Source organism: Amycolatopsis iheyensis (assembly GCF_024703995.1).
Classification (GTDB): domain Bacteria; phylum Actinomycetota; class Actinomycetes; order Mycobacteriales; family Pseudonocardiaceae; genus Amycolatopsis; species Amycolatopsis iheyensis.
The window spans coordinates 223,808-281,478 of the sequence record NZ_JAMXQV010000012.1 but is presented as its reverse complement, the minus strand read 5'-3'; the positions used below and the strand labels follow the sequence as shown (position 1 = coordinate 281,478).

At 71.6% G+C, this 57,671-nt stretch carries 51 protein-coding genes (2 of these 51 running past the window's edge); 34 read left to right on the top strand and 17 right to left on the bottom strand.

The genetic code is table 11. The annotated features are described in order from the left end of the window. The 7 genes from M8542_RS23635 to M8542_RS23610 all read left to right on the top strand — a co-directional run. On the top strand, positions 1-701 hold the 3' portion of the coding sequence (locus M8542_RS23635; RefSeq protein ID WP_257922394.1) for a DUF6801 domain-containing protein. 376 nt of this gene lie to the left of the window's left edge; only the last 701 of its 1,077 coding nucleotides appear in the window; the start codon falls outside the window, past its left edge; it ends in the stop codon at positions 699-701. A 10-nt stretch (positions 702-711) separates the two neighbouring features. Further along, complete coding sequence (locus M8542_RS23630; RefSeq protein ID WP_257922393.1) at positions 712-942, top strand: hypothetical protein; 231 nt, start codon at positions 712-714, stop codon at positions 940-942. Beyond that, on the top strand, positions 858-1,193 hold the full coding sequence (locus M8542_RS23625; RefSeq protein WP_308210278.1) for a DUF2252 family protein: 336 nt from the start codon (positions 858-860) through the stop codon (positions 1,191-1,193). The genes M8542_RS23630 and M8542_RS23625 overlap by 85 nt, the downstream gene beginning before the upstream one ends. 62 nt (positions 1,194-1,255) lie before the next feature. Next, positions 1,256-1,558: a DUF2252 family protein gene (locus tag M8542_RS23620; RefSeq protein ID WP_257922392.1), complete on the top strand. Its 303-nt coding sequence runs from the start codon at positions 1,256-1,258 to the stop codon at positions 1,556-1,558. Then, positions 1,486-1,665, top strand: a complete 180-nt coding sequence (locus M8542_RS50655; protein WP_372508584.1) for a DUF2252 family protein — start codon at positions 1,486-1,488, stop codon at positions 1,663-1,665. The genes M8542_RS23620 and M8542_RS50655 overlap by 73 nt, the downstream gene beginning before the upstream one ends. 66 nt (positions 1,666-1,731) lie before the next feature. Next, entirely contained in the window at positions 1,732-2,070 is a 339-nt protein-coding gene (locus tag M8542_RS23615) for a YciI family protein (protein ID WP_257922391.1), read from the top strand. A gap of 50 nt (positions 2,071-2,120) precedes the next feature. After that, a complete protein-coding gene (locus M8542_RS23610; RefSeq protein ID WP_308210277.1) occupies positions 2,121-3,281 on the top strand; it encodes an RNA polymerase sigma factor in 1,161 nt (386 codons plus the stop codon). On the opposite strand, the gene M8542_RS23605 is transcribed toward M8542_RS23610, so the two are convergent. Next, positions 3,268-3,816 carry a hypothetical protein gene (locus M8542_RS23605; RefSeq protein WP_257922390.1) on the bottom strand — a complete coding sequence of 183 codons (549 nt, stop codon included), beginning with the start codon at positions 3,814-3,816 and terminating at the stop codon, positions 3,268-3,270. The two genes, M8542_RS23610 and M8542_RS23605, sit on opposite strands and share 14 nt — an antisense overlap. A gap of 196 nt (positions 3,817-4,012) precedes the next feature. Here M8542_RS23605 and M8542_RS23600 point away from each other — a divergent pair, with 196 nt between their 5' ends. From M8542_RS23600 to M8542_RS23575, 6 genes are all read left to right on the top strand, one after another. Next, complete coding sequence (locus M8542_RS23600; protein WP_257922389.1) at positions 4,013-5,215, top strand: PP2C family protein-serine/threonine phosphatase; 1,203 nt, start codon at positions 4,013-4,015, stop codon at positions 5,213-5,215. Further along, positions 5,205-6,725 (top strand): sensor histidine kinase, encoded by a 1,521-nt coding sequence (locus M8542_RS23595; protein WP_257922388.1) that lies wholly within the window; start codon positions 5,205-5,207, stop codon positions 6,723-6,725. The genes M8542_RS23600 and M8542_RS23595 overlap by 11 nt, the downstream gene beginning before the upstream one ends. Next, complete coding sequence (locus tag M8542_RS23590) at positions 6,722-7,162, top strand: response regulator (protein ID WP_257922387.1); 441 nt, start codon at positions 6,722-6,724, stop codon at positions 7,160-7,162. The genes M8542_RS23595 and M8542_RS23590 overlap by 4 nt, the downstream gene beginning before the upstream one ends. Positions 7,163-7,209: 47 nt before the next feature. Next, positions 7,210-7,569, top strand: a complete 360-nt coding sequence (locus tag M8542_RS23585; RefSeq protein WP_257922386.1) for an STAS domain-containing protein — start codon at positions 7,210-7,212, stop codon at positions 7,567-7,569. Positions 7,570-7,586: 17 nt separating this feature from the next. Continuing rightward, the gene (locus tag M8542_RS23580; RefSeq protein ID WP_257922385.1) at positions 7,587-7,997 is read left to right on the top strand and encodes an ATP-binding protein; all 411 of its coding nucleotides are present in this window, start codon (positions 7,587-7,589) and stop codon (positions 7,995-7,997) included. A gap of 77 nt (positions 7,998-8,074) precedes the next feature. After that, entirely contained in the window at positions 8,075-8,647 is a 573-nt protein-coding gene (locus M8542_RS23575) for a dihydrofolate reductase family protein (RefSeq protein ID WP_257922384.1), read from the top strand. 53 nt (positions 8,648-8,700) lie between these two features. Here M8542_RS23575 and M8542_RS23570 read toward each other — a convergent pair whose 3' ends face one another. The 5 genes from M8542_RS23570 to M8542_RS23550 form a co-directional block, all read right to left on the bottom strand. Further along, complete coding sequence (locus M8542_RS23570; RefSeq protein WP_257922383.1) at positions 8,701-10,323, bottom strand: phospholipase C; 1,623 nt, start codon at positions 10,321-10,323, stop codon at positions 8,701-8,703. Between the two features lie 33 nt (positions 10,324-10,356). Then, positions 10,357-11,553, bottom strand: coding sequence for a Dyp-type peroxidase (locus M8542_RS23565; RefSeq protein WP_257922382.1), 1,197 nt, complete (start codon positions 11,551-11,553; stop codon positions 10,357-10,359). Then, a complete protein-coding gene (locus tag M8542_RS23560; RefSeq protein WP_308210282.1) occupies positions 11,550-12,707 on the bottom strand; it encodes an EfeM/EfeO family lipoprotein in 1,158 nt (385 codons plus the stop codon). Before M8542_RS23560 ends, M8542_RS23565 begins: the two co-directional genes overlap by 4 nt. Positions 12,708-12,908: 201 nt before the next feature. After that, positions 12,909-13,685, bottom strand: coding sequence for an ArsR/SmtB family transcription factor (locus M8542_RS23555; protein ID WP_257922380.1), 777 nt, complete (start codon positions 13,683-13,685; stop codon positions 12,909-12,911). Between the two features lie 78 nt (positions 13,686-13,763). After that, the gene (locus M8542_RS23550; protein WP_257922379.1) at positions 13,764-14,420 is read right to left on the bottom strand and encodes a hypothetical protein; all 657 of its coding nucleotides are present in this window, start codon (positions 14,418-14,420) and stop codon (positions 13,764-13,766) included. Between the two features lie 286 nt (positions 14,421-14,706). Between M8542_RS23550 and M8542_RS23545 the strand changes: the two genes are divergently transcribed. Both M8542_RS23545 and M8542_RS23540 read left to right on the top strand, forming a co-directional pair. Beyond that, the gene (locus M8542_RS23545; protein ID WP_257922378.1) at positions 14,707-15,498 is read left to right on the top strand and encodes a hypothetical protein; all 792 of its coding nucleotides are present in this window, start codon (positions 14,707-14,709) and stop codon (positions 15,496-15,498) included. Next, positions 15,495-17,546 carry a serine/threonine-protein kinase gene (locus M8542_RS23540; RefSeq protein ID WP_257922377.1) on the top strand — a complete coding sequence of 684 codons (2,052 nt, stop codon included), beginning with the start codon at positions 15,495-15,497 and terminating at the stop codon, positions 17,544-17,546. Before M8542_RS23545 ends, M8542_RS23540 begins: the two co-directional genes overlap by 4 nt. Here the strand turns inward: M8542_RS23540 and M8542_RS23535 are convergent. Next, complete coding sequence (locus M8542_RS23535; protein ID WP_257922376.1) at positions 17,524-17,946, bottom strand: hypothetical protein; 423 nt, start codon at positions 17,944-17,946, stop codon at positions 17,524-17,526. The genes M8542_RS23540 and M8542_RS23535 overlap by 23 nt on opposite strands. A gap of 269 nt (positions 17,947-18,215) precedes the next feature. On the opposite strand from M8542_RS23535, the gene M8542_RS23530 reads away from it, so the two are divergent. From M8542_RS23530 to M8542_RS23490, 9 genes are all read left to right on the top strand, one after another. Further along, a complete protein-coding gene (locus tag M8542_RS23530) occupies positions 18,216-18,770 on the top strand; it encodes an AAA family ATPase (RefSeq protein ID WP_257922375.1) in 555 nt (184 codons plus the stop codon). 69 nt (positions 18,771-18,839) lie between these two features. Beyond that, complete coding sequence (locus tag M8542_RS23525; RefSeq protein ID WP_257922374.1) at positions 18,840-20,606, top strand: chitinase; 1,767 nt, start codon at positions 18,840-18,842, stop codon at positions 20,604-20,606. 47 nt (positions 20,607-20,653) lie between these two features. Continuing rightward, positions 20,654-21,391, top strand: coding sequence for an IclR family transcriptional regulator (locus tag M8542_RS23520; protein WP_257922373.1), 738 nt, complete (start codon positions 20,654-20,656; stop codon positions 21,389-21,391). 70 nt (positions 21,392-21,461) lie between these two features. Next, complete coding sequence (locus M8542_RS23515) at positions 21,462-22,613, top strand: 4-hydroxybenzoate 3-monooxygenase (protein ID WP_257922372.1); 1,152 nt, start codon at positions 21,462-21,464, stop codon at positions 22,611-22,613. 241 nt (positions 22,614-22,854) lie between these two features. Continuing rightward, positions 22,855-24,474, top strand: coding sequence for an FAD-dependent oxidoreductase (locus tag M8542_RS23510; RefSeq protein ID WP_257922371.1), 1,620 nt, complete (start codon positions 22,855-22,857; stop codon positions 24,472-24,474). Between the two features lie 48 nt (positions 24,475-24,522). Continuing rightward, positions 24,523-25,578, top strand: coding sequence for a LacI family DNA-binding transcriptional regulator (locus M8542_RS23505; RefSeq protein WP_257922370.1), 1,056 nt, complete (start codon positions 24,523-24,525; stop codon positions 25,576-25,578). Between the two features lie 73 nt (positions 25,579-25,651). Beyond that, positions 25,652-26,944 (top strand): ABC transporter substrate-binding protein, encoded by a 1,293-nt coding sequence (locus M8542_RS23500; RefSeq protein ID WP_257922369.1) that lies wholly within the window; start codon positions 25,652-25,654, stop codon positions 26,942-26,944. After that, on the top strand, positions 26,941-27,825 hold the full coding sequence (locus M8542_RS23495) for a carbohydrate ABC transporter permease (RefSeq protein ID WP_257922368.1): 885 nt from the start codon (positions 26,941-26,943) through the stop codon (positions 27,823-27,825). The genes M8542_RS23500 and M8542_RS23495 overlap by 4 nt, the downstream gene beginning before the upstream one ends. Next, positions 27,815-28,642, top strand: a complete 828-nt coding sequence (locus tag M8542_RS23490) for a carbohydrate ABC transporter permease (protein ID WP_257922367.1) — start codon at positions 27,815-27,817, stop codon at positions 28,640-28,642. The genes M8542_RS23495 and M8542_RS23490 overlap by 11 nt, the downstream gene beginning before the upstream one ends. A gap of 1,748 nt (positions 28,643-30,390) precedes the next feature. Here the strand turns inward: M8542_RS23490 and M8542_RS23485 are convergent. Together M8542_RS23485 and M8542_RS23480 are read right to left on the bottom strand one after the other, a co-directional pair. Continuing rightward, positions 30,391-32,295 carry a sensor histidine kinase gene (locus tag M8542_RS23485; RefSeq protein ID WP_257922366.1) on the bottom strand — a complete coding sequence of 635 codons (1,905 nt, stop codon included), beginning with the start codon at positions 32,293-32,295 and terminating at the stop codon, positions 30,391-30,393. After that, a complete protein-coding gene (locus M8542_RS23480) occupies positions 32,285-32,980 on the bottom strand; it encodes a response regulator transcription factor (protein ID WP_257922365.1) in 696 nt (231 codons plus the stop codon). The genes M8542_RS23485 and M8542_RS23480 overlap by 11 nt, the downstream gene beginning before the upstream one ends. 123 nt (positions 32,981-33,103) lie before the next feature. Here M8542_RS23480 and M8542_RS23475 point away from each other — a divergent pair, with 123 nt between their 5' ends. Further along, positions 33,104-36,262 (top strand): GH92 family glycosyl hydrolase, encoded by a 3,159-nt coding sequence (locus M8542_RS23475; protein ID WP_257922364.1) that lies wholly within the window; start codon positions 33,104-33,106, stop codon positions 36,260-36,262. On the opposite strand, the gene M8542_RS23470 is transcribed toward M8542_RS23475, so the two are convergent. Further along, entirely contained in the window at positions 36,251-37,111 is an 861-nt protein-coding gene (locus M8542_RS23470; RefSeq protein ID WP_257922363.1) for an esterase/lipase family protein, read from the bottom strand. The genes M8542_RS23475 and M8542_RS23470 overlap by 12 nt on opposite strands. A gap of 124 nt (positions 37,112-37,235) precedes the next feature. On the opposite strand from M8542_RS23470, the gene M8542_RS23465 reads away from it, so the two are divergent. Together M8542_RS23465 and M8542_RS23460 are read left to right on the top strand one after the other, a co-directional pair. Beyond that, entirely contained in the window at positions 37,236-38,339 is a 1,104-nt protein-coding gene (locus tag M8542_RS23465) for a PucR family transcriptional regulator (RefSeq protein ID WP_257922362.1), read from the top strand. A gap of 676 nt (positions 38,340-39,015) precedes the next feature. Continuing rightward, the gene (locus tag M8542_RS23460; RefSeq protein WP_257922361.1) at positions 39,016-40,236 is read left to right on the top strand and encodes an HNH endonuclease signature motif containing protein; all 1,221 of its coding nucleotides are present in this window, start codon (positions 39,016-39,018) and stop codon (positions 40,234-40,236) included. A gap of 708 nt (positions 40,237-40,944) precedes the next feature. Here the strand turns inward: M8542_RS23460 and M8542_RS23455 are convergent. From M8542_RS23455 to M8542_RS23445, 3 genes are read right to left on the bottom strand one after another with little or no spacing between them, the layout of a single operon-like run. Next, a complete protein-coding gene (locus M8542_RS23455) occupies positions 40,945-41,715 on the bottom strand; it encodes an IclR family transcriptional regulator (protein WP_257922360.1) in 771 nt (256 codons plus the stop codon). Positions 41,716-41,768: 53 nt separating this feature from the next. Continuing rightward, on the bottom strand, positions 41,769-43,142 hold the full coding sequence (locus M8542_RS23450; RefSeq protein ID WP_257922359.1) for a GMC family oxidoreductase: 1,374 nt from the start codon (positions 43,140-43,142) through the stop codon (positions 41,769-41,771). A 9-nt stretch (positions 43,143-43,151) separates the two neighbouring features. After that, positions 43,152-43,895, bottom strand: coding sequence for an SDR family NAD(P)-dependent oxidoreductase (locus tag M8542_RS23445; RefSeq protein ID WP_257922358.1), 744 nt, complete (start codon positions 43,893-43,895; stop codon positions 43,152-43,154). 105 nt (positions 43,896-44,000) lie between these two features. Here M8542_RS23445 and M8542_RS23440 point away from each other — a divergent pair, with 105 nt between their 5' ends. Genes M8542_RS23440 through M8542_RS23430 form a run of 3 tightly spaced genes read left to right on the top strand, consistent with a single transcriptional unit; the run spans position 44,001 to position 47,398 of the window. Then, positions 44,001-45,032, top strand: coding sequence for an ABC transporter permease (locus tag M8542_RS23440; RefSeq protein ID WP_257922357.1), 1,032 nt, complete (start codon positions 44,001-44,003; stop codon positions 45,030-45,032). Further along, entirely contained in the window at positions 44,974-46,017 is a 1,044-nt protein-coding gene (locus M8542_RS23435; protein ID WP_257922356.1) for a sugar ABC transporter substrate-binding protein, read from the top strand. Before M8542_RS23440 ends, M8542_RS23435 begins: the two co-directional genes overlap by 59 nt. Before the next feature lies 1 nt (position 46,018). After that, on the top strand, positions 46,019-47,398 hold the full coding sequence (locus tag M8542_RS23430; protein WP_257922355.1) for a sugar ABC transporter ATP-binding protein: 1,380 nt from the start codon (positions 46,019-46,021) through the stop codon (positions 47,396-47,398). A 40-nt stretch (positions 47,399-47,438) separates the two neighbouring features. On the opposite strand, the gene M8542_RS23425 is transcribed toward M8542_RS23430, so the two are convergent. From M8542_RS23425 to M8542_RS23410, 4 genes are all read right to left on the bottom strand, one after another. Next, the gene (locus M8542_RS23425) at positions 47,439-50,030 is read right to left on the bottom strand and encodes a glycoside hydrolase family 3 protein (protein ID WP_257922354.1); all 2,592 of its coding nucleotides are present in this window, start codon (positions 50,028-50,030) and stop codon (positions 47,439-47,441) included. Positions 50,031-50,227: 197 nt separating this feature from the next. Beyond that, positions 50,228-51,145 (bottom strand): HTTM domain-containing protein, encoded by a 918-nt coding sequence (locus M8542_RS23420; RefSeq protein WP_257922353.1) that lies wholly within the window; start codon positions 51,143-51,145, stop codon positions 50,228-50,230. Next, the gene (locus M8542_RS23415; protein WP_257922352.1) at positions 51,142-51,681 is read right to left on the bottom strand and encodes a hypothetical protein; all 540 of its coding nucleotides are present in this window, start codon (positions 51,679-51,681) and stop codon (positions 51,142-51,144) included. Before M8542_RS23415 ends, M8542_RS23420 begins: the two co-directional genes overlap by 4 nt. Before the next feature lie 15 nt (positions 51,682-51,696). Beyond that, positions 51,697-51,837 carry a hypothetical protein gene (locus M8542_RS23410; RefSeq protein ID WP_257922351.1) on the bottom strand — a complete coding sequence of 47 codons (141 nt, stop codon included), beginning with the start codon at positions 51,835-51,837 and terminating at the stop codon, positions 51,697-51,699. A 241-nt stretch (positions 51,838-52,078) separates the two neighbouring features. Here M8542_RS23410 and M8542_RS23405 point away from each other — a divergent pair, with 241 nt between their 5' ends. The 4 genes from M8542_RS23405 to M8542_RS23390 all read left to right on the top strand — a co-directional run. Beyond that, on the top strand, positions 52,079-55,174 hold the full coding sequence (locus M8542_RS23405) for an AfsR/SARP family transcriptional regulator (protein ID WP_257922350.1): 3,096 nt from the start codon (positions 52,079-52,081) through the stop codon (positions 55,172-55,174). A 184-nt stretch (positions 55,175-55,358) separates the two neighbouring features. Beyond that, positions 55,359-56,129: an AfsR/SARP family transcriptional regulator gene (locus M8542_RS23400; RefSeq protein WP_257922349.1), complete on the top strand. Its 771-nt coding sequence runs from the start codon at positions 55,359-55,361 to the stop codon at positions 56,127-56,129. Positions 56,130-56,213: 84 nt separating this feature from the next. Continuing rightward, positions 56,214-56,678 carry a cobalamin B12-binding domain-containing protein gene (locus M8542_RS23395; RefSeq protein WP_257922348.1) on the top strand — a complete coding sequence of 155 codons (465 nt, stop codon included), beginning with the start codon at positions 56,214-56,216 and terminating at the stop codon, positions 56,676-56,678. Beyond that, positions 56,672-57,671, top strand: the 5' portion of a protein-coding gene (locus M8542_RS23390; RefSeq protein ID WP_257922347.1) for a methylaspartate mutase. The gene runs 326 nt beyond the window's last position; 1,000 of the gene's 1,326 nt are visible here — the first part of the coding sequence; it begins with the start codon at positions 56,672-56,674; the stop codon falls past the right edge of the window. Before M8542_RS23395 ends, M8542_RS23390 begins: the two co-directional genes overlap by 7 nt.

Below are 57,671 nucleotides of genomic sequence, written 5' to 3'. Positions count from 1 at the left end.
CGGGGCCGTTCACCACGAACGCGTCCGGCTCGGTCCCGCCGGTGCAGCTGCCGAACGCGGGCCGGACGACGCTGACGATCGGGGACTTCAGCGCGCGGCTCACGCCGAAGAAGGCCGACGGCTCGTTCACCGGGCTCGGCTCGTTCACCTCGGACTGCACGCTCGATCCCGGCCAGGACCCGGTGCTGTTGAGCTTCGACGTCGGCGCGGCTTCGCGCGACTACGGCGTCACCGGCACGACGACGTTGAAGGCGCTCGGCGCGACCGCGCCGCTCACCGGGTCGTTCACGGGGTTCAGCCCGGCGTTCGACCGGACGCGGGCCGAGTTCAAGGTCTTCGGGTTCGTGCCCGGAACGGCCGACCTGCAGTTCAGCCCGGACGGCCCGCAGACCGGCGAGATCACCGGCGACGGCTTCGTCGCGCACGCGAAGCTCGCGCTGGCGCTGCCGCAGGTGACGTTGTTCGGGCTGCCGGTCGCCGACGCGGGCTGCCACGCGAGCGCGTCGATCCCGGTGGACCTGAAGACGGGCGCCGGGTTCACGCTCGCCTCGGGCGGGCCGCTGAGCGGGCCGTACGCGATCCCAGCGCTGACCGGCTGCGGCGCGTTCACCGCGTACCTGAGCTCGCTGGTCCAAAGTGACGGCAACACGTTCGCCGTCACGTTGGCCGCGCGCCGGCCGGGGTTCACCTCGGGCCGGTAGCTGTGAGCGAATGCTCGCCACCGCCGCGCCCGCGGAGGCGGCCGGGCTCGCCCGGGACCCGGTGGCGGTGGTCTACGACCGCGACCACGCGCTGCACGTCCTCAACGGCGGCGCGACCGACGACGAGCTGACCTTGCGGACGCTCGCGTCGAGCGCGTGGGCGTGTCGCCGCTCTGCTACCGCGACCGCGGCGAACTCCCGAAGTCGGCGTACGCCACCGCGGGCGGCGACGTGTGGCTGACCGGCGACGCGCACCTGGAGAACACCAGCGCTGACAACGAGGAACAGTTCGCCCTCGACGACACCGACGGCACCTGGCGCCGTTCGTGGACGTCAGAGCTGCGCCGCGAAGCCGTCTCGATCGCGCTCGCCGGGGGCGCGAACGGGCGCAGCGCGAGCCGGATGCCACCGACGTCGGCACCTTCGTCGCCGAATACGCCCAGAGGATCGGGGAGTTCCACGGGACCGGCGACGAGGCGAGCCAACGGCTGACGGCGGGCAACACCTCCGACCTCGTCGCGAAGTGGACCAAGCCGGATCCGGAGCTGCAGACGGTGTCCGCCGCGACGCGTACGCAGCTCGTCGACGCGATCGCCGCCTACCGCACCACCGCCGGCCAGCTGCTGAAGACGTCGGAAGCCGTCGTGAAGGACGTGCGGCGGCGGACCGGCGCGGGCACCGGCAGCCTCGGCCGGTTCCGCTGGTACGTGCTCGTCGAGGGCGACACGTCCGCGGCGTCCGACGACCGGATCCTCGAGGTCAAGCAGGAGGTCGACCCGGCGCCCTGCGCTGGCTCGCCAACCAGTCCGACCCGCTGGCCGGCTGGGCGAGCGTCGGGAGCACGCCGGTGCTGGTGAAGGAGAAGTCGCCGTTCGCCGAGGACCTGGAGATCGGCGACCTGACGTCGTCGGCGGTCTGGGACGACACCGTCCGCGACGTCGGCCGCCTGCTCGCGTTGTTCTGAGCTGTCGAATTCGTGCCTTCTCGCGGGACGGGGTAGGAAAGGACCCAGAACCGAGAGGAACCGGACATGGCGCAGTACGCGGTGCTGATCTACGAGCGCGTCGCCCCCGAAGACCTGCCGAAGGAGATCATGGACCGGCACCTGGGACTGCCGGACCTGATCGCCTCGAAGGGCGGCAAGGTGACGGCGGGCCTGGCGTTGCAGCCGAACGAGACGGCCACGGCGATCCGCGGCGACCTGGTCACCGACGGGCCGTTCGTGGAGACCAAGGAGGTGCTGGCCGGGGTGTACGTCCTGGAGGCCCGCGACCTCGACCACGCGCTGGCCTGCGCGAAGCTGACGCCGGTCGTCGAAGGCGGCATCGAGGTCCGGCCGCTGGTCGACTTCCAGGTGGTGCCGGACTGAGCTCGGTCGCCGACGCCGTCGCCGAGGCGCACCGTCGCGAGTGGGCCTACGTGCTCGCCGCGACGGTGCGCGTCACGCGCGACCTCGACGAAGCCGAAGAGGCCGTCCAGGACGCGTACCTCCAGGCCCTGAAGCGCTGGGAGAGCGACGGCGTCCCGGCGCGGCCCGGCGCGTGGCTGACCACGGTCGCGCGCCGGCGGGCGCTCAATGTCGTCCGGCACCGGGAAGTGGTGCGGCGCAAGCTGCCGCTGCTGGTCGAGCCGGACGTCGACGAGCCGCCCGAGCCGATCCCGGACGACCGGCTGCGGCTCGTCTTCACCTGCTGCCACCCGGCGCTGGCGCAGGAAGCCCAGATCGCGCTGACGCTGCGGCTGGTGTGCGGGGTCGCGACGGCCGACATCGCGCACGCGTTCCTGGTGCCCGAGCCGACGATGGCCGCGCGGCTCACCCGCGCCAAGAAGAAGATCGCCGCCGCGCGGATCCCGTACGCGGTGCCCTCGCCCGAAGACCTGCCCGCGCGGGTGTCGGTCGTGCTGACCGTGCTGCACCTGCTCTACTCGGCCGGGCACACCGCGCCCACGGGCGACGACCTGGTGCGCGACGAGCTGACCGGCCGCGCGCTGGACCTGGCGCGGATGCTGCGGGCCCTGCTACCCGCCGACACCGAGGTCGCCGGGCTGCTCGCGCTCCTGCTCGTCCACCAGGCCCGCCGCGCCACCCGCGTGGACGACGCAGGCCGTCTCCTGCGGCTGGAGGACCAGGACCGCTCCCGCTGGGACACCGCGATGGTCGCCGAAGCCGACCGGCTCGTCGTCGAAGCGCTGAAGGGCGGCCCGCCCGGGCGGTTCAGCGTCCAGGCCGCCATCGCCGCGTTGCACGCGCAGGCGCCGAGCTTCGCCGAGACCGACTGGCCGCAGATCCTGACCCTGTACGACGTGCTGCTGCGGCTGTGGCCGTCACCGGTGGTGGCGCTCAACCGCGCGGTCGCGCTGTCGATGGTGGCCGGCCCGGAGGCGGCCCTCGGCGAGATCGCCCGCCTGGAGACCGACGACCGACTCGCCGGCTACCGCTACCTGCCCGCCACGAAGGCGGACCTCCTGCACCGCCTCGGCCGCGACGCCGAAGCGGCCGAGGCGTACCGGGCCGCGCTCGCGTTGAGCGGCAACGCCGTCGAGCAGGAGTTCCTCGCCGCGCGCCTCAGCGGCGCCTGACGAAGTACGGCGCGGCGCCGTCCCGGTACATCAGGACCCAGCCGGTGATCGACAGGCCCAGCGTGCCCAGGAAGAACACCAGGTGTGCGATGTCGCCACTCCGCATCGGGTCCGCGCTCGCGAGCACGAGCAGCTGGATCACCACGTTGAGGACGCCCAGCACGCCGGCGATCGCCAGCAGCCTGCGTGCCCAGCCCGCGCCGCGGTACATCCCGTGCACCAGCAGGGCCCACAGCCCGCCCAGCAGCAGGAACGTGACCACCGCGATGTCGGCGGGGAGCGGACCTTGCGTCGTCCTGGTGACCACGGAGCCGTCGCCGGCCGACCCGGATTCGGTCATCGTGAACCGGAAGAGGGTGCTGTCCAGCAGCTGGCTGAGCAGCGAGCCGAGGAACCAGCACACGACCGCGCCCCACCAGGCGAACGCGGCGCGCCGGACCGGCTCCGGCCGCTCGACCGGGGCGGCCGCGTACGGCGGCGCCGGCGGGAAGTACCGCGGCGGAATCCCCTCGCCGCCCCCCTGCGATTCGGCCATGCGCGCAGGGTAGGCCCGGGACACGCGGTCGCGGCACGGTCGTGCGCCGAACCGTTACGCACCCGGTGCCCCACCGGGGTGCTATAAATCGCTACCCCGGTGGGACCGGTTTCGCGGCCGTAGGCGGCCGCCGCCGGTGCCGCTAGGGTGATCGTCGGGATGTGCTGGCTCGCACGCAGCCGAACGGGAGAAGCCGGTGACCACCGCGCAGGACTCATCGTGGGACTCCGGCACCCGCTTGCGCGTGCTGCTGATCGAGGACGACGACGGCGACGCGCTGCTCGTCGAGGAGATGCTGGCCGACACGGCGGTGGCGTTCTCGCTGGAGCGCGTCGAGACGCTCGCCGCGGCGCTGGCCGAGCCGCTCACCGCCGACTGCGTCGTGCTCGACCTGCAACTGCCCGACGCGATGGGCCTCGGCGGCCTGACCCGCCTCGGCCAGTACGCGCCCGGTGTCGCGATCGTCGTCCTGACCGGGCAGCACGACCAGGCCACCGGCGTCGCCGCGGTCGCCGCCGGCGCGCAGGACTACCTCGTCAAGGACCAGGTCGACGGGCCGCTGCTGGTGAAGGCGCTGCGGTTCGCCCGCGAACGCAAGCGCGCCGAGCAGGTCGAGCAGCAGTTCCTGCAGCAGCAGCTGCTGGCGCGGGAGAACGCGCGGCTCGAACGCGGGCTGCTGCCCGTCCCGCTGCTGCGCGACCCGCACCTCGACCTGGCGTCCCGCTATCGCCCGGGCCGCAACGGATCCCTGCTCGGCGGCGACTTCTACGACGCGGTCGAGCTCGCCGACGGCTCGGTCCACATGATGATCGGCGACGTCTGCGGGCACGGCCCGGACGAGGCCGCGCTCGGTGTCGCGCTGCGGATCGCGTGGCGCTCGCTGGTGATGGCCGGCCTGCCGATGGCCGACGTGCTCAGCATGGTCGAACGGGTGCTGGTGCACGAGCGGATCGAGCCGCTGTTCGCCACGGTCTGCATGGTCGTCGTCGCGCCGGACCGGCGGTCCCTGCGCCTTTCGCTGGCCGGGCACCTCCCGCCGCTGCTGCTCACCCCCGGCGACGGGCACCTGCTTTCCGGCGCACGCCTCGGCGTCCCGCTCGGCGTCGTCGAAGGCACGAAGTGGGAGGCGCTCGAGGTGCCGCTCGACCCCGGGTGGTCGCTGCTGCTCTACACCGACGGCGTGTTCGAAGGCCGCGTCGGCGCCGGTTCGGAACGGCTCGGGCACGAGCGGATGGCCGACATCGTGCTCGCCATCCGGCGCGAGACCGGCCTCGGCGGCACGGACCTGCTCGATGAGCTGATCGCCCGCGCCGAACGCCTCAACTCCGGCCCGCTTGACGACGACGTCGCCCTCGCGCTGCTGAACCACGATCCACGGAGGACGGCCGATGAGCGCTGAGGCACGCGGCTGGCCGATCCGCCGGTGGCTGACCCTGTTCGCCGCCGCCGAAGCGGTGCTGCTGCTCGCGGCCCTGGCCGGCGGCGCGATCGCGCTGAACAACCTCACCGAAGCACGCAACAGCCTCCTCGACGTCATCGGGCCCCAGCGGCTGGCCGCGACGCAGCTGTCGACCGCGCTACTGAACCAGGAAACCGGCATCCGCGGCTACCAGCTCGGCCGCCGGCCCGACTTCCTCACCCCGTACAACGAAGGGCGGCAGGCGCAGGGCACCGCCGTCACCCAGCTGCGCGAGCTCGGCGCCCTCCCCGGCACGCAGGCTGGCGACGACCTGGAGAGCGTCCTGCACGCGGCCACCACCTGGCAGGCCGCGGCGGCGCCCAGCGTCGAGCCCGGCGCGAGCCCGCTCACCCCGGCGCAGATCGAGCGCGGCCGGACCCTGTTCGACGTGGTGCGCCGGGCGCTGGACACCCAGTTCGAGCACCTCACCGCCGTCCGCGATACCGGCCGGGCCGACCTCGACGGCGCGGGCAGCTTCCTGACCGCCATGCTGATCGCCATCGCGGTGCTGGTCGTGCTGCTGTTCGTGGTGCTGTTCCTCGGCTTGCGGCAGGTCATCACCCGGCCCATCCTGCGGCTGGCCGGCGAGGTCCGCCAGGTCGCCGACCAGGACGTCCACCGTGCGGTGAACGGCAGCGGCCCCCGCGAGATCGCCCAGCTCGGCGCCGACGTCGAGGTCATGCGGCTGCGGATCCTCGACGAGGTCGCCGAGCTCGAGCGGGCGCACGCGATGCTGGACAAGCGGACGCGTGAGCTGGAGCGGTCCAACGCCGACCTCGAGCAGTTCGCCTACGTCGCTTCGCACGACCTGCAGGAGCCGCTGCGGAAGGTGGCCAGCTTCTGCCAGCTGCTGCAGAAGCGCTACCAGGGCCTGCTGGACGAGCGTGGCGAGCAGTACATCGAGTACGCCGTCGACGGCGCGAAACGCATGCAGGTCCTGATCAACGACCTGCTGGCGTTCTCCCGCGTCGGCCGGAAGCCGGGCGAGCACGTTGTCGTCGACGCGGGCCGGCTGGTCGACGACGCGGTCGCGAACCTCGAGGTCGCGCTCTCCCTCAGCGGTGGCAAGGTCGACCGCGGCGAGCTGCCCGAGGTGCGCGTCGAGCCGGCGTTGATGACGGCCGTGTTCCAGAACCTGATCGGCAACGCGCTGAAGTTCAAGGGCGAGGCGCCGCCGGAGGTGCGGGTCAGCGCGGAACGCGACGGCGCCGACTGGATGTTCGCGGTGCGGGACAACGGGATCGGCATCGAAGCCGAGTACGCCGAACGGATCTTCGCGCTGTTCCAGCGGCTGCACACCCGCAGCGCCTACCCGGGCACCGGCATCGGCCTGGCCCTGTGCCGCCGGATCGTCGAGCACCACGGCGGCCGGATCTGGCTCGACACCGAGGCCGAGGGCACCACGATCCGCTTCACCCTGCCGGCCGCCGAGGACGATGGAGACGCATGACGCAGGCGACTGTTCCGATCGACATCCTGCTCGTCGAGGACGACCCCGGCGACGTGCTGATGACGCGGGAAGCGTTCGAGCACCACAAGATCCGCAACGCCCTGCACGTCGTGAGCGACGGCGTCGAGGCGCTCGAGTTCCTCAAGCGGGAAGGGCGGTTCGCGGCGGTGCCGCGGCCGGGGCTGATCCTGCTCGACCTCAACCTGCCCCGCAAGGACGGCCGGGAGCTGCTGGGCGACATCAAGCAGGACCCGGACCTGCGCACCATCCCGGTGGTCGTGCTGACGACGTCCGAGGCGGAGGAGGACATCGTGCGCAGCTACGACCTGCACGCCAACGCCTACGTCACCAAGCCGGTCGACTTCGAGAAGTTCGTCGAGGTGGTCCGGAAGATCGACGAGTTCTGGGTCACCGTCGTGCAGCTCCCGCACCGGTGACCCGCGTCGTTGGCGCGGTGGCGGCGATTGGGGCACGATAAGGGGCCGTGACCTCTTCATCACGGGATTTTCCCGCCCTCGAGCTGGTGGTCACGCTCGAGTGGCGGGGCAAGGCCGCCGTGCTGCGCGTGGCGGGGGAGATCGACCTGCTCAGCGCGCCGGAGTTCGAGGAAGCCGTCGACACCGTGCTGGCCGAGGGGCCCGAGGTGGTGGTGGTCGACCTGCGTGCGGTGACGTTCTTCTGCTCGGCGGGCCTGCAGGTGCTCGCGTCCGCCCAGCGCGGGCTGGCCGAGCGCGCGCTGCGCGTGGTCAGCGACTCCGCGGTCACGACGGGACCGTTGAAGACCACCGGGCTCGACACGTGGATCGGCATCCACGCGACGGTCGACGAAGCGCTCCGCCCGTGACGGCCCCGGAGGAACAGATGCGTGAATCCGCCGGCCCGTTCCGCAGCCACGGCGTGCGGGCCGTGCCCGAGGCGCTGCGGCGGCTGCGCCACGAGCTGACGGCGTGGGTGCTGGCGGCCGGCGTCGACGCGGCCCGGGCCCGGGACATCGTGCTGGCCAGCTACGAGGCGCTGGCCAACGTCGCCGACCACGCCTACGACGGCGCGGACGGCGGCCTGGTCGACCTCGACGCGTCGGTGTTCCCCGACCGGCTCGAAGTGGTCATCTCCGACCACGGGAAGTGGCGGCGGCCGGTGCCGGACCCGCGTCCGGTCTCCCCGCGGGGCCGCGGCTTGCTGCTGCTGCGGGCGAGCGCGGACCGGGCCGACATCTCCTCCGGCGACGGCGGCACGGTCGTCACCCTGGGCTGGGATCTGGCGCCGGCCTGAATTTTTTCGCGGCGGGTGTCGAACGGCGCCGGGCGCGTTCGTAGCCATGGTGAGAGACCCCCACCGAGGAGGACACCATGACCGCGACCTACACCTTCGACATCTTCTGCAGCCTCGACGGCTTCGGCTCCCACACCGGCGACTGGGGTGGCTACTGGGGCAAGCAGGGCCCGGAGTTCCTCGCGCACCGCCTCGAGACCTACCGCGACGAGCAGCGGATGGTCTTCGGCGCCACGACGTTCCGGGACAACGTCGAGATGCTGGGCGGGATCGACCCCGAGGTGCTGGACCCGTGGGTCACCCGGCTGCGGAGCCTGCCGGCGACGGTGGTGTCGAGCACGCTGCGCGAGCCGCTCGACTGGCCGGACGCGACGGTCGCCGCCGGCGACGCCGTCGACGTCGTCACCCGGCTCAAGAAGGAGTCCGCGGTGCCGCTGCGCTCGCACGGCAGCCTGACGTTGAACCAGTCGTTGCTGGCCGCCGGCCTGGTCGACCGCGTCCAGGTGACGGTCTTTCCGGTGATCACCGGCAAGACCGGCATCCGCCCGATCTTCGGTGACGCCCCCGACCTCGACCTCGAGCTGCTGGAGAGCCACACCTTCGACGGCAACACCCAGGTGCTGGTCTACCGCCCCACCCTGCACGGCTGAGCGGGTCGTGAGTGGTCGGGGCGGTTAGAACCGCCCCAACCACTCACGACCGCTTACCGGTGGGTGACGGCGCCGGTCTTCGGGTCGAGCGTGACCGCCTTCGCCTCCGGCCACCAGAAGTTGAACATGCCGGTCAGCGACCCGGCCCGGGAGTCGAACGACGAGTCGCCGATGCGGCCGGCGAACCAGTTGTCCTCGATGAACTTCAGCACCGAGGTCTGGTCCGTCTGCGTGTGGTCGACGTGGTTCACCTTGCTGTAGGGCGAGATCACCAGCAGCGGCAGCCGCGGGCCGTAGCCGCAGCGGTCCGCGTACGTGCCCACCTTCGTCGGCTTGCCCGTGCACACCGCCTGGTCCTGCGACGCGTCGTGCGAGCCGTTGACGATCGGCGACTTCTGGTGGTCGTACCAGCCGTCGGAGTCGTCGTAGGCCAGCACGATCGCCGTGGACTTCCAGTCCGGGGACTGCTGGATCTTGTTGATCTCGCTGACCACGAACTGCTGCTCGTCCAGCGGGTCCGAGTAGCCCGCGTGGCCGTCCTGGTACTCCGGGGCCTTCAGGAAGCTCACCGCGGGCATCGAGCCGGCCTTGAGCGAGTCGTTGAAGTCCGAGATGTCGTACTGGTGGTTCGCGCGGTCGGTCTGCCCGATCGCCTGCACCGACGACGGCGGCAGGTGCTTCGGGTTCGCCGTCGACGGGTAGTACTGGAACGGCTCGTGGTGCGGGCTGTAGTCCACCGCGGCGTTGCCGCCGATGTTGGTGTGGGTCTGGCCGCAGACCGAGTAGCCGTTCGCGGTGCCGGTCGGGCGGAAGCCGCCCTGGAACCAGCCCCAGGTGACGTGGCGCTGGTTGAGCAGGTCACCGACGTTGCGGCCGTGCATGGTGGCCAGGTTGTCGGTGCTCGTGTGGTTCTTGTCCGAGCAGTCGTCCCACGCCGGGTCCGGGTCGTTGATCATCGTGCCGACGCCGTTCGCGTCCGGCGACTGCACCGCGTACGCGTCGCTGACCGGCTCATGGGTCACCGAGTCGACGGCCTGGACGCCGTGGGTGTTGCCCGAGATCAGGTTGATCGCACCCGGCGTCGAGGGCCCGAAGTTCGTGTCGAACGAGTTGTCGTTCAGCGCGTAGTGCTGCGCGTAGTTCCACATGCCGGTGACGGTGTTGCCGTCGAAGTAGTCCATCACCAGGCCGGGCTCGCCGAACAGCACCGGCTGGCCGGTGCACTTGTCCGTCTCGGTCTTCTCGACGAACTTGTCCATCTTGCCGCCGTTGAAGGCGGCCTGCTCCGCGCCGTAGTTGTGGTTCTGGTCGCAGGTCAGCGCCTGCTCGTGGGTCAGGCGCTTCGGGTTGTAGGCGTTCGGGTTGTCCGTCAGCAGCTTGTGGTCCAGGCCGTTGACCTTCGGGGTGTTGCGCGCGGCCTGGAACGGCGTGCCGTCGGTGTTGGCCGCGTTCGGGTAGGTGCCGAAGTAGTGGTCGAACGCGATGTTCTCGCCGAAGATGACGACGACGTGCTTGATCGGCGTCGCCGTCGGGATCCAGTGGGCGGGGAACAGGTTCAGCGGCTGGGCCTCCGCCGTGGTAGACGCGGAGCCGGTGACGATGGCCAGTGTGGCGACCGAGGCCAGTGCCCCGGCGCCGAGCAGGCCACGCCGTCGCCGGCGGGTTCTCTTGTCCACAGTGGATTCCTTTCGTGGTGGTGGGTTCGCGGCTCAGGCGAGTAGAGCGCGGCCGAAGTGGTCGTCCGGGCCGGTGACGCCCGGCAGCGCGAAGAAGTAGCCGCCGCCGAACGGGGAGATGTAGTCGGTGAGGGGTTCGTCGGCCAGCCGCGTCTGGGTCGCCTCGAACTGGCGCTCCAGATCCTGCTGGTAGCAGACGAAGATCAGGCCCATGTCGAGGTTGCCGTTGGTGTCGACACCGCGGTCGTAGTTGACCGCGCGGCGCAGGATCCGGCTGGCGTCGGTCTCCGGCGTGCGCGGGTTGGCCTTGCGGATGTGGCTGGTCAGCGGGATCACCGTGCCGATCGGGTCGTCGGCGTACTTCGGGACGTCCGTCTCCTGCGTGCCGTCGAGCGGCGCGCCGGTGTCGCGGCGGCGGCCGAACATGTTCTCCTGCTCGGCCAGCGAAACCCGGTCCCAGAACTCGACGAGCATCCGGATCAGCCGGACCACCTGGTAGCTGCCGCCCGCGGCCCACGCCGGCTCCCCGGCGCCGGTCCACACGAGACGGTCGAAGTCGGCCTCTTCGGGGTTCGCGGTGCCGTCCTTGAAGCCCATCAGGTTCCGCGGGGTCCCGGCCGGGCGCGGCGGTGAGCTGAAGCCGTTGAGCTTCCAGCGCAGCTGCATGCCGCCGCGGGTCGCGCGGGCGATGTCGCGCAGCGCGTGCAGGACCGTGTCGGTGGAGTTCGCCGAGAGCGTCAGGCTGAGGTCGCCGTGGCACTGCGCCGGGTCCAGCGCGTCGTTCGGGAACATCGTCATCGGCTTCAGCTTGGCGGGCTTGGCCTTCGCCAGCCCGAACCGGTCGTCGAACAGCGACGAGCCGACGCCGAGGACCACCCCCAGGTCGCCACCCGGCACGACCGGCCCCAGCACGCCGGAGTCGGCGGGTGGCGCGGTGATGCCCAGCGCGGCGGGCGCGCCGCCGCCGGTGAGGAACCGGGCCCGGTCGGTGACCGCGCGGAACAGGTCGGTGAGCTCGGCCTTCGACTCGGCGACGACGTCGAAGGACGCGACGATCGTCTGCGTCGGCGGCACCCGCAGGATCGCGGCCTGGTTCCGGCCGTGGAACGGCACCGGCGCCGTGGGATCGGTGACCGCGGCGGACGCGCCGAGCCCGGCCCCGGCGGCGACGGTCAGGCCGGCGCCCACCGCGGCCCGGCGCAGGAAGGAGCGGCGGGGGAGGTCCGTCACGAGACCCTCCTCGGCTCGGCGATCGCCGCGATCGGGGCCAGCAGCTCGCTCAGCTCATTGACGTCGGCGTTCAGCTTCTGCCGTTGTTTCTGCGGCAGCTGCGCCAACGGCGTCCAGCTGCCGTCCGGGTGCCGCTGAGCGTCCAAAGTGGTCTGCGTGCGCGTCAGCCAGGTGTCCACTTTGGCCAGGTCCGGGTAGCGCGGGGTGAGCAGCGGGCGCAGCACGTCGAGCACCGCGCGGGTGCCGTCGAGGTTGGCGCGGGCCGTGGCGAGGTTCGTGCCGCTGCCGTAGTCGGTGCGGCCGGTGAGTTCGAACTGCAGCGTGTTCTCCATGATCTCGTGCGCGCGCAGCCCGAGGTCGTTCCCGTCGACCTGGCTGTCGCCGAAGGACGCCTGCAGCGCGCGGGCGTCGGTGTCCAGCTGGTCGGCGACGGCGCCGAGCGCGCCGAGGTCTTCGCCGTGCCAGAGGCCCTGTTCGAGGCGGTGGAAGCCGGTGAAGCCCGCGTCGGCCGTGCCGTCGGGGAGGCCGTCGGCGGTGCCGTTGAGGGCGCCGTCGGAGTCGCCGAACGCGTCGTAGGCCGCGCCGAGGCGTTCGTAGGTCAGGTGCGCGGTCAGCCAGGCGGCCTCGCTCGCCGCGCGGTCGCTGCCGTGGATCGCGTTCTTCAGCGCGCCGGTGTTCGCGACCAGCTCGCCGAGGCCGGTCGTGACGTGCGCCTGGTAGGCCTTGAGCGGCCCGAGCAGGTCGTTGTGCGTCACCGGGGCGACCCCCGGCCCGGTCCGCGCGGCGCCGCCGCTGACCTGCACGGCCGGCCCGACGATCGCGCCGGCGTCTTCGGGCAGGCAGCGGAACGCGTAGCTGCCGTTGCCGAGGTTGACCTGCAGCGGCCGGGTCGTGGCCGGGCCGAGGCCTTCGACCTCGCCGTAGATCACGCCGGTCGCCGGGTCGATCAGGTCGACCTCGGCCGTCACGGAGCCGGTGTTGTGCAGGCGGAACGTCTGCGGCCCGGGCTTCGGGTCACTCCAGCCGGTGCCGCACGCCGAGCGCGACACCGCGATCTCGGGATCGCCGGCGGTAGCACTGTCGGGCCAGAACGCCACGACAGCACCCGCCGCGGCGGCCACGACCACGGCCGCCACGATCCAGCGAGTACGCACAGTCCCCGGCACGCACGCTCTCCCGTCACTCGATCGGACCATTCCCGGTCACGGATTATGCGAGCCTAACGCCGGGAAAACCGCAACGGAGGACGCCGAGAGTAGGAAATTCACCGGGACTTCGGCGAGGCGACCACGAAAGAGGGAGGATTCAGACTTATACCTGTGCCAGATCTGTCGGTTTGGTCCGATTGGTCGCGCTCACGGAAGGGGGACGCCGGTCTCCAGCAGCGTCTTCAGGCTGGAGAGCAGGGCGGGCCAGCCCTGGCTGCACATCGCGAGCGTCGTGCTGTTGTCGTCGAAGCCGTCATGCAGCACGGTCAGCTTCACCATTTCCCCGTGCGGTTCGAGGGTGAAGGTGACTTTCGAGCGGCTTTCCGCCTGCAGTTTCGCGAGCGTTTCGTCGTCGATCCCATTGGCTTTCGCCCATTCCGCGGTGAAGGTGTGCCAGGTGTAGGAAAGGCGGCGGTGCGGATCCGATTCCAGGACGACCTGTTCGGGGTGACTGGTTTTCGCACCGCTTTCCACCCAGGCCATCGGCGAGCCCTTCGTCCAGTCCGTTTCGAAGGAGACACCCCAGTACTGCGCGGTGAAAGCCGGTTCGGTAAGCGCTTGCCAGAGCTTTTCCGGGGTGGTGTTGATGTAGGTGGTGTAGGCGAATTCGTTCATCGGCTCGGCCTCCAAAGCTCGTTTGAGGTCGGCGAGCGCTCCGGCCCGCCGGCGGTCGTAGCGGTTCATCCAGCGCTCGGCGATCGCGTTGATCGGCGCGGCGTCGAGGTGGTGCAGCTTTTCCCGGCCGCGCCGGCTCGTGGTGACCAGGCCGGCCGCCTCGAGCACGGCCAGGTGCTTGCTCACCGACTGGCGGGCCATGGTCAGGCCCGCGCACAGCTCGCGCAGGGTCTGGCCGTTGCGCTCGTTGAGCACGTCCAGCAGCTGGCGGCGGCTGGGGTCGGCCAGCGCCTTGAACACCTCGTCCATCGCGCCTTCCCTCGACATGCAGCCAACTGGCTGCCTATCCCACGATAGGCAGCTGTCAGGCTGCATGTCAACCGGGGGTCAGCGGAAGCGGAGCGCCGTGATGCCGGCCAGCACGAAGAACACGAGGACGACCAGCGTGCCGGTCTGCCCGCCGGACGAGCGCGTCACGACCTGCTCGACGGCCCCGGTCAGCCGCACCCCGCACTCCGCGATGACGGTGTGCGGCCCGGCCTCGATCCGGGTGAACTCGACCGCCGCGGTGAAGGCCCCGGTGGCGTCGGTGTAGGCGGAGCCGACCTCGGCGCCGTCGGAGGTCAGCGTGACCATCCGGCTCGGCTCGCAGCCCTTTCCGGACGCCGACAGCTCGTCGCCGGGCTGGACGCTCGGGTGGTCGAGCACCAGTTCGCCGGGCTTCGGCTCGGTGCTGGTGGTCGTCGGGGTGCCGGGGGTCGTGGGGGTGGTCGACGTCGGCGGGGTGGTCGTGGTGGTCGGCGGTGGGGTGGTGGTCGTGCTCGGCGGGGTCGTGGTGACGCTGGGCCGCGTCGGGCGCGTGGTGACGGGCGGAGGCGTGGTGGTGGTCGGTGGCGGCGGGGTGGTCGTGGTGACGCCGGTGACCGTGAAGGTGCCGCTGGCGGTTTCCTTCTGGCTCGTGCAGGTCGCGGTGACCGTGTGCGCGCCCGGCGCCGCGCCCGCGGGTACGGCGGTGCCGAACTGCCCGCTGGTCGCCGGTGCCACTTTCGAACCGAGCGAGGTGCCGTCCCAGAAGAAATTGATGATCCGGCACACCGCGAAACCGTTCCACGAAATCGTGAAAGAACTGCCCGCCGGACCGGTTGACGGTTTCAAACCAACCGAAGGCGGAACCTGTGCGTTGCCCGTTCCTGCGGTCACGAGCAGCAGCAACGTTCCGGTCACGGCGCCGAAAAACAGCCGAACCACGAATCGCATCGGACGTCCCTCCCCGGTGTGTGCTCGCTGTAGCATTCCGGACCAGTCGGATAAGGCAAGTAGGGGATGCCCAATGGGACGTGTCATCGCGGCGGGGGTTGCGTTGGGTTTGTGCGTGGTGCTGCTCGGCGCGCCACCGGCGTCGGCCGACTCCGGCTCGCTCGGCGTGCGGGTCTCGATCGACAAGGAGCCGATCGCCGACGCCACCGTCCCGATCGACCCGGCGAAGCAGGTCGAGCTCCAGGTCGTGGCCACCAACTCCGGCAACGCCCCGGTGAAGGTCCGCAGCGTGCGGCTCTCCGGCGTCGCCCTCGCGCTGACGTTCTTCGCCTACGACACGACCGCGCCGTTCGAGGTGCCGGCTCGCGGCACGGTCACCCGGACGTTCGTGCTCGACCTCGGTGACCTCGCCGGGCAGGCGACCGGGCTGCTGCCGTCGTCGGTCGAGCTGCTCGACGCCCAGCGCGTGACGCTCGGCGAAGCGACGACGGTCGCGGACGTGCGGGGCTCGGTCTGGTCCGTCTACGGCGTCTTCGGCCTGGCGATGCTCGTGCTCACCGTCCTGGCCTGGCTGACGGCGCTGCTCGCGCTGGCCCGGCACCGGCTGGCGCCCAACCGCTGGCGCCGCGGCCTGCGGTTCCTGCCCGCCGGGTTCGGCACCGGCCTGGTCGCGGTGATCACCCTTTCGGTGCTGCGGCTGGTGCCGCCGGAGCCGGCGATCGAGCTGCCGGTGGTGCTCGGCGCCGCGGCGATCGCGTTCCTGCTCGGCTACCTGACGCCGCACCCGGCGCCGCCGCGGGTCGTCACCGACAGCGACCGGACGGTGCGGCTGGCCGTCCCGCCCACGCAGGAATTCACCCGATGAGCGCACCGGCCGAGCTGGTCGCCGCGCTGCCGCAGTACGAGATCGGGGCGGAGATCGGCGAAGGCGGCATGGGGGTCGTGTTCGCCGGCACGCACCGGACGCTCGGGCGCAGCGTCGCGATCAAGCAGCTGCCCTGGGACGTGCTGAACCACGCGGCGAGCAGCGAGCTGTTCGACCGCGAGGCGCGGGTGCTGGCCAGCCTCGACCACCCGCACATCGTGCCGGTGTACGACTACGTCCGGACGGGCCGCGAGCACCTGCTGGTGATGGAGCGGCTCGACGGCGGCACCGTGCACAGCCGGTTCCACGGCGGCGGCGTCAGCGGTGAGCAGGCGTGCGCGATCGGCCTGGCGATGCTCGCCGGGCTGCACGCGGCGCACGGGGCGGGCGTGCTGCACCTGGACGTCAAGCCGCGGAACCTGCTGTTCACGCTGCGGGGCGTGGTGAAGGTGGCGGACTTCGGGATCGCGCGGGTGATCAGCGAGGGCGCCACGCTGGTCACGCACGGCGGCGAGATCCTCGGCACGCCGGCGTACATCGCCCCGGAGCAGGCGATGGGCAACGCGCTGAGCCCGGCGGCCGACGTCTACGCGGCCGGCACGGTGCTCTACGAGCTGCTGTCGGGGCAGCTGCCGTTCGACAACACCCGCGGCGCGATCAGCATGATGCGCCAGCACATGTTCACCGACCCGCGCCCGATCGCGGGGGTCCCGATGCCGATCGCGGGCGTGATCATGCGCGCGCTGGCCCGCGAGCTGGACGCGCGCTACCGCGAGGCGGAGTCGTTCGCGGCGGACCTGGCCGGCGCGGCGAGCGCGGTGTACGGGCCGGGCTGGCTGGAGCGTTCCGGGGTGCCGGTGCTGCACCTGACGCCGAGGGTGATCGCGGGCCTGAACTCGCCGACCGCGCCGGCACCGCCCGGGGAGGAGCGAACCCGCCCGGTGCGGCGCCCAGCGGGCCCGAACGCGACACTGGCGGCAACGAGCGGCTCGCTGGATCCGGCTCAGGGCGCCGCTTCGGGGCCGGGTGGCGCTGGGGTCGGCCTGGCCGGCGGTGCGGGTGCGGGCGGTGGCCTGGCTGGCGGTGCGGGTGCCGGCTCGGGTGCCGGGCTGGCTGGCGGCACCGGCCCTGGCGGTGCGGGCGCTGGCTCGGGTGCCGGGCTGGCTGGCGGTGCCGGCCCTGGCGGCGCGAGTGCCGGGCTGGCTGGCGGCGCCGGCCCTGGCGGCGCGAGTGCCGGCGTGGAGGGTGGCCGCGATTCCGGCTGGGCGGGGGCGGGGTCCGGTTTCCCGGGCGCGGCCGGATCCGACACCGGCCGCGATTCCGGCTGGGCGGGCGAAGGTGCAGCCGGTGCTTCACAAGCCGCCGTGCTCTGGCTGCGGCTGGCCGCCGGGGTGGCCGCGGTCGTCCTCGTCGTGCTCGCCCTGCTCAACCCCGCGCGCCTGCCGCACGAGGCGTCGGCCTCGCTGAACCTCGGGGGGCAGCCCGTGGCCACGCCCGTCGAAGTCGACCTGAGCAAGCCGCTCGCCGTCACCGGCGCCGGGAACCCGGGGCGGGTCTCGCTCGACCTCTCCGCCGCCGGGATTCCGCTCGGCTCCGCCGCCGCCGACGCCAAGCCCGACGGCAACGGCTTCACCGCGCAGCTCACCCTGCCGGGGCTCGCGCGGTGGATCGTCGGGGGCGCCGTCACCGCCACCGTGCGGACCGGGTCGGTCACCCAGACCTTCACCCTGCTCACCAGCCAGCACCCGCTCGCCAGCGCGATGGGCGCGGGCAGCCTGATCCTGGCGCTGTTCGGGCTCGCCTACCTCGAATCCGGGCTGCGGACCATCCGCAACGGCCACCGCTGGCGGGGCGCCACGGTCGGCGGGCCCGTGCTCGGCCTGCTGTTCGGCGCCGCCGTGTGGCTGTGCGTTTCGGTGCTGCGCGTGCACGAACCTTCGCCGGGGTTCGGCGCCGGGTGCGCCGTCGCCGGGGCGCTGGCCGCCGGGCTCGTCGTCGCCGCGGCGCGGCGACGGTCCACTGTGGTCAGTCGACCATCCGGACGGTGACGTGCGGGCTGTAGCTCTTGCGCCGGCTCCACCCGGTTTCGGCGCACAGGCTCAGCTGGATCGAGCGGTCGGCGGGCGCCCAGTAGCCCGTGCGGACGAAGTAGCCCTCCATCGTGGTCAACGCGCCGAGCCGCTTGCGGGCCGAGCACATCTCCCAGCCCCACTGCCGCCCCGACTTCTCGACGCCGTTGCGGCGTACGGACAGGCACGGGTTGCCGACCGCGCGGATGTCGGTGTCACCCTCCGTGACGTACACGACGCCGTCGATCTTGTAGAACCGGTTGTTGTCGAGCAGCGACACCTGCCCGGACAGCGTGACCCCGACGCGGCCGCCTTCGTCGCCCGTGAGCGTCCAATCGAGACAGAATTCCTGGACCGGGAGTTCCAGCGACTGGGTCATGTCGTTCCCCTTGGTTCGAGCCGAGTCCTTATCCGAAGATAGGGCTTTTCCGGGCGCCGGGAAGGGCTGCGGGCGATCTTCACCCGAAGCGGTCCAGGCCGTCGGATGCCTTGTCACGCATGGGTTTTCAGGCGAGTGGGTGACGCCGGGCACGCGTGGTGAGAATCGGTGTTCTGCCGGGTGGCGTCGCCACCCCCGACGAGGTGCCGACTACTTTCCGTGAGAACAAGGTAAAGGAACCATTACCTTCGCCGGGACGTTGACGGAGCATGAGCGAGCCCACCGTCATCGAACTCGGGCCACGCGACATGCTCGTCGTGGCGGGCCTGCCCGGAGCGGGCAAGACGACCATGCTCCGCCACGCCGCGTCCGGCCTGCCGGTGCTGGACTCGGACCAGGTGCGCGCCCGGCTGGCGGCAGCGGCCCCGGCGGTGCCCTACCGCTGCTACCGCCCGGTGGTCCACGCGTGGCACCGGCTCCGCATCGTCCGGCGGGCGCTGCTGGCGGCCGGCCCGATCGTGGTCCACGAACCTTCGACGCGCGCGTCGACCCGGGCGCTGCTGGCGCTGGTCGGCGCGGTGAGCGGCCGCCCGGTGCGGCTGCTGTTCCTCGACGTGACGGCCGAGCAGGCGCTGGCCGGCCAGCGCAGCCGCGGCCGGCTGGTGCGGCCGCGGTCGTTCGCGCGGCACGTGCGGCGGACCGGGAAGTGGCGGGCGGAGCTGCTGGCCGAGCGGGTGCCGGCCGGCTGGGAGAGCGTGCAGGTGATCAACCGGGCCGGCGCCGGGCGCACCCGGGTGGTGGCCGAGCTGCTGGTCGGCTGCTGAGCCACAGTTGGTCTGGACATTTGACATATTGGTCTAGACAATAAGGGTTCTCCCCGACTGGAGGACTCAATGAGGCGTCCCAGACTGTCCGTCATCCTCGCCGCCGCCGTGCTGGCGCTCTCCGGTCTCGCGGCCGGGCCCGCCGAGGCCGCCAACCTCCTCACCAACCCCGGCTTCGAAGCCGGCTCGCTCTCCGGCTGGACCTGCGCCAACGCGACCACCGTCAGCACACCCGTGCACGGCGGCGGCTACGCCCTCGCCGGGACACCCGTCGGCGCCGACTACGCCCAGTGCGCCCAGACCGTGTCCGTGCAGCCGAACACCACCTACACCGTCTCCGCCTGGGTGCGCGGGAACCCCGTCTACCTCGGCATCACCGGCGGCGCCTCGACCTGGTCCGGCAACTCCGGCGCGTACAACCAGCTGTCCCTCACCTTCACCACCGGCAACCAGACCTCCGCCCAGCTCTACCTCCACGGCTGGTACGGCGCGGGCACCTACTACGCCGACGACGTCGTCCTCGACGGTCCCGGCGGCAACACCCCCGGCACCCCGGGCGCGCCCGGCGTGCCGGCGACCGGCGCCGTCACGAACTCCTCCATCGCCCTGAGCTGGGGCGCGAGCGCCGGCACGGTCACTGGATACCGTGTATACGAAGGCGCCACTGTCGTCGCGACCGGCACCGGGACCAGCGCCACGATCAGCGGCCTGGGCGCCTGCTCGACGCACAGCTACGCGGTGGCCGCGTACAACAGCGCCGGTGAATCGCCGAAGAGCGCGACGACCAGCGCCACCACCACCGGCTGCGTCGACACCGGCTTGCCGAAGCACGCGCTCATCGGCTACCAGCACGCCAGCTTCGCGAACGGCTCCGGCTACGTCCGGATGGCCGACATCCCCGCCGCCTGGGACATCATCGACCTCGCCTTCGGCGAACCGACGTCCGTCACCTCCGGCGACATCCGCTTCACCCGCTGCCCGGTCGCCGAATGCCCGAACGTCGAGAGCGACGCCGACTTCAACGCCGCGATCAAGGCCAAGCAGGCCCAGGGCAAGAAGGTGCTGATCTCCATCGGCGGGCAGAACGGCCAGGTCCAGCTGACCACGACCGCCGCGCGCGACAAGTTCGTCAGCTCCGTCTCGGCGATCATCGACAAGTACGGCCTCAACGGCCTCGACGTCGACTTCGAGGGCCACTCGCTCTCGCTCAACGCCGGCGACACCGACTTCCGCAACCCGACCACGCCGGTGATCGTCAACCTGATCTCCGCGCTGAAGTCGCTCAAGGCCAAGTACGGCTCGGGCTTCGTGCTGACGATGGCGCCGGAGACGTTCTTCGTGCAGGTCGGCTACCAGTTCTACGGCGGCACCAGCGCCGGCGACGCGCGCACCGGCGCCTACCTGCCGGTGATCCACGCGCTGCGTGACTCGCTCACCGTGCTGCACGTCCAGGACTACAACTCCGGCCCGGTGATGGGCCTGGACAACCAGTACCACAACATGGGCGGCGCGGACTTCCACATCGCGATGACCGACATGCTCAAGGCCGGCTTCACCGTCGCGAACACCGGGCAGTTCTTCCCCGGGCTGCGGCCGGACCAGATCGCGATCGGCCTGCCCGCGGCGGTCAGCGCCGGCAACGGCTACACCTCGCCCGCGGACGTCCAGACGGCGGTGAACTGCCTGGTCAAGGGCAGCGGCTGCGGCTCGTACACGCTGCGCGGCGGGACGTCGCCGGCGTTGCGCGGGCTGATGACGTGGTCGATCAACTGGGACAAGTACTACAACTGGGAGTTCCAGAACAGCCACGAGCCGTTCCTGAACTCGCTGCCGTGAGCGTCGGGAGTGTGCCCCGCCGCGGAGGCTGGGGCACACTCCCTGACGTGGCCAACCGCGACTCCGTGCTGACGCGTGTCGTCCGGATCTTCGAGTCCTTCGGGCCGGACACGCCCGCCCTGCGCGTCACCGACATCGCGCGGCGCGCGGACCTGCACGTCGCGACGGCGTCGCGGCTCGTCGACGAGCTGGTCGGGCACGGCTGGCTGCGGCGTGACCCCGATCGGAGGATTCGCGTGGGTGTCCGGCTGTGGGAGCTCGCGTCGCGCGCGTCGCCGACGCTCGGGCTGCGCGAAGCCGCGATGCCGTTCATGGAGGACCTGCACGCCGTCGTCGGGCACCACACGCAGCTGGGGGTGCTGGAGGACCGCGAGGTGCTGTTCGTCGAGCGGCTTTCGGCGCCCGGCGCGGTCGTCAACGTGACGCGGGTGGCCGGACGGCTGCCGCTGCACGCGTCGTCGTCCGGGCTGGTGCTGCTCGCCCACGCACCCGCCGACCTGCAGGAACGGGTGCTGGCCGGCCCGCTCGGGACGTTCCGCCGCACGACGCTGACCGAGCCGGCGCGGCTGCGGCGGTTCCTCGCCGACGTCCGGCGCGACGGCTACGCGTTCTGCGCCGGCTTCATCGACGAGGAGACCACCGGGATCGCCGTGCCGCTGCGCGGGCCGGGTGGCGGGGTGATCGCCGCGCTGTCGGTGATCGTGCCCAACGACCGCAACGCCCGGATGCAGATCCCCGCGTTGCGGGCGGCCGCGCGTGGTATCTCGCGGATGCTCTCTCGCTGAATGAGAATGTCGTAGAGCGTGGCCGGTCGCCCGATCCATGCTCGGGCTCTCCGCGTGAAAGGACGTTCCCGTGCGCACCCAGGTCGTCATCGTCGGCGCCGGCCCGGCCGGGCTGCTGCTGTCCCACCTGCTCGGTCTCGAAGGCATCGACTCGGTGCTGCTCGAGCGGCAGACCCCGGAGTACGTCCAGGCGCGCATCCGCGCGGGCATGCTCGAGGCGGGCACGGTCGAGCTGCTGCGGCAGGCGGGCGTCGGCGACCGGCTCGACGCCGAGGGCATGGCGCACCGCGGGATCCACCTGCAGTGGCCGGGGGAGCGGCACCACCTGGACTTCGTCGATCTCGTCGGCCGGCCGGTGACGATCTACGGGCAGACGGAGATCACCAAGGACCTCATGGTGGCGCGGGAGAAGGCGGGGCGCCCGGCGTACTACTCGGCGTCCGACGTCACCCTGCACGACGTGGCGGACAAGCCGTATGTGACCTTTGTGGACAGTGCCGGGCAGCCGCGGCGCGTCGAGGGGGACGTGGTCGTCGGCTGCGACGGGTTCCACGGGCCGAGCCGGCTGTCCATCCCGTCGTCGCAGGCGTGGGAACGCGCGTACCCGTTCGCGTGGCTGGGCGTGCTGGCCGACGTCGCGCCGTCGGCCGACGAGCTGATCTACGCGTGGCACCCGGACGGCTTCGCGATGCACAGCATGCGGTCGCCGCGGGTGAGCCGGTTCTACCTGCAGGTGGCGCCGGACGAGGACATCGAGCAGTGGAGCGACGACCGGATCTGGACGGCGCTCTCGACGCGGCTGGCGTTTTCCGGCTGGACGCTGGAGACGGGCGCGATCACCGAGAAGAGCGTCCTGCCGATGCGCAGCTTCGTGTCGACGCCGATGCGGCACGGGAACCTGTACCTGGCCGGGGACGCCGCGCACATCGTGCCGCCGACGGGCGCGAAGGGCCTGAACCTGGCGGTCGCCGACGTGGCTCTGCTGTCCCGCGCGCTGACGGCGTCGCTGCGCGGGAACACCGAACTCGCCGACGCGTACTCGGACACGGCGTTGCGCCGCGTCTGGCGCTGCACGCACTTCTCGTGGTGGATGACGTCGATGCTGCACCGCCACGGCGACGACTTCGACGCCCAGCTCCAGCTCTCCCAGCTCCGCCGCACGGTGAGTTCGGTGTCCGCAGCGACGGAACTGGCCGACAACTACTCCGGCATCCCCCTGTAACCCGTGCGGGAAGAGTCGACACGCGTGATTGAGAGGTCGACACGCGTGATTGAAGGGTCGACACACCGCGGGGCCCCGGCCGGCGCCGTGTCGACCCGGCAATCACGCGTGTCGACCCTCCAGACACGCGTGTCGACCTGCTGATCACGGGGTCTGTCTGGTTCCGGCTCTTGACGTCCGTCCCCTCGCGAGCGCACCATACCCGCGTAGTAATTCGAATTATCAGCGCCGGGAAGGCTTCATGAGGGAACTGGACACGGAGATTCTGGTCGTCGGCGGGGGACTCGGCGGGGTGGCCGCCGCGCTGGGGGCGGCGAGCCACGGGCGGCGGGTCGTGCTCACCGAGGAGACCGGCTGGCTCGGCGGGCAGCTCACCGCGCAGGCGGTGCCGCCCGATGAGAACCCCTGGATCGAGCGGTTCGGGTCCACCCGCACCTACCGCGAGCTGCGCGAGGGCATTCGTGACCACTACCGCCGCCACTACCCGCTCCGCGCCGAAGCCGCGCGGCGCGCCGACCTCAACCCCGGCGCCGGGCGGGTCAGCAAGCTCTGCCACGAACCCCGCGTCGCGCTGGCCGTCATCGAAGCCATGCTCGCGCCGCACGTCAGCGCCGGGCGGATCCACGTCCTCCGCGACCACCGCCCGGTCGAGGCGCACACCACCGGCGACCGCGTCGACGCCGTGGTCCTCGAAAGCGGCCAGGACCGGGTCACCGTGAAAGCCCGGTACGTCCTGGACGCCACCGAGAACGGCGACCTCCTGCCGCTCACCGGCACCGAGCACGTCACCGGCGCCGAAGCCCGAAGCGAACACGGCGAGCCGCACGCGCCCGACGTCGCCGACCCCGCCGATCTGCAGGGTTTCACCTACTGCTTCGCGGTTTCCCACCACGAAGGCGAAAACCACGTCATCGACCGGCCGGAGCTGTACGGCTTCTGGCGTGACTACCAGCCGGACTTCTGGCCCGGCCCGCTGCTCGGTTTCGTCGCGCCCGACCCCCGGACGCTCGAGCCGGTCAAACGCACCTTCGTCCCCAACCCGCCTGGCGACCCACTCGCCGTCAGCGCGGACCAGAGCGCCGACGCCGGCGACAAGGAGCTGTGGGCCTTCCGCCGCATCCTCGCCCGCAACCTCCACACCGAGGGCGCGTTCGGCTCCGACATCACGCTGGTCAACTGGCCCCTCAACGACTACTGGCTCAAGCCCGCGTTCGCGATCCCCGGTCACACCACCGAAGCCGACGTGAAAACCGCGCACCACGAAGCCAAGCAGCTGAGCCTGTCCGTCCTGTACTGGCTGCAGACCGAAGCACCCCGCGCGGACGGCGGCACCGGCTTCCCCGGCCTCCGGCTGCGCCTCGACGTCACCGGCACCGAAGACGGCCTCGCGAAGTCGGCGTACGTGCGGGAAGCCCGGCGCATCAAGGCCGTCACGACCGTCACGGAACACGACGTCTCGGCGGAGATCCTCGGCGTCGACGGCCGTGTGCGCCGCGAGGACGCGGTCGGCGTCGGGAGCTACCGGATCGACCTGCACCCGTCGACCGGCGGGCGCAACTACGTCGACGTCGCCAGCGTGCCGTACGAGATCCCGCTCGGCACGCTGCTGCCGGTCCGGATGGCGAACCTGCTGCCCGCCGGTAAGAACATCGGCACCACGCACATCACGAACGGCTGCTTCCGGCTGCACCCGGTGGAGTGGAACGTCGGCGAGGTCGCCGGGCTGCTCGCCGCGTTCGCCGTCGGCGAGGGGGTCGAGCCGAAAGCCGTGCGGGAAGACCTGCGGCTCTTCGAGGACTTCGCGCGCGTGCTGGACGCCGCCGGGGTGGAACGCCGGTGGCCGGAAGTGCGGGGGTACTGACCGTGTCGCCGGTAAGGTGCGACGGAGCCGAGCGGGAGGGAGTCACGGATGACGGCGGGTTCGGGCCGGGTCACGCAGGCCCAGGTGGCACGCCTGGCCGGCGTCTCGCAGGCCGTCGTGTCGATGGTGCTCAACGGCTCCGACAGCCTGCGCGTCACCCCGGAGACCCGCGACCGCGTGCAGCAGGTGCTGCGCGAAACCGGCTACACCGTGGACATCATGGGCCGCCGGCTGCGCGGCAAGTCCAACCGGATCCTCGGGGTGTTCACCTACGAGTCGGTGTTCCCGTCCGGGGTCGCCGACTTCTACCGGCCGTTCCTGCTCGGCATCGAGGAGGAGGCCGAGCAGCAGGGCTTCGACCTGTTGCTGTTCACCAGCGGTGGCCGCCGCGACGGGCGCCGCCGGATCTACGAAGCGGGCACGAACCGGCTGCGCATCGCCGACGGCTCGGTCCTGCTGGGCCGGCACAACGACCCGCAGGAGCTCGCGCAGCTCGTCGAGGAGCAGTTCCCGTTCGTGTTCGTCGGCCGGCGCGAGTCGCCGACCGGGCCGATCAGCTACGTCGGCGCGGACTACGTCGCGGCCACCCGTGAGGTCCACGAGTGGCTGTGGGGCCTCGGGCACCGGCGGATCGGCCTGCTCAGCGTGACCGAGCAGAACGAGCCGACGCTCGACCGCCGCGCCGGGTACGAGGCCGCGGCGCGCAAGCACCGCCGGACGCCGCTGGTGTTCCTCGAGGAGGATCCGGCGCTCGCGCTGCGGCAGGTGCTCGACGAAGGCGTCACGGCGTTGCTCGTCGAGAGCTCCGCGATGGCCGACGCCGTCCTGTCCTGCGCGCACGAACTCGGCTTGGGCGTGCCCGACGACCTGTCCATTGTGGTGCTCGGGGACGCCGACCCGTCGCAGCAGCCGCACGCGCACGCCGTGCCGAACACCGGTACGGACTGGTCGATGTTCCGCATCCCGCGCCACGAAATGGGCGTGCACGCCGTGCGCGTGCTCGTCGAGCTGTTGCAGAACCCCAAGCCGCGCCAGCTGCTCCTGCCGTGCACGATCCACGAGGGCGCCACCACGGCGAACCCCTCCACAAGAGACTCCCGCTGAGGCCGAACGGCCTGTTGACAGCGTTCCGGGCGGCGCTTACCGTCGCTGCTAATTCGAATAACCAGGAGGCACCGTGGCCTACCGTAGAACCCGGCTGCTCGCCGCCGCGGCCATGTCGGCCGTCGTGCTGGCCTCGACCGCCTGTTCCGGCGGCGCCGCCGACGACACGAACATCGCCCTGCGCATGACGGTCTGGACGACCGACAAGAACCAGCTCGCCCTCTTCGACTCCATCGCCGCCGAGTACCGCAAGGCCCACCCGGAGGTCGCGTCGGTCAAGTTCGACGTCGTCCCGGGTGACACCAGCGCCTACTCGGCCGCGCTCACCACCCAGATGTCCGGCGGCAACCCGCCGGACCTGGCGTGGATCCTCGAGCGCGACGCTCCGGACTTCGTCCAGTCCGGCGCGCTCACGAACTTGAAGGCCACATTGGACGCCGCGCCCGGCTACAACGCCGGCGAGCTGGTGCCTTCGGCGACGAAGCTGTGGACCAAGGACGACGGTCTGTACGCCTACCCGTTCTCGACGTCGCCGTTCGGCATGTTCTACAACAAGAACCTGCTGACCCAGGCCGGTGTCACCGAGACACCCGACCAGCTGGTCGCGAGTGGACGGTGGACGTGGGACGCCGCCAGGCAGATCGCCACCCAGGTCGCGGCGAAGGACACCGGCAAGGCCGGCCTGGTCATCCGCGAGTTCGAGTACAAGCAGTGGGTGCTGCTCGCCTCGGTGTGGCGCGGCTTCGGCGCCGACGCCTGGGGCCCGGACGGCAGGTCCTGTGGGTTCACCTCCCCGGAGATGACGTCCGCGATGACGTTCCTGCACCAGGCGATCTTCACCGACAAGGCGCTGCCCGGCCCGGGCACGACGGCGGACTTCTTCGCCGGCGAGTCCGGCCTGACCATCGCCCAGATCAGCCGGGCCGGGCTCCTCAAGGCCAAGCCGTTCGAGTGGGGCATCGTCCCGCTGCCCGCCGGGCCGAAGGCGAACGCGCAGGTCATCGGCCAGGCCGGGATCGGCGTCCCGGTGAAGGGCAAGCACGCCAAGGCCGCCGCGGACTTCCTGGCGTTCTTCACCAACCCGGCCAACTCCGCGAAGCTCGGCCAGTACTTCCCGCCCGCGCGCGACAGCCTCCTCAACGCGGCCACCCTCGCCAAGGCCAACCCGCTGTTCAGCCAGGAGCAGCTGCAGAACGTCGTGGTCAACGGGATCAAGACCGGCGCGGTGCTGCCGTCGCACACCGGGAGCGCGCGGATCGCGTCGCTCGTGCAGTCCGCTTTGGACCCGATGTGGAAGCCGGACGCAAACGTGCCTGCCGCGCTCGCGGGGGTCTGCCAGGCCATCGACCCGGCGCTGGGCCAGTGACGCTGACGTCGAAGCGGCGCGACGAGCTCGCGGGGTGGCTGTTCATCGCCCCGCAGGCGCTGGGCTTCCTCGCCTTCGTCGTCGCGCCGCTGGCCGCGGTGGTCTGGTACAGCTTCCAGGACGTCAACCTGCTGGCCGGGACGTCGAGCTTCGCCGGCGCGGACAACTACGCGAAGCTGTTCGACGACCCGACCGCGCCGAAGGTCGCCCGCGCCACGGCGATCTTCTGCGTCGGCCTGGTCGTGCTGAACCTGGCGCTCGCGCTGTCGCTGGCGTTGCTGCTCAACCTGAAGCTGCGCGGCACCACGGTGTTCCGGACGGTCTTCTTCTCGCCGGTGGTGATCACGCTCGTCGCGTGGACGATCGTCTGGAACTTCCTGTTGCAGGACAACGGTGGCATCAACTCGCTGCTGCAGACGATCGGCGTGGACGACCCGAACTGGCTGCGCGGCAACGGCACCGCGATGCTGTCGGTGATCGTGGTGCAGGTGCTGAAGAACGTCGGGCTCAACATGGTGTTGTTCCTGGCCGCGCTGCAGGGCATCCCGCAGTCCATTGTGGAGGCCTCGCAGCTGGACGGCGCCGGGCCGTGGCGCCGGTTCCGCTCGGTGACGCTGCCGATGATCAGCCCGACGACGTTGCTCACCGCGATCATCACGGTCGCCGGCGCGCTGCAGGTGTTCGCGCAGATCCAGGTGCTGACCCTCGGCGGGCCCGCCGACAGCACCAACGTGCTGGTCTTCTACTTCTACCAGCAGGCGTTCGCCAACCACGACCTCGGCTACGGCTCCGCGCTGGCCGTCGTGCTGTTCCTCGTCATCCTCGTGCTCACGCTGCTGCAGTGGCGGATGCGGAAGCGGTGGGTGTTCCATGAGTCGTAGGGCCAAGATCGCGACCTACGTCGTGATGGTCGTGCTCGCCGTGCCGTTCGTGTTCCCCACCTGGTGGATGATCACGGCGTCGCTGCTGCCGGCCAACGAGGTGCTCGCGTACCCGCCGAAGCTGTTCCCGAACCAGCCGCAGTGGGAGAACTACAAAACCGCGTTCACGGACTTCCCGTTGGCGCGGCAGTACTTCAACAGCCTCTACATCGCCGTGCTCGTCACGCTCGGCACGATGTTCTTCTCTTCGCTGGCCGGGTACGCGTTCGCCCGCATCCGGTTCCGCGGCGAGAAGCTGTTCGCGCTGATCCTCATCGGACTGATGGTGCCGAGCGAGGTCACGATCATCCCGCTGTTCCGGGTGGTCGACGACCTCGGCCTGACCAACACGCACTGGCCGCTGATCGTCGTGCCGATCTTCGGCGCGCCCAGCGTGCTGGCGACGTTCGTGATGCGGCAGTTCTTCATCACGATCCCGGGCGAACTCGAAGAAGCGGGCCGGCTCGACGGCCTGTCGCGTTTCGGGCTCTACCGACGCGTCGCCCTGCCGATCGCCAAGCCCGCGCTGGCCGCGGTCGCCATCTTCACGTTCCTCAACACGTGGAACTTCTTCCTCGAACCGCTGGTCTACCTGACCGACAAGGACATGTTCACGCTGCCGGTGGCGCTGACGCAGTACGTCGACGTCTACGGCGGCCACCTCTGGAACGTCCAGCTCGCCGCCGCGACCACCACGGTCGTGCCGGTGCTCATCGTGTTCATCATCGCGCAGCGCCAGTTCGTCGAAGGGCTCGCCCAGAGCGGCCTCAAAGGCTAGCGCTGTCGAAATGCCGGGAGGCAGTTGTGATCGATCGCAGAACCTTCCTCGGTGGGGCCGCCGCGGCGACCCTGCTCGGGGTGGCCCGCGCCGGGACCGCGTCGGCCGAAGCCCTGCCGTACCCGCCGCTCGCCCCGCTGCCGCCCGGCGCTCCGGTGCGGCGGCTCTTCACGCCCGAGGAGCAGCGCTTCGCGCCCTACCTCGCCATTTTGCCGGGCATTGTCAACGATGTCAGCACTGATCCCGCCACGCTCGGGTTCTTCGGCGGCGGCTGGTGGCGCACGCCGAGCGAGCCGTACAACGCCCGCGTCCAGGAGCACGTCTACACGCTGAGCTGGTTCTACGCGAACCGGCGGCCGTGGAACCCGTACCACCGCGACCCCGCGCTGCGGAACCGGCTCGACGCGGCGATCTCGCACTACCTGAGCCTGCAGCACGCCGACGGCTCGTTCCCGGAGTACTCGATCACCGAGAAGTCCAAGGCCGCCACCGGGTTCGGCCTCGGCTACCTGGCGAAGACCCTCGCCAACCTGCGGCAGGCCGACGCCTTGCCCGCCCGGCGCGCTCAGCTCGAAGCCTCGCTCCACCTCGGCATGACCTGGTTCCTCGACCCGGCCAACCCGATCTGGGCGCACCCGATCGAGTTCGCCAACCAGAACACCTCCGGCCTCTCGTCGGCCCAGCTGGCCCTGAAGCTGAACCCGGACGCGGGGCTGGCGAGGAAGCTGCGCGACCGCATCGAGTTCCTCGCGGCGAACGGCCAGAGCCCGGCCGGCTTCTTCTACGAGCCGACCGGGATGGACGTCAACTACAACTTCGAGGTGATGCTCCCGGAGCTCGCCGAGATCTACGCGCTGACCCGCGACCGGACGGTCGTCGGCATGGCCCGGAAGTTCGCGGACTGGTTCGGCTACAACGTCGTCCGCGAGCCGGACGGCGCCGGCTCGCTGACCTACGTCGCGACGTCGAGCCGCACGCACGTGTCCTGCTACGACGACGTCATCCCCGACCCGGACCGGACCAACCTCGGTTCGCTGTTCGTGCCGGAGGTCCCGGACCTCGCCGCGTTCTTCACCACCCGCGAGGACCGCGCCGAGACACGCGGGCAGTGGGCGCGGGTCCCGGGCCCGGCGGTCGGACCGGCCAAACAGGACACTTCGCCGCGCATCCTCGCCCACGTCTCCTACGGTGAGGCTTTCCCTTCGCACGGCGCGAAGCAGGCGTCGATCCGGCAGCTGCCTTACCTGCGTTCGAACGACTTCGCCGTCCAGCGCCGGGACGACGAGCTGAACCAGACCTACGTCTACGTGCGACGGCCGCAGCTGTACCTCGCCGGGTTCTGGGGCACGCGCCCGTCGAGCTACGTCCGCGGCGCGCAGGGGATGCTCTGGCACCCGAGGGCCGGCATGGTCGTCCACTCGCAACAGGACGACGCGCAGTGCTGGGCCAGCCTGCTCCCCAACGGCACCGCGGACGCCCGCGGCCTCCTCGAAGCGACCTACGCCATCGGCGATCGCCCCTGGGACGGCACACGTAAGGTGCCGGGCTCCGCGCCGGTCGTCGTCCGGTACGGCCTCGACACCCGGATCCGGACCGACCTGACGATCACGAGGGACACCGTCACCCGCGCGGTCCGGGGCACGACCCCGCTCACCGAGCAGATCCCGCTGGTCCTGCACCCGGGCGACGACGTGCGGTTCGCCGGCGGCACCCCGGTCCGCCACGGCGCCGACGCCGCGGCGACCGCGTCAGGACTGACGATCCGCCGTGGCGCCACGACGATCACGATCGGCTGGGGCACGCCCCTGGCCGCGACCGTCACCGCCACCGCCGTCACCTTCCTCCGCGACGGCGCCCGGAAGCTGCACGTCCTGCGCGTCCCGCACCCCGGCACCCTCACCACGGAGATCCGGCTTCGGTAGCCGGACGGTGAACGTCGAGCCGGCGTCCACTTCGGACTCGACGCGCACCGTGCCGCCGTGGGCCCGCACGAGGTGCCGCACGATGGCGAGGCCGAGCCCGCTGCCACCGGTCTGGCGGCTGCGGGACTTCTCGGCCCGCCAGAACCGGTCGAACACGTGCGGCAGGTCGCCGGCGGCGATCCCGGCGCCGGTGTCCGCGACGGCGATCACCACCTCGTCCACAGTGGACGAGACGTGGATCGTCACGCGGCCGCCGGGCGGGGTGTGCCGGACCGCGTTGGTCACCAGGTTCCCGATGACCTGGCGCAAGCGCACCGGATCGGCCTCGAGCCCGGTCTCGCCGTGGGGTGACACGGTGAGCGTGACGCCGGCCGCGGCCGCGCGGTCGGCGTGCCCGGCGGCGACGTGGCCGGCCAGCTCGGCCGCGTCGACCGGCTCCGGGTGCAGCCGCAGCCGCCCGGCGTCGGCCGCGGCGAGGTCCTGCAGGTCCTCGACGATGTGCTGCAGCAGCACGGTCTCTTCGAGCAGCGACGTCGTCAGCGCCCGGTCGAACGGCAGGTGGCCGTCCTCGGCGGCCTCCAGCCGGCCGCGGATGACGTTGAGCGGGTTGCGCAGCTCGTGGGCGATGTCGCTGACCATCGCCTTGCGTTGCTCCTCGATGCGCTCGCGCCGCGCGGTGAGGTCGTTGAACGCGGCGGCGAGGTAGCCGACCTCGTCGCGGGACTTCACCGGCGCCGGCCGGTCCTGCTGGGCGGCCTCGGTCAGCGCGCGCAGCGGCCGCGACAGCCGCCGCGCGACCAGCACGGTGACCAGCGCGGCCAGCACCAGGACGCCGCCGGTCACCGCGAGGATCCGGGCCAGGTTCTCCCGCGACAGCGTGAACGTCGGCAGCTGCGAACCGCCCGGGCCGAGCGTGAAGAGCAACGCGGGTGGCGCGACGAACGGCGTCAGCTGCTCACGGCGGGCCGAGTCGAGGCAGCCCTGGCTCGGCCCCTGGTCCGCGACCCCGAGCGCTTCGAGGTCGAGACCCAGCTTCACCGGCTCCGCGCCCTGGTTCCCCAGACAGCGGTTCACGGCTTCGTTGAGGCTGTCGAGCGCGGCCTGCTCGGTCGGCGTCGCCTCGGCCAGCTCGTAGATCCCGCACTTGGCCGCGAAGTAGCGGACGCTGAGCGGGTCGGCCCCGGTGAGCTGCGCCCGCCCGCTCGGTGACTCCCGCACCTGCCCGGTGATGCCCATCGCGTCGAGGCAGGCCACCGCCTTCTTGGCCAGGCCGTCGAGGTCGGCGCGCTCGTCGGGCGGCAGCCGGAACGGGCCGACCGCGCGCGGGTCGATGCCGCTGGTCCCGGCCTGGGGCAGCAGCACGGGGTCGACGTGCAGCGGGTCGACCGACGCGGTCGCTTTCACCGGCAGCGTCACCGGCGCGCCGCCGGAGTCGCCGAGCACCCGGCGGTCGAGGGTGGTCAGCACGACGCGGCGGCCGGTCTGCTCGGACAGCGCGCGCAGCTTGGGGCCGACCTGGTCCCAGGTGTGGTTGGCCGCCGCGAAGCCGAGCACCTCGGTGTAGATCGTCGCGTCGCCGGAGAGGGCCTGGCCCTGTTCCTGCTGGATCGCGCGCGTGGTGGTCTGCACGGCCAGCCACGCGGTCGCGGCGATCGAGCCCAGCGCGATCAGCAGCGAGACCGCCGTCAGCCGGACGACGAGACTGCGTCGGCGGGGAAAGCTACGTGTCATTTTCCGCCGTCAGCTTGTACCCGACGCCGAACACGGTCCGCAGGTAGACGGGGTGCTGCGGGTCGGGCTCGAGCTTCTTGCGCAGGTTGAGCACGTGGACGTCGATGATCCGGGTGGACACGAACCGGTCGTCGCCGCGGGTGAGCTCCAGCAGCTGCCGCCGCGTGAACACCCGGCCCGGCTGCCGGATCAGCGTCTCGAGCAGCTGGAACTCACCCGGCGTCGTCTCCACCGGGCGGCCGTCGACCGACACCTCGTGCCGCACCGGGTCGACCCGCAGCGCGCCGGCCCGCAACGCCGTGTCGGGGGGTTCGCGGTGCGTCGAGGTCCGCCGCAGCAGCGTCCGGACGCGGGCCATCAGCTCACGCGGGCTGTAGGGCTTGGTCAGGTAGTCGTCCGCGCCGAGGTCGAGGCCGAGCAGCAGGTCCTCCTCGGTGGCCCGGGCGGTGAGCATCAGCACCGCGACGTCGGACTCGCCCCGCAGGATCCGGCAGACGTCGAGGCCGTCGACCTCGGGCATCATCACGTCGAGGACCAGCAGGTCGGGCCGGTCGCGGCGGGCTTCGTCGAGGGCCGCGCGGCCGTCCGCGGCCAGCACCACGGTGTGGCCTTCGCTCTCGAGGTAGAGCCGGAGGACCTCGGCCTGCTTCTCGTCGTCCTCGGCGACCAGTACACGTGCGCACACGGCACCGAGGTTAGGCGTCCTGACACCGTCACCACCCGATCCTGACCGGATCTTCACACCTCCGGACACGAGCCAGGTCTTTGTCAAAGTGTTGACCCGGGGTCGTGCGGCGGTAAAGGTCGGATGACAGCTCTGGGAGGCACGGTGCGATACAAGTTCATGGCGGCGCTGGTCGCGACGGCGGTGATCGGGGTGCCCGCGGTCGCTTCGGCGGCTCCGACAACGTTGTCACCGCTGGTCGGCGACCCTTCGGCGTACGTCGAACCGCTGATCGGCACCGGCCGTGGCGGCAGCTCGGTCGGCGAGATCAACAACTTCCCCGGGCCGGCGGCGCCGTTCGGGATGATGCAGTTCTCGCCGGACACGCAGGGCGCGTACGCCGGCTACCAGTACCACTCGGACCAGATCCGAGGTTTCAGCCTCGACCACGCCTCCGTCGGCTGCAACGCGTTCGGCGACGTGCCGCTCCTGCCGGTCACCGGCGACGTCGGCAGCGCGCCCTGGGACCGCACCGAGCACTTCGGCCACGACGGCGAGCAGGCCGAGCCCGGCTACTACGCCGTGACGCTCGCCGACTCGAACGTCCGCGCCGAGCTGACCGCGACCACCCGCACCGGGCTCGCGACCTTCACCTACCCGGCCGGGTCGACGCCGCAGGTGCTGGTCAAGGGCGGCGCGAGCCTCGCGGGGAACTCTCACGCGGATTTGAAGATCACCGGTGACCGCGAGGTCAGCGGCTCGGCGACCACCGGCAACTTCTGCGGCAAGGGCAACAAGTACACCGTCTACTACGACATCACCTTCGACCAGCCGTTCACCGCGCACGGCACCTGGGACGGCTCGTCGGTCAAGCCGGGCACCGACAGCGTCGACTCGCCGCGAGCCGGCGCCTACCTGACCTTCGGGACGTCGACCGTGCGCGCCAAGGTGTCGATGTCCTATGTGGGCGTCGACGGCGCGAAGGCCAACGCCGCCGCGGAAGTCCCCGGCTTCGACTTCGCGGCCGTCCGGAAGTCCACAAGGGACAAGTGGACGCAGGCGCTGGGCAAGATCCGCGTCGCCGGCCGCGACACCGCGCAGCTCAAGACGTTCTACACGGCGCTGTACCGCTCGCTGATGCACCCCAACACCTTCGACGATGTCGACGGCCGGTACATCGGCTTCGACAACCAGGTCCGGACGCTCCCCGTCGGTCGCCACCAGTACGCGAACTTCTCCGACTGGGACACCTACCGCTCGCTCGCGCCACTGCACGCCATGCTGTTCCCGAAGGAAGCCAGCGACATGGCGCAGTCGCTGACGAACGACGCCGTGCAGGGCGGCTGGTGGCCGCGCTGGCCGATGGCGAACGCCTACACGGGACAGATGACCGGCGACAGCTCGGTCGCGCTCATCTCGAACCTCTACGCGTTCGGCGCCCGCGACTTCGACGTCAAGACGGCGCTGAAGTACCTGGTCAAGGGGGCGACGTCAGTGGACGAAACGCCTGGGGCGTACCAGGAACGCCGGGGCATCGCGGACTACGTCGCTCGTGGGTACCTGCCGAACAACGACGCCTCGCGCGGTGACCACGCCCGCGTCGGCGCGTCGATCACCCTCGAGTGGGCCATCGACGACTTCGCCATCGCCCAGTTCGCGCAGGGCATCGGCGACCGTGACGTCGCGCGCGAGTTCGGTCGCCGCGGGCAGAACTGGCAGAACATCTTCAACCCCTTGACGGGCTACCTCCAGCCGCGTGCGCAGGACGGGCGCTTCCCGGACGGCCCGGCCTACGTCCCGCCGCCGCCCGGAAAGTTCGGCCAGGACGGCTTCGACGAGGGCAACGCCGCGCAGTACACCTGGCTGGTGCCGCAGGACCCGGCCGGGCTGGTGACGGCGATGGGTGGACCTGCTCTTGTTTCGCAGCGGCTGGACACGTTCTTCCAGAAGCTGAACGTCGGCCCGAACGAGCCGAACATGTGGGCCGGCAACGAGCCCGACTTCGGTGTGCCGTTCCTCTACGACCACGTCGGGCAGCCGTGGAAGACCCAGCAGGTCGTCCGCGAGATCGCCACGACGTTGTTCAGCGCGACACCGGACGGCGAGCCGGGCAACGACGACCTCGGCGCGCAGTCGTCGTGGTACGTCTGGGCCGCGCTCGGCATCTACCCGGCCACCCCGGGGACGCCGGACCTGGTCGTCGCGAGCCCGTTGTTCGAACGCGCCGTGCTTTCCCTGCCGGGTGGGCGGACGATCGACATCCACGCGCCGCGGGCTCCGGCGACCTACGTCCACTCGCTGTCGCTCAACGGCCAAGACTGGGACCGCACGTACCTGCCCGTGAACACCGCGCGCGACGGCGGCCGGCTGGACTTCTCGCTGGTGTCCACTCCGGACAAGCGCTGGGCGGCCGGTTCGCCGCCGCCGTCCTATCGGGACAGTGAGAAGCCGTTCCTGGCCTCGACGACCAACCAGGTCGTCGTCGCGCCCGGGAGCACGGGGGAGGCCACGGTCAGCGCGCAGCGGCTCTCCGGCCACGACCGTTCCCTCGAGATCGGCACTCGGGCCCCGGCGGGGATTTCGGTGACCGGGCCGCGGCAGCTGCGGCTCGACGACCGGACCGGCAGCGGCACAGCGAAGCTTTCGGTGTCGGTCGCCGCCGGGACACCCGAGGGGTACTACCAGGTGCCGGTGACCGTCCGCAGTGGCTCGACGTCGGTGCCCGGCTCGCTGATCGTCCTGGTCGCGCCCGCGGGCGGACTGGCGGCGGCGTACTCGAACGTGGGCATCTCCGACGACGGCGACACCGGTTCGGCGGACATCGACGGCGCCGGGAACAGCCTTTCCCGCCAGGCCCTGGCCGCGGCCGGCCTGGTCGGCGGCCGTGCTGGCCAGGCAGCCGGCACGACGTTCACCTGGCCGGCCGCGCCGGCCGGCCGTCCGGACAACGTCGTCCCGGCCGGGCAGACCGTGCGGGTGGCCGGGACGCGGCTGTCGTTCATCGGCACGGCCTCGAACGGCGACCACCGCGCCTCCACGACGGTCACCTTCACCGACGGCACCACCGCCCAGGCCGACCTGTCCTTCGGCGACTGGGTCTTCCCGGGCGGCGGCACCGATCCGGTGTTCGGCAACACGCTGGTGGCCCGCACGGACCACCGCAACCAACCGGGCGGCCAGGGCGGCGGGGCGTCGGTCTACGCGACGACGCCGTTCGACGCCCCGGCCGGGAAGACGATCGCCTCGGTGACCCTGCCGACCGACCCGGACCTGCACGTCTTCGCGATCGGGTCAGCCGGGTGAGCCGACCGCGCAGACCTTGATCGGCGCGGCGTGCGCCGGGTCGAGCGCGTTGCGGACCAGGTGCCACACGTTGAGGTCGTAAGCCTCACCGATGTGGCCCACCGGGTCGAACGGGCACGAGTCCTGGACGTACCGGTTGTGCACGCCCGGCTCGCGGATGAACGACGTTTCGGTCGGGGTCACCAGCTCGTCGTAGCGGGAGGTGATGATCGTGTAGTCGATGCCGGGCTGGGCGACCGGCCCGGTGTTGAGCGCGACGATCGCGGCCCCGCCGTCCAGCTCGTCGGCGAAGATCGGCAGGCCGATCGCCTTGACGATGGTGTCCCAGGTGCTCTTGCCGAGCAGCGTGTACGCCAGGGTCAGGAGGCCGGACGCGTTGGCGCCGTGCGTCGGCGGCGCGATCGCGACCACCTTGCCGATCTCGCTCTGGATGCCCTGCATCTTCGCCAGGTAGATCGACTGGAGGCCGCCTTCGGAGTGCCCGACGACGTCGACCTTCGCCGCGCCGGTCGCCGACCGGACCTGCTCGACGAAGTTCTTGATCTCCAGCGACGACTCCGCGACCGGCTTCAGCCCGCCGACGAACGGGAACTGCGGGTAGGCGCCGTAGGTCAGCGAGAACGTGCAGTAGCCGCGGGCGGCGAGGTCGGCCTGGAGGAAGTTCAGGTCCTCGTAGTAGGTCGCGAAGGTGCCGTGGAGCAGCACGACCGGGTTCGGGTGGGCGGCGCTCGGGCGGCAGCCGAAGTCGTTGTTGCCGCCGCTCGCGGCCTGCGCCGGGACCGCCGCACCCATCGTCAGCACGCCCGCCAGGCCGAGTGCGGCCAGCCATCGTTTCGTTCCCCGCGCCATTGCCGAGTCCTTTCGCCTGGTTGGTATGCACAGCATGCGCCCGTCGATCAACGCTGTCTGCTGGCAAAACGCGCAGAAACTTGCCGAGGGCGTTTGTGCGTGGTGACAATGTGGCATGGATCCGGTGGCCGAGCTCTTCCCTCGATCGGGTGAGATCGCGGCCGCGATGATGGCCCGCTGCGCGGCCGAGATCCCGGCGTACCGGCTGCTGCCGGCCACCGTCCTCGAGGGTGACCTGGTCGCCAACGCGCGGGCGGTGTTCGAGCTGTTCCTGACCACGGTCGCCGAGGACCGGCGCCCGACGTCCGACGAGCTCGCCCTGCCGATCGCGTGGGGCGCGGAGCGGGCGCGCGACGGCCTGCCGCTCGAGGCCGTGCTGAAGGTGTACCCGCTGGCTGCTCGCGTGGCCTGGGAGCTGGCCGACGGCGACCGTCTCGTCCTCGGCGCCCGCATGCTCGACTTCCTCGGCGAGGTGATGCCCCGCGTCGCCGAGGCGTACCTGCGCGAGCGTGATGACCTCGACTGGGAAGACCGGGAGGACCGCCAGAACCTCGCCGCCAGCCTGCTCGCCGGCCGCCCGGTGCGGCGCCAGGGCCTGGCGGACAGCTACGAGGTCGTCGTGTTCCACCTGCCCGCGCCGCCGCTCGCCGCCGGCACCCGGGCGGCGACCGACCTGTTCCGCGCCGTCCGGTCCGATTTGGACAGTCAGGCACTGGTGACGTTCAAGGGCGACGGCGGGGTCCTGCTGGTGCCGTCGGACTCCGACGTCGACACGCTGGCGGCACGCATCGACCGGATCTGCGGACGACCCTGCATGGCATCCGTTTCCCACGCCCCCGACCTGGCCGGCATTCCGGCCGCGCACGCCGAGGCCGTGGAAATCCTGGGCTTGGCGGAGAGCCTGCGCCGTCCGCCTCGGCTCTACCGGCTCGCGGACCTGGCGGTCGAATTCCAGCTCGCGCGCCCGGGCCCGGCACGCGAAGCGCTCGCTCGCGTGCTGGCGCCGCTGGCGGACCACCCCCACCTGATCGACGCCCTGCGCGCGTTCGTCACGTCGGACTACAACCGCGGCGAAGCGGCTTCGTCGTTGAACATCCACCGCAACACGCTGACCTATCGGCTCGGCCGCATCCAACTGATCACCGGCTACGACGCGACCCGCCCCGCGGACGCCCGTCGGCTGGCCGCCGCGATGACGGCTTACGACATCGCCGCGCAGCACGGGTGAATCCCACGGGATAACGCTTGGGTCGCGTTCTCGCTGACCCGTTGCAGAATCGGCTGTGCGGCCGATTCCTGGGTGGCGGACACGGAAGAAGTTGATTCCTATGAGAGCTGTCGTAATTCTCGCTTTGGTTCTGGTCGCTGTTGCCGCTTGTGGGATGCCGGTTGTCGGGGTGCCGGTTGCTCCTGGTACTACCGTTGTTACCGTTCCTGCTCCTGCTGCTCCCTCTACCGTTGTTGTTTCTCGAGGGGTTTCTGCTTCCGATCAGTGGTATGCCCAGGCTGGGTGGGTCAATGCTCAGCCCTGGATTGTCATCACTCCTGCTGCTGGGCAGACTCCCTGTCAGTGGTTGCGTGCTCGGGGTTATACCTATGCTCAGGCTTTTGCTGCTTGGGCTCAGAATGGGTATCCTGCTAACTGGTCTGCTACTGGGGATGGTTATCCCTGTCAGAAGTCCTATGGTATGCAGCACTAGGGTTTCAAGATGCGGCTTCGCCGGGGCGTGGGAAATCGGCGCCCTGTGGTTGTTTGGTCCTGTGGCCGGTAGCGCCGATTCCCCACGCAACGAATCTCTCCCCTGCTTTGCTGCTGTGGCTGGTGTTCTGTGGTCCGGACAGTTCGTTAACCTGCCACCCCTTCGTGTGATGAACTGGTGTTCGAGGCTCGGTAATCTTGGGGTGTGGACAGAAACTTCGCCTGGCAAGCCGATGCGGTCGCACTCGCCGACCGGATCAGCACCCTGCTGGGCGTCGTGCGGGCCGCCGAAGCCGAGCTTGGGTCGCTGCTCGTGGAAATCGAATCCCGCGGTGTCCTGGAACTCTTCGGCTACCGCTCCGTTCCCCACCTGCTCGCACAGCTGGCCGACATTCCCAAGTCGGCTGCCGAGAAGCTCCTCAAGCGGGCCCGGACCCTCAACTCCTCCCGCGCTCTCGACGGCACCCCGATCCCCGCGATTGCCCCCGCCACCGGCACTGTTGCCGCGTCTGGCTCGCTGAGCAACCCGATGATCGACACGATCGTCGCGACGTTGACCCAGATCCCGCCCGAGCACCGCGAGGAAGCCGAGCAGAGCCTGCTCAGCTTCGCCGAGGACTCCGGGCACAAGCAGGTCGCGGCCCTGGGCGCGCGGATCGTGGCCCACCTCGACCCCGATGGCACCGCACCCGAGGAGACCGAACCCGCCACCCCCCGCCGCGAACTCTCCCTTCGGCGGAAGAGAACCGGTATCTGGGAACTGTCCGGTCATCTCGACGATGAGACGGGCACCCGGGCCAGCGCGCTGCTGGACTCGCTGGCCCAGCGGCGCGGCTCGGAGGACCACCGTTGCCCGGCCGAGCGTTACGGCGACGCGTTCTCCGACGCCATCGACCTCGCGTTGAACACCCCCGGCCTGCCCACCCAGGCCGGCGAACGAGCCCACGTGATGGTCACCATCCCGCTGCAGAACCTGACCTCCGGCCTCGGCACGGCCCTGCTCGGCGACACCGGCACCCTGAGCGCGGCCGAGGCCCGGATCCACGCCTGCGACTGCAAACTCATCCCCGCGGTCCTGGACTCGGCCAGCGCCCCACTGGACCTGGGCCGTGCCCGTCGCTTGATCCCCACCCCCATCCGCAACGCCCTCTACCTACGTGACCGCGGCTGCGCCTTCCCCGGCTGTCATCGTCCACCGCGGCATTGCCAGGGGCATCACATCCGGCACTGGGCCGACGGCGGCCCCACCGACCTCAACAACCTGGCCTTGATGTGCGCCCACCACCACCGGTTGCTGCACCGCTCCGGGTGGGAGGTCCGCATCGCCCCCGACGGGCTCCCGGAGTTCTTACCGCCGGTCTGGCTTGACAAGCGCCGACAACCCCGGCGCAACAACCTCCACCAACCCATACCCACCGCAGCCTGAGACAACCACACAACGGGACAGGCCCGCAGCCAACCGGCTACGGGCCTACACCCACGTCGCCAACCACTTCGTTACGAAAGTCGTTGATGTCAAAAGTGTCCCGGGTGCTTCTCGGTCAACCGGCACTGCGACGGGACGGGCCTGCAGCCAATTGGCTACGGGCCTGTACCCACGCGGGCAACCATCTCGTTACGAAAGTTGTTGCTGTCAAACGCGTCCCAGCCGTTACTTGGTCAACCGGCGCTGCGACGGGACAGGCCTGCGGTCAATCGGCTACGGGCCTATACCCACGTCGCCAATCATCTCGTCGCGAAAGTTGTTGCTGTCAAAAGTGTCCCGGGTGCTTCTCGGTCAACCGGTACAGCGACGGGACGGGCCTGCAGCCAATTGGCTACGGGCCTGTACCCACGCGGCCAACCATCTCGTTACGAAAGTCGTTGCTGTCAAACGCATCCCAGCCGCTCCCCGGCCAACCGGCACAGCGTCCCGGGCCAGCGCAACGCGTGCAAGCCGGTGTGCACCACCAGCCCAGGCGCTCCGGTACAACTCCCAGCCTTCGCCATACACCGTCACCGGGGCGTCCGCCTTCGGGACCGGCCGGACCACGCACTCCGCGCGCGGGGGCCGGCGGAACCAGGCCGGGCCACCGCTGCCCTCGCCGTCTCCAGCATCTCTTCCACGTCGCGTCAGCCGGTGGCGTGGCGCTGATCAACCCCGATCCAGGGGGTTGCGGACCGGGGTGAACGCCAGCTCGCGGGACAGGGCCAGCGCCGCGGTCCGCACCGCCGGGGCCAGGCGGTCGAGGTCCAGCTTGGCCGCGTTGCCCGTGATCGACAAAGCTGCCAGGACGCGGCGGCGGGCGTCGAACACCGGGGCCGCCACCGCCGACACACCTACCTCGTACTCCTCGTGGTTGACGCCGTAGCCGCTTGTTGCCGCGCGGGCCAGCTCCTGGCGGAGGCGGCCGGGCGCCACGATCGTGCGGGGTGTCCAGCGGGCCAGTCCGGCTACCGCCACCCGGCGGAAGTAGTCCGGGGAACCGAGGGCCAGGAACACCTTGCCGGTCGCCGTGCAGTGCAGGGGCAGCTTGCCGCCTACCTGGGACTCGATCGGCATCGACCGGCGGCCGCTCACCTTCTCCAAAAACAGCGTGTGCGGGCCGTCCTGCACCGCCAAGTGGATGTTCTCGTGCGTTGCCTCGTACAGGTCCTCCAGGTACGGCAGTGCGGCTTCGCGCAGGTCCCGCCGCCGCGGCACGCGCTGGCCCAGCTCGAACAGCTTCATGCCGAGCCGGTAACGGCCGTCGGTGCGCTCCAGGCCGCCCCAGCCGACCAGCTCGGTGGCCAGCCGGTGGACGGTCGGCTTCGGCAAGCCGGTCCGCGCCGTCAGCTCGGCCAGCGACAACGTCGTGTCCGCGGCTGAGAACGCGTCCAGCAGCGTCAGGCCGCGGGCGAGCACGGACTTCGGCGGGCCGGTCATCCCGTGATGATGATCCGGTGGCGGTGGCAAGGCAACGCCGGTGAGCCGAGCGGTCACCGGATCGCCTCGGCGACCTTCGCGGCCAGCGCGCGCACGGTCAGGTCCGGGGCCACCGAGAGCACGGCCGGCAGCAGCGACGCGTCGGCGACGTACAGGCCGTCGACGTCGTGGGACCGCCCGTCCGGGCCCACCACCGAGCGGGCCGGGTCGTCGCCCATCGGCGCGCCGCCCTGCGGGTGCGCCGCGAACAGGCCGCTCCACACGACGTCCCGCGCCCCGGCCTCGCGGAGCAGCCCGGCGGCGGTCTCGAGCGAGTCGGTCAGCAAACGCCGCTCGGCCGTCGAGAACCGCTTGCCCACGACGACCTCGTCCCCGACGCCGAGGCCGGCGACGGCGGTGTTGTCGTCGGCGACCGGCACCCGCAGGCCCGTCCAGCCGGGGTGACCGCCGACCACCTCGGCCAGCCGCCCGCCCCACAACGGCCGGTCCGCGGGGTCGACGAGGCTCGCGGCGAAGGCGACCGGGCCGGGCAGCTCGGCCGGTTCGACGGTGAACCCCGACCCCGTGCGGGGGGCCTGTGGCCGGGCGAGCAGGCCGTACACCAGCCGGGCCGGGCGCAGGCCCAGCGTCCGCCCGGTCAGCCGGGCCGACGGGGAGTCGATCTCGGCGGTTTCGTGGGTGTGCAACAGGATCCGGGGCGTCGCGAGCGGGCCGGCGGCGAGCACGACGACCGGGGCTCGGAGCACGCCGCCGCCCGTGCAGGCGACGCCGGTGACCTTCGGGCGCGGCCCCGACGTGTCGACCAGGACGTGCCGGACGTCGTGCCGCCGGCGCACCCGGGCTCGCGACACCGGTACCGGGCGGTCGTACCACGGTTCGAGGTCCGCCGGCCCGAACGGGCCCGCCGCGCCGAGCAGGCCGGTGCGTTCGTGGAACTTCGCGACATCGGACGCGGGCGCGCGCTCGGCCTTCACCGGGCCGGGCGCGGCGGGCGGCCCGATCGGCTCGTCGTCCACCGCGGACACGAAACGGGCGCGGCCGGGGCCGCTGTCGAGCAGCAGCACGTCGGCTCCCCGCGCGGCCAGCACCGCGGCGACCGCCCCGCCGCCGGCGCCGATGACCAGGACGTCGGCCCGGTCGGGTCCCCGCCGGCCCGGCGGGGTGTGGTCGCCGTAGAACGCCTCGATCGCCAGCAGGCGGAACCGGTCGACGGCGGCGCTCCCGGCCACCCGCGCCAGCGTCGGCACGTCCGAGACGCCGGCCAGCACCCCGATCGCCGCGTGCACTGCGTCCTCGTCGGCGGAGGAGAGGGCGGGCAGGGTCGCGGCGAGGTAGCGGTCCGGCCGGGCCGCGGCGGAGCCGGGGACGAGCAGCTCGCACACCCGGGTGACGACGGCCGCCTCGCCGGCCCCCAGCAGCTGGCTCACACGCCCCCCTCAATGGAAAGCCGACCCGCCGTCGACGTTCAGCGTCTGGCCGGTCAGGAACCCGCTGCCCTCGTCGCACACGTACCGCAGCGTCGACACCAGGTCCGCCGGGCTTTCCGTGCGCGGCACCGCCTGGCTCGCCCGGACGCGCTCGAACCCGCCGCCGGCGCCGGTCGTCCGCGTGGCGGTCGCGGTCGTCACCAGCCCGGGCGCGATGGCGTTCACCGTGATGCCGTCCGGGCCCACCGCGTTGGCCAGCGCCCGTGTGAACCCGACCAGGCCCGCCTTCGACGTCGTGTACGCGACCAGGTCCGGCGGGCCGAGGAAGACGACCGCCGACACGATGTTCACCACCCGGCCCCAGCCGGCCGCCCGCAGGTGCGGCAGCGCGGCCCGGGTGACCAGGAACGGGCCCTCCAGGTTGAGCCGCATGACGTCGCGCCAATCGTCCACGGTGGTCTCTTCGAAGGCGATCGGCGGGTAGACCCCGGCGTTGTTCACCACGATGTGCAGTGCGCCGAAGGCGGCCACCACCTGCTCCACCGCGGCTTCGACGGCGACCGGGTGCGTCACGTCGACGGTCACCGGCAGGAACTCCCCGCCCGAGGCGATCACCCGCGCGGACGTCTCGGCCTGGTCCGCCACGTCCCAGCCGGCCACCCGGTGGCCCAGGCCGGCGAGCGCGACGGCGAACTCCTGGCCGAGCCCGCGCGCGGCCCCGGTGACGACGGCGACCCGGCTGCTGGAGGGCATGGCGGGCAGCGTGGCGGCCGGCGGCGGGTTCCGACAAGGTCACCGTTTCATCCACCGAAACGCCCGTCTTGCCGAACCCGCGCCCGGCTGGTGACCTTCGCCGCTATGTCGACGCCCTCCCGATTCCGCCACCTCGTGCGTGACGAGCTCGGCGTCGTTCTGGTCCTCGTGCTGCTGGTCGCCGTCGTCGGGCTGGCGCACCCGGACTTCCTGCGCCCGGTCAACCTGCTCTCGACCGCGCAGAGCTCCGTCTACGTCGGCCTGATGGCCTGCGGGATGGTGTTCCCGCTGGCGATGCGCGAAGTCGACCTCTCCCTCGGCGGGCAGTACGCGCTCGGCATCGTGCTGGGTGCCGTGCTGATCCGCGACGGGTGGTCGCCGTGGCTCGCGCTGCCCGCGATCCTGCTCGTCGCCACCGTGCTCGGCGGGCTCAACGGCGTGATCACGACGTACCTGCGGCTGCCGTCGTTCATCGTCACCCTCGCCGCCGCGCTGCTCTTCCGCGGCGCGGCGCTCGCGCTGGCCGACGGCAAGCAGATCAGCGGGATGCCGCTGGACCACGCGTTCTTCAGCGTGTTCGGCGGCGAGCTCGCCGGCGTCCCGACGTCGGTGTGGGTGCTGGTGGTCGCGGTGGTCGTGCTGACCGTCGTGTTCACCCGGACCCGGTTCGGCGCGCGGGTGCGGGCCGTCGGGTCCAACCCGGACGCCGCCGAGTTCAGCGGCCTGCCGATCGCCCGGACGCGGATCGCCGCGCTCGCCCTGTCCGGCTTCATGGGCGGGATCGCCGCCGTGCTCGGGCTGGCGTTCTTCACCGCGGGCGACCCGACCGTCGGCAACGGCTACGAGCTGACCGCGATCGCCGCCTGCATCATCGGCGGCACCCCGCTGGCCGGCGGGCGCGGCTCGGTGCCCGGCGCGGTGTTGGGCAACCTCATCCTCACCACCGTCGCGGCCAGCCTGGTGTTCCTGCAGGTGCCGATCAACTGGACGACGTTCGCCACCGGCGCGGTGATCCTGGTCGCCGTCGCCTTCGACAGCGTGTTGCGCCGCACGCGCGGCCGCGGCCTCAGGAGGAAGCATGAAGCGCGTCCCGATCCTGGCCCTGATCACCTGCCTGACGCTGAGCGCCTGCGGTAGCTCCGGCGACGCCGGCGGCGGGAACCTCAAGATGGGCATCGCCGTCGCCAACATCAGCCTCAACTTCGCCCACGAGATGGTCGAAGGCGCGGAAACCGCCGCGCAGCACGAAGGCGGCGTCGACTTCAAGTCCGTCGGGCCGCCCAACACCGACGGCCCCGCCGAGCAGCAGCTGTTCACCAACCTCACGCAGACCAACCCGGACGGCGTGGTGCTGGAGAACCTCGACCCGCCGATCTTCACCCGGCCGGCCGCGACCGCGATCGACCGCGGGGTGCCGGTGGTCGCGCTGGACACCGCGCCCACCGACGGCAGCAAGATCACCTTCTACGTCGGCAACGACAACTACGACCTCGGCGTGCAGCTCGCTTCGGAGCTGCTGAAGCGGTTGCCGGCCAACCCGTCCGGCACCGTCGTCGTCGGCGTGCCCAACCCGGGGACGCCGGTGCTCGACAGCCGCGCGAAGGGCATCAAGGAGACGCTGACCGCGAAGGCGCCCGGGATCAAGGTGCTCGGCCCGTTCCAGACCTACAGCGACCCCAACCAGAACTACGGCGCGTGGGCCGCGCTGGTGCACGCGAACCCTGGTGCGCTCGCGTTCCTGGGCGTCGGCGACGCGGACAGCTACGACCTCGCGAAGATCAAGCAGACCGAGGGCGGCAAGTACCTCGTCGCGGGCGCGGACGTCGACGCGAAGACGTTGCAGGGCGTCAAGGACGGCCTCGACTTCGTCACCATCGACCCCGAGCACTTCCTCAAGGGGTACGTCGTGACCGCGTTGCTGATCCGGTCGGTCAAGGAGAAGAAGCCGCTGCCGCAGGGCTGGCTGCGGATGCCCGGTCTGGTCGTGGATTCGTCGAACATCGACGCGGTCCTCAAGCGCCAGACGTCCCCGCAGGCGGCGTACGACTTCTACAAGCCGGAGATCGACCGGATCCTGGCGAACCCGGCGGCGCTGGTGCGGCCGCTGGCCGAGGCGCGCTGACGTGCTGCGCGCGACCGGCCTGACCCGGCGCTACGGCGGCGTCACCGCACTGTCCGAAGTGGACATAGTGCTGCGGCCCGGCGAAGTGCACGCCGTGGTGGGGGAGAACGGCGCCGGCAAGTCGACGCTCGTCAAGATCCTGTCCGGTGTGGAGCGTCCGGACGCGGGCGTGCTGCCACGAATCGCCGGGGTTGCGCTGGTGGCGCAGGAGCTGACGGTGTTCCCCGACCTGACGGTGGCGGAGAACCTGTTCCCGCTCGCGCCACCGCGGCGGGGCCTGCTGGTCAGCCGGCGGCGGATGGCTTCGCTCGCCGCGCCCGTGCTGGCGGAGCTGGGCCTGGACGTCCCGCTCGACGCCCGAGCCGGGACGATGTCGCTGGCCGACCAGCAGCTGCTGGAGATCGGCCGGGCACTGCTGCGGAACCCGGCGGTGCTGATCCTCGACGAGCCGACGTCGGCGTTGCCCGCCGACGCCGTGGCGCGGTTGATGGGCGTGCTGCGGCGGCTCGTCGCGCGCGGGGTCGCGGTGCTGTACGTGTCGCATTTCCTGGAGGAGGTGTTGCGGATCGCCACGCGGATCACGGTGCTGCGCGACGGCCGGTCGGTGCTGACGGGCGTCGAGACGGCCACGGTGGACCTGGACGGCGTGGTGGCGGCGATGCTGGGGGACCGCGCACTCGCGCCCGCCGCCGAACGGCCACCCCCGCGCGACGGGCCGCCGGCGCTCGTGGTCGACGGCCTGTTTTCGGTGGCGCCCGGCGAAATCGTCGGGCTGGCGGGCCTGCAGGGCGCGGGCCACCTCGAGGTGCTGTCGGCGTTGTCCGGCCGGGGAAGCGGCCCGGGTACGCCGCGCTCGCCGCGGGCCGCGGTCCGGGCGGGGGTGGCGTTCGTCCCCAGCGACCGCAAGCGCTACGGGCTGATGCTCGACCAGCCGGTGTGGCGCAACACGAGCGCGGCCGCGTGGCTCGGCGCCGGTCTCGGCAGCTGGTGGCTGCGCCGCGAAACGCACCGCGCGGCCGCCCGCCGGCACATCGAGCGGCTCCGGATCCGCGGCGGCCCGGACGACCTCGTGACCACGCTGTCCGGCGGCAACCAGCAGAAGGTCGTCTTCGCGAAGTGGCTGGAAGCGGACCCGAGGCTCCTGGTCCTGGACGACCCGACCCGCGGCGTCGACGTCGGTGCGCGGGCGGAGATGCACGCGGTGATCGCGGCGCTGGCGGCCGAGGGCAAGCCGGTCGTGCTCGCGTCGACGGACCTGGCGGAGCTGTGCGAGCTGTGTGACCGGGTGCTGGTGTTCCAGCGGGGCCGGGTGGTGGCCCGGTTGACGCGATCGGAGCTGTCCGAACGCGCGTTGAGCGTGGCGATGAACGCCGGAACGTAGACCGGGCCGGGAGCTTCGCGCTCCCGGCCCGGTGCGGTACCTAGGTCAAACTCGAACAGGGCCTCGCATCGGGATCCTTTGCCCCGTTGGGTACCCAGCGCACGTTCGCGAACGACGCCTGGAACGCGGCGTCGGTGTACACGAGGAACGGCGTGTTGATGTGCTCGAAGTCCAGCCCGTTGTTGAAGCAGGACAACGGGATCTTGACCGTCGTCTTCGGGCCGCCCGCCAGGTCGGTGAACAGCTTCGTCGCGTTCACCTCCGAGAAGCACGGGTAGACGCAGTGCATGCTGATCACCGTCCGGTTGACCGGCGCCTGCTGCACGGTCGTGTCGAACTCCAGCGCCCCGTCCGCGTTCAGGTAGCTGCGCAGGTCGTTCGTGCCCGCCGTGTTCTGCATGTAGAGCTGAGCCGCTCCGGTACCCGTCCAGGTGGCCTTCAGGCCGTCGCCCTGCACGTTGACGTCCGTCGGGACGGTGTTGATCTCCGGGTGCGAAGCCGTGCCGGTCGGGCCGATCACGGTGCCGCCCCAGTTCGAGGCCGAGCCGATCTGGCTGGTGTACGGCGGCACGTCGGTGCGGTCGTAGATCGACAGGTCCTCGGTTGCCGTGCCGCCGCCACCGGTGGAGCCGCAGGCCGCCGGGCCCGGGGTCTCGTCCAGCTGGCCGATGGTGACGCGCTGGCCCGACTTCAGGCCGTAGCCCAGCTTGAACAGCGGGTCGTAGTCCGGCGACCACGGGTTGAGCGGCGACTGGCACGCGCTCTTCGGCCACGAGTACGACAGCGTGCCCTGGTAGCCCGTGCCGTCCTTGCCCTTGACCAGCATGTCCGCGACGCCGCCGCCCTCGGTGCCGGGCAGCCAGGCCGCCACGAACGCGTCGGAGCGGTTGATCTCCTTGTTCATGTACAGCGGGCGGCCGCCGACGTACACGGTGACGACCGGGGTGCCCTTGCCGCTGACCTTGTCCAGCACGGCCAGGTCCTCGGGGTAGAGCTTCGACGCCTCCAGCGTCTTGCGGGTCAGGTCGCCGACGCCCTCGGCGTACGGCGTCTCGCCGATGACCGCGATGACGGCGTCGTAGCCCTTCGGGTCGACGTTGCCGGTGGCGTCGAACGTGACGTTCGCGTCGCCGAGGTCCTGCTTGATGCCGGTCAGGATCGAGGTGGCGTTGGGGAAGTCGGCGTTGGTGTTGCCGGTGCCCTGCCAGCTCAGCGTCCAGCCGCCGGTCTGGTTCTGGATGTTGTCGGCGCTCTTGCCGACGACCAGCACCTTCGACTTCGGCTTCAGCGGCAGCACGTTGCCGTTGTTCTTCAGCAGCGTCTGCGACTCGCGGGCCGCGTCACGGGCCAGCCAGTTGTCCTTCAGCGCCTCGTCGGAGTTCGCGTAGGAGCGGTCGGACGGCTTCTGCGACTCGAAGAGGCCGTCGCGGAGCTTGACGCGCAGGATGCGGGTCACGGCGTCGTCGATCCGCGCCATCGGGATCTGGCCGCTCTGCACCTGGGCGATCGTGTTGGTGATGAACGCCTTCCAGTCGGCGGGCACCATCACGATGTCGATGCCGGCGTTGATCGCCTGCGGGCACGAGGAGTTCGTGCAGCCGGTGACCTGGCCGATGCCGTTCCAGTCGGACACGACCAGGCCGTCGAAGCCCATCTTGCCCTTGAGGATCTGGTTCAGCGCCTTGTCGCTGCCGTGCAGCTTGCCCTCGTTGATGCCGAGGTCGGTGTTGGTCCAGCTGTTGAACGACACCATCACGGTCTGGGTGCCGGCGGCGAGCGCGCCGTAGTAGCCCTGGCCGTGGATGTTGATCATGTCGGCCTCGGACGAGGGGTTGACGCCCTGGTCCTGGCCCTTCATCGTGCCGCCGTCGCCGATGAAGTGCTTGGCGGTGGCGATGACGCCGTTGTAGCCGATGCGCTTGGTCGCGCCGTCCTGGAGGCCGTTGATGGCCTCGAAGCCGTAGGAGCGCGTGATGCGCGGGTCCTCGGAGAAGCCTTCGTAGGTGCGGCCCCAGCGGTCGTCCTGCACGACGGCGAGGGTGGGCGAGAAGGCCCAGTCCTGGCCGGTGGCGCGGATCTGCCGGGCGGTGGCGCCGGCGACGTCGCGGACGAGGCAGGGGTCGTGCGCGGCGCCGAGGCCGATGTTGTGCGGGAAGACGGTCGCGCCGTAGACGTTGTTGTTGCCGTGCACGGCGTCGATGCCCCAGATGACGGGGATCTTGGTGCGGCTGGTCTTGGAGGCGTTCCAGTAGGCGTCGGCGAGGTTCAGCCAGTCCTGCTGGGTGGCGTGCTTGTTGCCGCCGGGCCACGCGCCACCGCCGTTGAGGACGGAGCCGATGGCGTACTGCTTGACCTCGTCGGGGGTGATCGAGGTGATCTCGGGCTGCGTCATCTGCCCGACCTTCTCCTCGAGGGTCATGCCCTTGAGGATCTGGGCGATGCGCGCCTCGTCGTCACCCTTGCCCTTGAACCGGCTGTCGACCTTGGGCCAGTCGGCGAGGGTGGGCAGGGTCTGCTCGATCTTGGCGCAGCCGTCCTTGTCCTTGGCGGGCTGGCCGATCACGGGCTGGGCGGGTGCGTCGGCCTGGGCCGGGGTCGCCGTGGCGAGCCCCCCGAGCAGGGTCAGGCTCATCAAGGTGACGAGCGAACTTCGGCGCGCACGGGACCACGCGCGGGATCTTCTGGCCATGGTCTGGTCCATTCTGCGGTGAACGGCGGCGGACCGGCCGATCCTCACCGGGCGGAGGGGAGGACGTCAATAGTTTGCGGCCGTTGGCCGGCACGTTAATTCTCGACATAAAATAAGAGTCACCCGGTGCCCGGGCACGCCTAGCCGGTGGGGCGGTGAAGGTCAAGGGCACTCGCGGGCAGGACTCTTGCCCGCGAGCCCGCCGGTGCGACGGCCAGCGCGACCGCCGCGATCATCACGGCCCCGAAGCTGACCAGCCCCATCGTGGCCATGATCGCGCCGTGCAGCGGGACCGCGATCGCGAAGGCGGCCACGCGCCACCGCCCCGGCGCCCACACCAGCACCGCGACGGCGAGCTCGGCGGCGATCGTGCCCCAGCCCAGCGCCGTCGTCACCGCGCCCGGGTCCGCGAGCGACCCGGCCCAGCGCTGCCAGGCCGCGGCGGCGCCGTAGTAGGGATCGTGGAACACCTCGGCGACCGCTCGCCCGTCCCGCCACTCCGGCACGACGGCCTTCGCCAGCGCGGAGTCGAGGTAGACCACGGTGAGCTGGGCGCGGATGACGAGGTGGGCGACGTACGCGCTGCCGCGCCGGCGAGCGGGCAGCGGCTCGCCGGGCGTGCTCCACTGCCACCGTCTGCCGTCCCCGAGGCACATCGGGACGAGCAGCAGGGTGACGATCCGGGCGACGCCTTCGCCGCCGTTCGCCACCGTCATCGCGGCGCCCAGGGAGAACGTGACGTACCAGTGCGGCACGCAGGTCCACCGGGGCCGGTACCCGCTCGCGGTGACGACGAGGACCGCGATCGCGACCACCCGGCAGGCCAGCTGGGCGCGGGGGCTCCCACCGGTCCAGCACCACAGGGAGATCGCGCGGAACCCGGCGCACCGCGCGCCTGACGGCAGCTGCGCGGTGCCGAGGAACAGCGCGTCGTCGGACGTGAACAGCAGGACGCTGAGCTCGGCGAGCGCGAGCAGCGTCCGGGCCGCCGCGAACCCGCGGCCCCGGGGTTCGAAGACCGCCGCGCTGGCCACCCAGCGGTCCAAGAAAGCGCTCACCCGCACACCACCTCGACGGTGGCCAGCCGGAGCACCGTCGCCGCCCGGCGGGCGACGAACACGACCGGTCCGCACAGCGACGGGGTGCGCACGTCGTTGCGGACCGGCGGCCGGCCCGCCGGCGTGGCCGCCGCACAAGCATCCTGGCCGGCGGCTCCGCAGGCGTGCCAAGCACTCGCCGGGATCCGGGCCGCGACGAGCTGGAGCTCCAGCAGCCGCGTGTACCCCGCCCGGTCCAGTCCACCGGCGTACGTCGCGGAGCCGAGCGGAAGGGTGAGCGACGGCCCCGGTCCCGACGGCGTCGCCCGGTAGGCGACCAGGACCCCGTCCCGGGGCGGTGCGGCGAAGAAAGACCAGCCCTGGGGCCAGAACGCGGTGTAGCCGTCGGCCTGGCTCCGCTGCCAGCCGCCGGCGAGACCGGCCGGCAGCAGGTTCACCAGGCTGAGGACGAACGCGACGGCGAGCAGGCCGGCGGTGACGGCGAGGCCGGTCTTGACCTCGCGCCGGTCCGGCGCGCCGCCGCGTTCCGTGGGCATCGTGGTTCCGCGGGCTCAGCAGCCGATGCAGATCGACCCGTCGAGCCGCGACTGCGGCGCCGCCGCCTGCGCGGGCCCGGCGTGCGCCCCGGTGAGAATGACGGTGAGCGCGGTGAGCGCCGCGAGTGCCGTGCCGATCAGCCAATGCTTTTTCATTTTTCGCCCCTCTTGTCATGATTCGGACGGTGTCCGGAACCGGCCAGTGGAAAAGGGCCGGTGGCCGCGTGACCGCCCCTACGGTGTGCAGCCGGGGAGACCGTAGCGGCCGCCGCTATTCGCGCCCTATCGGTTCGCGGAACCCCCGATATCGAAATGACCCGTTCGGAGCAGTGTGGTCCTGAAAGGTGTGGGTAAATTGCTGGCGAACGCCAGGGGAGCGTGGCGTGAGGGGGCTTCGATGGAGTTTCGTGTCCTCGGGCCGGTCCAGGTGGAGGGGCACGGCGGTGTGCGTGCGCTGCGCGGGGCGCGGCAGCGGCGGCTGCTCGCCGCGCTCCTGCTGGACGTCAACGCGGTGGTGCCGACCGAGCAGCTGATCGACCAGCTGTGGGACGACCCGCCGGACACGGCCCGTCAGCAGGTGCACAACGCGGTCGCGGCGCTGCGCCGCTGGCTCGGCGACGGCGGGGCGGAGAGCACGATCGTCACCGACGACATCGGCTACCGGATCGTCGTGCGGCCCGAACAGTTCGACCTGGCCTGCTTCCTCGACGCGGTTTCCGCGGCGCGCGCCGCGGAAGAAGCCGGCCGGACGGCCGACGCGGTGGCGTCGCTGGGCGCCGCCCTCGGCCACTGGCGCGGACCGGCCTTCGCCGGGGTCGGCGGCGCCCGGTTCGCCAACGCGGCCGCGCGCCTGGCCGAACAACGCCTGGCGGCGCGGGAAAAGCTCCTCTCGCTGCGGCTCGACCTCGGCGAGCACGAGCAGGTGATCGGGGAGCTGACCGAGCTCGTCGCGAGCGAGCCGCTGCGGGAGTCGCCGAGGCGATCCCTGATGCTCGCGCTCTACCGCAGTGGCCGGCAAAGCGACGCGCTGCAGGTGTACCGCGAAGGCCGGCAGGCGCTCGCCGCGGAACTGGGGCTCGATCCCGGGCCCGAGCTGGTGGACCTGCACAGCCGGGTGTTGCGGGGCGACCCCGAGCTGCTCGGCGATCCCGTGCTCGCGCCGCACCGGGACGAGCCGGCGGTGCCCGTGGTGGCCGAACGGCCCTCGTTCCTCCCGCACGGCACGCGCGACTTCACCGGCCGCGACGCGGAACTCGACCTCCTGCTCGCGGAGCTGACGGTCCGGCCGGACAGCGGGCCGGTCATCCTCGCCATCGACGGCATGGGCGGCGTCGGCAAGACGACGCTGGCGGTGCACCTCGGCCACCGGCTGGAAGCCGAGTTCCCCGACGGCCACTACTTCGTCGACCTCCACGGCTACACGGCCGGGCGCGTCCCGCTGACCCCGGCCGCCGCCCTGGACCTGCTGCTGCGCTCGAGCGGGTACCCGGCCGAACGGATCCAGGACGACCTGACCGCCCGCGCCGCGCAGTGGCGGTCGCACCTCGCCGGCCGGCGGGTGCTGCTCGTGCTCGACAACGCCGTCGACGAAGACCAGGTGCGGCACCTGCTGCCCGGGACGAGCGGCGCGGTCGTGCTGGTCACCAGCCGGCACCGGATGTCCGGGCTCGAAGCGGCCGTGCCGGTGTCGCTGGACGTGCTGCCCCACGACCACGCCGTCGAGCTGTTCACCCGGGTCGCCGGGCTGCGTCGCACGGAGGACGAGCTCGCCGACGTCGCGGAGGTCGTGCGCCTGTGCGGCCGGTTGCCGCTGGCCATCCGGGTGGCCGCGTCGCGGCTGCGGCACCGCTTGTCGTGGACGGCCGGTCACCTCGCGAGGCTGCTTCGCGACGAGAGCGGACGCGCCCGGCTGCTGGCCGCGGGCGACCGCAGCGTCGCGGCCGTGCTCGAGGTGTCCTACCGGCACCTCGACGACGCTCCACGCCGGCTGCTCGCCCTGCTCGGCGTCCACCCGGGCACGGACTTCGATCCGGCAGCGGTCTCCGCGGTCGGCGACGTCGAGCTGCTCACGGCCGAAGACCTGCTGGACGGGCTGGTGCAGGCGCACCTGGTCACGCAGCACTCGCCGGGCCGCTACCGGCTGCACGACCTCGTGCGCGACTTCGCCCGGTCCGCCCTGCGCGAGCGCGGGGACGACGAACGGCTCGAGGCGCGCCACCGGCTGTTCGACCACTACCTGCACCTCGCCGGGGTCTGCTGCGGGCCGATCGCGCGGGGCTTCTCCCGGATCGAGCCCGACCTGGTGCACCCGCCGCGGCACGTGCCGGTGATCGAGTCCGAGCCGGCGGCGATGGAGCTGCTCAAGGCGGAGCTGCAGAACCTCGTCGCGACGGCGCGGGCGGCCATCGAAGAGGACTGGACCGCCTACACCTGGCAGCTGCCGTGCGTGCTGGAGCCGTTCTTCTCCCGCGTCAACTACCGGGAGAGCTCGCTCGACATCTTCCGCGGCGCGCTGGAGGCGGCGCGGCGGCACCACAGCGTGCGCGGGGAAGCGGCGGCGCTGACGAACATCGCGCTGATCCTGCGCGACCGGGGCTGGTACGACGAGGTCCGCCGGCTGCTGCTCGACGCGATCGGGCTGACCCGGCGGATCGACGACGAGCCCGCCGTCGCCTACCTGCTGGCCAACCTCGGGATCGCCCACATCCGCGCCGGCGACCTGCCCCAGGCGTCGGAAACGTTTTCCCAGGCAAGGGAAATCGCGATGCGCCTGGAAGATCGACAGGGCTACGCCGCTTTCACGAACAACATCGGCGCGGTTTCCTCGCGGATGGGGCACACCGAAACGGCGTTGCACTACTTCTCCGAGGCGCTCGGCATCTGCCGGGACCTCGAATTCCACCAGGGTGAAGCGATCACCCTGATCAACATCGGCGAAGCGCACCTGCTGGCCGGCCGGGCCGAAACGGCGGTGGAACGGCTGGCCAGTGGGCTCGGGATCAGCAAGCGGATCAGTTACCATCCCGGCTCGTGTTTCGCGCTTTCCTGGCTCGGCGCCGCGCACCGCGAGCTCGGCGACCTCGGCCGGGCCCATGAGCTCGGGACGCGGGCGCTGGAGCTCAGCCGGGGCGCGAACATCGGCGAGGTCGAATGCGACGCCCTGGCCGCGCTCGGCGAGACGGCGCTCGCGGCCGGACAGCCCGCGGAAGCCGGCCGGCTCTTCGAGGAGGCTCGCACGCGGTCGGCGGAGCTGCACCTGCCGCTGCTGGCCGGGCGGGCCTGCGAAGGCCTGGCGCACGTCGCGCTGGCCGCGGGCGACGAGGAACGCGCCCGCCGGCACTGGGAGACCGCGCTCGGGCACTATCCGGCCGGGATCGCCGCGGCGGGCAACGCCCGCGACCACCTCGCCGCGCTCGGCGGCGACCCGGTGAGCTGCCAGCGGTGCCGCACGGTCGCCGCGGCCCCGGGTATCCGGCGAGTAGGCCGGGAATAGTTCCCGCTCCTAGGGTTTCTCCGGAGACCGCGGCGGTGCGCCGGACACGCGCCGGCCGGTCGGGCGGACGGGAGGTCGTCCGGCGGGCTGCCCGATTTCGTGTATCTCGTCCGGGTCTCCGCGCAACTTGTCCGTCGGCTGCTTCGCACGGCCGACGCCGTGGGGATGACCAAGGGGAGTGGGAATGCTGTCGTTCAAGATACTGGGGCCGGTCACCGCCGAAACCGGGGGCGGGGAGTTCTCCGTCGGCGGACCGCGGGAGCGCAAGGCGCTGGGGGTGCTGCTGCTCGACGCGAGCCGGCCGACCCCGGTCTCGCGGCTGGCGGACGTGCTGTGGGAAGGACGGCCACCGCGCAGCGCCGGGGCGCAGATCCGCAACGTCGTCGCGATCCTCCGCCGCAGCATCGCCGAAGCCACCGGCGAGGCCGCGCCCATCCGGCGCTCCGGCCAGGACGTGACCATCAGCGTGGCCGCGGGTCAGCTCGACCTCGCCGTGTTCCGGGAGCGGACCCGGGTGGCCACGGGCCTGGCCGCGTCGGGAGACCGGCACGGTGCCGCCGAAGAACTGCGCCGCGGGCTGGCGCTCTGGCGAGGTCCGCTGTTCGGCGACGCCGGGTCGAGCGCGCTCGACATCGATGTGTACCAGCTGGAAGAAGAGCGGCTGGCGGCGCTGGAGCACCTGCTCGAGCTCGAAGTGGCCGTGGGCCGTTCGCGGGTCGTCGTGGGCGAGCTGGCGGCGCTCACCGCACGCTATCCGTTGCGGGAACGGCTGATCGAGCTGTACATGCTCGCGTTGCACCGGTCGGGCCGGCGCACGGCGGCCCTGGAGGTCTTCGGTCAGGCCCGGGCGCGGCTGCGGGACGAGGCGGGGCTGGATCCCCGGCGCGAGCTGGTGGCGCTGCACGCCGCGGTGCTGCGGGACGAAGCCGGAAGCGGCGTGCTCGCCCGGCCGTAGCGCTCGTTCCCGTGCGATCCCGATACGGCACCCGCTTAGCGTCGGAAGCAACGGACGGGACGGCGAGTGACGAGGGAGCGGCGCGTGCGAAGGGGTTTACGGACATCTCGGCGACCGGCTGCCGCCGGCGGGCTCGACGTGGTCCTCGCCACGATCGCGTCCGACTCGCACACGTGGAACCTGATCTTCCTCGAACTGCTGCTGCGCGAATGGGGACACCGCGTCGTGAACCTCGGCCCGTGCGTGCCGGATGCCTTGCTGCGCGGGGAATGCCAGGCGCGACGGCCGGACCTGGTGGTGATCAGCACGGTCAACGGCCACGGCGCCGACGAGGGGGCCCGGCTCGCGCGGACCCTGCGGGCGGCGCCCGGGCTCGGCACCGTGCCGCTGGTGATCGGCGGGAAACTGGGGACCGGGCAGGAAGATCCGCTCGTGTCGGCCAGGAACCTCGTCGACGCCGGGTTTTCGGCGGTGTTCGGGCACGACAACGGCGGCATGGCCCGCTTCCGCCGGTTCGTGGACCGGGTCGGGGCGGGTGCGCGGTGCTGACCGGAAGCGACCCCGCGCCGACGGGGAACGCGTTCGCGGACTTCGTTTCCCGCGCGCACCGGGCGGGGCGGCTGGTGGTCCAGCCGCGGATGGGGTTCAGCGACCCGCGCGTCATGCGCTCGGCGCTGCTCGCGGTCCGGGGCGCCGCGGCGACGACCGCGGGCACGCTCACCCTCGACAGCTACACCCGCGTCGGCGACCACGAGTCGGCGCGCCAGGCTCTCGTCACCGGCACGCCGCTGAACGGCTACCCGCTCGTGGCGCACGGCCGCCGGACGAACCGCGCGGTGCTGACCGGGGTGTCCGATGTGGACTTCCCGGTCCAGGTGCGGCACGGTTCGGCGATCCCGCAGCGCATCATGACGGCGTTGCTGCGGGCGGGCCTCGACGCCACCGAAGGCGGACCGGTTTCGTACTGCCTGCCCTACGGCCGGACGCCGCTGCGGCATTCGGTGCGGAACTGGGAAGAGAGCTGTGCGGTGCTCGGGCAGCTGCGTGAGGCCGGGATCGAGCCGCACGTGGAGACGTTCGGCGGGTGCCTGATGGGGCAGCTGTGCCCGCCCAGCCTGCTGGTGGCGGTGAGCCTGCTCGAAGCGTTGTTCTTCAAGCAGCACGGGCTGCGGACGGTCTCGCTGAGCTACGCCCAGCAGGCGAACCCGCAGCAGGACCGGGAAGCGTTGCGGGCCTTGCGCACGCTCGCCACCCGGTACCTCGGCGACATCGACTGGCACCTGGTCGTCTACGCCTACATGGGCTTGTTCCCGCGCACCGGCGCGGGCGCGCTGCTCCTGCTCGAAGAAGCGGCGAAGCTCGCGGTCGAATGCGGCGCCGCGCGGCTGATCGTCAAGACCGTGGCCGAGTCGGCGCGGATCCCGTCCGTCGCGGAGAACGTCCAGGCGCTGGAGACGGCGAACCTCGCCGCGCTGGGGACGAGCCGGCTACCCGAGCCCGCGGGGCCCGAGTCCGGCGTGCTGGCCGAGGCGGGCGCGCTCG

Coding starts and splice junctions, on each gene's coding strand:
- M8542_RS23545 (WP_257922378.1), top strand. CDS start 14,707: ATGGGACGTGTCATCGCGGCGGGGGTTGCGTTGGGTTTGTGCGTGGTG.
- M8542_RS23540 (WP_257922377.1), top strand. CDS start 15,495: ATGAGCGCACCGGCCGAGCTGGTCGCCGCGCTGCCGCAGTACGAGATC.
- M8542_RS23555 (WP_257922380.1), bottom strand. CDS start 13,685: ATGGACGAGGTGTTCAAGGCGCTGGCCGACCCCAGCCGCCGCCAGCTG.
- M8542_RS23605 (WP_257922390.1), bottom strand. CDS start 3,816: ATGGCCGAATCGCAGGGGGGCGGCGAGGGGATTCCGCCGCGGTACTTC.
- M8542_RS23455 (WP_257922360.1), bottom strand. CDS start 41,715: ATGACCGGCCCGCCGAAGTCCGTGCTCGCCCGCGGCCTGACGCTGCTG.
- M8542_RS23435 (WP_257922356.1), top strand. CDS start 44,974: ATGAAGCGCGTCCCGATCCTGGCCCTGATCACCTGCCTGACGCTGAGC.
- M8542_RS23410 (WP_257922351.1), bottom strand. CDS start 51,837: ATGAAAAAGCATTGGCTGATCGGCACGGCACTCGCGGCGCTCACCGCG.
- M8542_RS23525 (WP_257922374.1), top strand. CDS start 18,840: ATGAGGCGTCCCAGACTGTCCGTCATCCTCGCCGCCGCCGTGCTGGCG.
- M8542_RS23415 (WP_257922352.1), bottom strand. CDS start 51,681: ATGCCCACGGAACGCGGCGGCGCGCCGGACCGGCGCGAGGTCAAGACC.
- M8542_RS23485 (WP_257922366.1), bottom strand. CDS start 32,295: ATGACACGTAGCTTTCCCCGCCGACGCAGTCTCGTCGTCCGGCTGACG.
- M8542_RS23505 (WP_257922370.1), top strand. CDS start 24,523: ATGACGGCGGGTTCGGGCCGGGTCACGCAGGCCCAGGTGGCACGCCTG.
- M8542_RS23400 (WP_257922349.1), top strand. CDS start 55,359: ATGCTGTCGTTCAAGATACTGGGGCCGGTCACCGCCGAAACCGGGGGC.
- M8542_RS23490 (WP_257922367.1), top strand. CDS start 27,815: ATGAGTCGTAGGGCCAAGATCGCGACCTACGTCGTGATGGTCGTGCTC.
- M8542_RS23440 (WP_257922357.1), top strand. CDS start 44,001: ATGTCGACGCCCTCCCGATTCCGCCACCTCGTGCGTGACGAGCTCGGC.
- M8542_RS23470 (WP_257922363.1), bottom strand. CDS start 37,111: ATGGCGCGGGGAACGAAACGATGGCTGGCCGCACTCGGCCTGGCGGGC.
- M8542_RS23615 (WP_257922391.1), top strand. CDS start 1,732: ATGGCGCAGTACGCGGTGCTGATCTACGAGCGCGTCGCCCCCGAAGAC.
- M8542_RS23575 (WP_257922384.1), top strand. CDS start 8,075: ATGACCGCGACCTACACCTTCGACATCTTCTGCAGCCTCGACGGCTTC.
- M8542_RS23475 (WP_257922364.1), top strand. CDS start 33,104: ATGACAGCTCTGGGAGGCACGGTGCGATACAAGTTCATGGCGGCGCTG.
- M8542_RS23425 (WP_257922354.1), bottom strand. CDS start 50,030: ATGAGCCTGACCCTGCTCGGGGGGCTCGCCACGGCGACCCCGGCCCAG.
- M8542_RS23535 (WP_257922376.1), bottom strand. CDS start 17,946: ATGACCCAGTCGCTGGAACTCCCGGTCCAGGAATTCTGTCTCGATTGG.
- M8542_RS23595 (WP_257922388.1), top strand. CDS start 5,205: ATGAGCGCTGAGGCACGCGGCTGGCCGATCCGCCGGTGGCTGACCCTG.
- M8542_RS23445 (WP_257922358.1), bottom strand. CDS start 43,895: ATGCCCTCCAGCAGCCGGGTCGCCGTCGTCACCGGGGCCGCGCGCGGG.
- M8542_RS23510 (WP_257922371.1), top strand. CDS start 22,855: ATGAGGGAACTGGACACGGAGATTCTGGTCGTCGGCGGGGGACTCGGC.
- M8542_RS23590 (WP_257922387.1), top strand. CDS start 6,722: ATGACGCAGGCGACTGTTCCGATCGACATCCTGCTCGTCGAGGACGAC.
- M8542_RS23405 (WP_257922350.1), top strand. CDS start 52,079: ATGGAGTTTCGTGTCCTCGGGCCGGTCCAGGTGGAGGGGCACGGCGGT.
- M8542_RS23630 (WP_257922393.1), top strand. CDS start 712: ATGCTCGCCACCGCCGCGCCCGCGGAGGCGGCCGGGCTCGCCCGGGAC.
- M8542_RS23580 (WP_257922385.1), top strand. CDS start 7,587: ATGCGTGAATCCGCCGGCCCGTTCCGCAGCCACGGCGTGCGGGCCGTG.
- M8542_RS23530 (WP_257922375.1), top strand. CDS start 18,216: ATGAGCGAGCCCACCGTCATCGAACTCGGGCCACGCGACATGCTCGTC.